Raw genomic sequence first — 57,671 nt, forward strand, 5'->3', positions numbered from 1 at the left:
GTAAGGCGGTTGTCTGATCTTGAAAAACAAAACCTGCTGCGCGACATCGCCACACGGTTGTTGAAAAACGAATCGATTATTCTGACAGAGAACGAAAAGGATTTGGTCAGAATGGCCGACGATGACCCTAAAAAAGACCGCCTTCGGCTCACTCCGGAGCGTATCCGCGGACTCGCAGCCAGCCTTCAGGAAGTGGCCGCACTGCCCGATCCTTCGGGTAAACTGATTTCCGAAAAAGTACTGGAAAATGGCCTTCTGGTTCAGAAAATGGCCGTTCCGGTCGGAGTGGTAGGCATTATCTACGAATCCCGCCCCAACGTAACGGTCGATGTTGCCGCCTTGTGTATTCGTTCGGGAAATGCGATTGTGCTGAGGGGTGGATCTGACGCAACGTTTTCCAATAAAGTATTGGTTGGGCTTATTCACGAATCTATGCAAGGAGCAGGTGTGGATACACACGCATTATGCCTGCTTCCCACTGACCGGAAATTTGTGGAAGAACTGCTGACTGCCGACCGGTATGTAGATATTATCATTCCGCGAGGCTCTCAGGCATTGATTGATTTTGTGAGGGAGAATGCGACGGTTCCTACGATTGAGACGGGCGCAGGGGTTTGTCATACGTATGTAGCAGCTTCGGCAAATTTGGCGAAGGCGGCGGAAGTCGTAGTGAATGCAAAAGTTTCCCGCCCATCGGTATGCAATGCGCTGGATACAATTGTGGTTGACCGTACCATAGCCAAAACCTTTCTTCCGATGCTGAAACAGAGGCTGAGTGAGTGGTCTGTGGAAATATTCGCAGATGACGAATCTTTTGATATTCTCAATTCCGCAGATTATCCATTCCTTCTTCATGCGGAGGAATCAGACTTTGGACGAGAGTTTCTGGATTATAAATGTTCGGTGAAAGTGGTAGAAAATATGGACGAAGCGCTGGCACATATTCGCACCTATTCTTCCCGCCATTCGGAGGCGATTTTGTCGGAAGATGAGGCACAGTGTGAGCGGTTTTTGCAGGAAGTGGACGCCGCCGCGGTTTATGCCAATGCATCGACACGGTTCACCGACGGAGGCGTTTTTGGGCTCGGCGCAGAGATCGGTATCAGCACACAAAAGTTACATGCCCGTGGTCCATTCGCCCTGGAAAAACTCGTCACGGAAAAATGGATTGTGCGGGGAAATGGGCAGGTGCGGTAGGAATAAATTACTGATTGGTCAGATTCTGAAGAGTACTGATATTTTCATTCTCATCAAAAATGGATTCCACAGGAATGTTAAATCCTTTGATGGCGTAACTCTCAATAATTTCGCCATAGATATGGCGTTTGGCGGGGAAGTACTCGCGGTCACCTGCAGGAAGAATGTACTGGTCAATACACATTTTCACAGGGTCAATGATCCAGTATTCGCTTACGCCATGTGCTGCATAGTCCAGCCTTTTTGCACCCCGGTCAATCGCCGCAGTTTTGGGCGATAATATTTCAACAGCAAAATCAGGTGCCGGAAAAAGCGTCTGATCATCGGTAAACTGATCGGCAATCTCTTTTCTGAAAAATACGAGATCAGGTTCATAATCATTTCGGGTAAGAGAAATCATCACTTTTTCTGTTCCGACTACACCGAGTTGGTTTTTACGCACATATATGCTTAACAAACTCGAAAGTAAATCCGTGATTTTCCAGTGCGCTCTTCTGACCGGAGAATGGACGATAATCTCTCCGTTGATAAATTCAGCCTTTATATCGGGCGTTACCCATTCATAAAACTCCCGCCGCCGCCGCTGTTCTTCTTCCAGCGCAGCTTTGAGATACTTTAGTTGGAATAAAGCATCGGGGCGTTTGAGTATTTCGTCGGCTAGTGAGGTATGAGCCATGCTTTGAGATTCTTATTCCAAATATACGGAAAATATATTCGTGAATTCGTGGTTACTTTTTTCTTAATTGGTTCACAAACCATTTTATTCTAACTAACTATGAAAAAATTATCCTTTCTTCTGATTTGCGCTGTCCTGCCTCTTCTGATGGCGGCACAGGGCAGTAAAGTTTTTGATAATCTCACTCTCCCCAGCAAAATCCTCAACGGCGAACGAAAATACGCCATTTACCTTCCGCCTGACTACGAATCCTCCCAGCGAAGTTATCCCGTGCTGTATCTGCTTCATGGTGGCGGCGATGACCAGACCGGATGGGTGCAGTTTGGTGAAGTGCAGTATATTACAGATAAAACACTCAGTGAAGGAAAGGCTACGCCCATGATTATCGTCATGCCCGACGCCAATACCGGCCGCAGGGGCTATTTCAACGATGTGCGCGGCGACTGGCGGTATGAGGATTTTTTCTTCGAAGAATTTATCCCCTACATCGAAAAAACCTATCGCATCAAAAGCGAAAAACGCTACCGGGCAGTTGCCGGACTTTCGATGGGTGGCGGTGGGTCGTTTATGTATGCCCTGCATCATCCTGAAATGTTTTCTTCAGCATGCCCTCTTTCTGCTTCCACAGGTCCGCTTTCGCTGGAAGATACCGAGCGCTCTCTTGTCCGTTCGGGAATTGAGAAGCCGACGATGGCTCAAAAGCAAGCCTATTATGATCAGTACAGCGCCCTTGCCCTGATTGACAAGATGAAGGATGAAAATAAAACGGCTGTTCGCTGGTATATCGATTGCGGAGATGATGACTTTTTGTTTGAGGGAAATTCGCTGGTTCATATCGCCATGCGGAAAAAGGAAATTCCTCACGAATTTCGTGTGCGCGATGGAAGACACTCTTGGGTTTACTGGCGTGAGGCGCTGCCAACTGTTTTATCGTTTGTGTCAGACGCTTTTCACCAGAACTGAATTCTACCGGTGATTCAGTTTCATACTTCTCATTCGCGTTTTGCGGTACGGGCGATTTCAAGGTCGCGGCGAACTTCCGGGAGGTATTTTTCCCAGGAAAAGTCTCTCGCATTAAACCATGAGTCTTTGGGATTCCAGGCTGTTTTCCCGCCCAAATACGGCACTTCCCGATAATGACTGTGGGTAATCGTTGAAACTTTTTCCCAGTAACTCAGGCAGTTGGTCAGAAGCACAATTGCCTGAGTTTTGTTCTGTTCGTCACCTCCTTTTCTGTAAGCATGGAGTGAAATGGCAGCACGCAATTTGTCTGCAAAATACAGGCTTAACCATGCCCAGGTTTCGATATCTTCCAGCTCACAGGCAAACGCACCTTTAGGAGCAACCCCGCTTTGCCGGATTTGGTTTAGCAGTTCCAGTATTTCATTTGCATCGGAAGAAAGCAGGTTGGCGAGCTTGTCAGGTGTCGTGATTTCTTCGGCGATTTTTTGTTTCCGGCTAATGGCTTCCACAAATGAGGGAATGTTCATATAGTGAGGATCAAGCACCTGATGATCGATAAGTTCGTCAATGGAGATAAACGCTGAATGGCCATCGCTTAACCCTTTTGCTGCAAATGGCGCCAAAAACCCTTCGCTGTAAAGGGTATAGTCCCAGGTTGCCGCATGAAAAGAGGCGAGCTTCAGCGGCATTCTGCTTCCCAATTGAAAGGCTTTAAACATTTTTGCCCCGACTTTTTCGCCATACCTTCGGGCAAATGATGCTTCAAAAACAGCATCCGGAGTTTCCGGATTGTACAGCAGTCTGCCCCAGACCTGATAAAACAACCATTGTTTTTCGAAAGCATACTGCCAGGTTTGGTGTGAGCCGGAAAGGTGGGAATAATCCACAGCAGGAATATAACCTTCAGAACCCACAAAATAGCCTGTAACGTACTCTTTGCCGTTTTCCGCAATATGCGAACGCACAAAATCCGGTTCGCCCCAGCGAAGGATAAACATATCCTCATTCCGGATCATCCACTGTATGCGGTAGTTTTGGGGTAGGGGATTCCAGAACCGGTCGTCAATAGCACCGGAGTGGAAATCATGAGTCATGGCAAGCACAGGCGTTGAGTGTCCGTGCGACCAGTTAAATTTTATCTCTACATGCACGGGATCGGAAAAGCCTGCTTGATCAATCACCTTTTGCATTTCGACCGGAGAACCTGCGAGCACGGAGCGATGAATAAACCTGGCAGGCCGGTTGGCTGCCTGAAGGCCTTTCACAAAGGTTTCTTCGATCCATTTTTCTCTGTCCGCTGCCTGCATGGTTTGATCCGGGCCGAAGTTGTTCATCCAGTCGGCAAGCGTTACACCCAGACCAGTCAGGTCTTCGTATTCGTTGATCACCTGCGTTACGGTTTCACGCGTATAGCGGCGGACAAGTTCGGTAGTGTCGTTGAGTTCTTTTACCCCATAAGCTTGGGCCATTTGCGGTGAGACCACAATATTCCAGTTGACGATATAGGTTTCAATGCCTCTTTGTTTTGCCATCCGGAAAAGCCCTTTCCAGAAGGTTTGCCATTCAGCCAGTTCTGCGTCGGAGAGGGGGCAGGCTTCGGGAAAGTTTTTTGCCCGGATCATAAAAGGAAAAGGATGGCGGCTCCAGAGAGAAAGGACATTCAACCGGTTTTGCGCCATCATGTCCAGATATTCTTCCCAGAAAGCCAGGTCGCGACAAACATCACTATGAAGATCCATCTGCTCTCCTTCGCGATAGGGCGACCAGGGCAGGTTAAACTTAATGGCGCGGAAGGAGAATCGCGGTATTTCTCGTATCGGCTCCAGGTTGAGTTTGCCCTGGTGGAAGCGGTGGTTTTCGGCAATATCAAGGAGGGCGTACATGGCACCGGTTGCATCTCCGGCCAGAATTTCCCATTTGCCGGCAGTTTTTCCCCGGCGGATTTCAAATCCTCCAGCCGGCAGGCCGGGGGCAGGAACGGCAATGGATAGCTGCGATTTATCCTTTTGGTCAGTTCGAATGATTTTGATTCCAGATTCTGCTCCGGAACGAACAACTTGCTGAATCCCATGCAAAACAGGGAATTCTTCGCTATTTGCGAATAGAGTAATAGTCTGACTATGAATGGGCTGGAAACCGGCCAGGAGAAAACCCGCCAGGATCAGGGAGGAAAGGAGATTTCTGTACATAATAGCTGATATAATAGATTTTTCCCTCACCTTATTGTTTTCTCCGGATACTTCGGTGTCATACTTCGAAAATAATCCACCACTTTTTGAATATCGGCTTCCATATCAGGGCCTGCGAAAAAGGGTTCTGCAATGGTTACGATTTTCCGCTTATAATCAAATCCCGCCATCCGAATCGGGATTTGCGCTTTGCGAGCGATGTGGTAAAACCCGGTTTTTAGCTCCGGTACATAACTTCTTGTACCTTCAGGGGCAACTGCAATGGAAAACTCCTCGTGTTTGTTAAACAGATCAACCACGGCATCCACAAGGTTCTGATGTGCGCTCCGATCTACTGGATAACCACCGACGTACCGGAAAAACGCACCAAATGGCCAGCGAAACAATTGAGATTTTCCGAGGTATTTGGTGGGTAAACGAAGAATCGTTTTGGTAGCAAGCCCGAAGATAAAATCCCAGTTGCTGGTGTGTGGACCTGCAACAATAATATATTTTTTCTCCGGAGGGGCCTGGCCTTCAATTTTCCACCCCGAAAAAAACATAACTAATCTGGAGAGTAAGAGTAGCATAGCCTGTATCCTTTTTACACAGGCTTAATATAAAACTCTTTTTGTTAATATAACTACACCAGATAGGGACTCATCGCTTTCAACAGCTTTTTCTGCTGAATGGGTTTGGTGAGGAAATCGTTGAATCCGGCAGAAAGGCCTTTTTCCATTTCTCCGGCCATGGCAAAAGCGGTTTGAGCAATGACCGGCAGATTCGATTTTTTTTGCCTGATTTCTTTCAGTGCCTGATACCCATCTTTCTCCGGCATCTGGATATCCATCAAAACCAGATCAATATCATCAAAAAAGTCACAGATATCGATCACCTCCTGCCCGCTCTGGCCGCGAATGATTTTTGCCCCTGTTTTTCGGAGTATGCGGGAAAGAAGTTGAAAACTAACTTCGTCATCTTCAGCAATCAAAATAGTTTTTTTCTGCCAATCGAGGTGTAGGGTTTTCTGTTGTTTGGGTTCTTCTTCCGTCAGATCATCGGCCAGCGTAAATGGAAGCGTAAAAGAGAATTGTGAACCTTCTCCGGGCGTAGAATCCAGCCATATTCTTCCCCCCATCATTTCTGTCAGACTTTTGCAGATGGCCAGTCCCAGCCCCGTTCCCTCATTGAGCTTGGTGGATTGTTCTATTTTCCTGAATCGCTCAAATACATGATTTTGCCCTTCGTAAGGAATCCCGGTTCCCGTATCGCGAACAAAGAATTCTAGGGTTCGGTAGTCTCTGAAAGTATAACCAATCGTGATCCTTCCCTTTTCAGTGAATTTGATCGCATTGGAAATGAGGTTGACGAGAACTTGCTGAAGGCGGAATGTGTCAGTAATAATGGTCAGGTTGTCGTCGAGAATGGCCGGCGATAAAATGATCTCTACTTCCGGAGATTTGCGTGGGCTGAAAGAAAATGCCGCATGTAATTCGCGAAGCATATCGTTGAGGCGGCAATTTGCAGGACGAATATTCAGCTCGCCCGCTTCAATTTTAGAGATATCGATAATATCATCAATGAGGTGGAGGAGATGATCACCGCTGTTTTGTATGTGGCGAATAAATTCCTGTTGTTCGGTTTCTTCCACATTTCCTTCCTGCAACAAATGAGAGAATCCCAGAATGGCGTTCATCGGTGTGCGGATATCGTGCGACATATTGGACAGGAAGGCGGATTTGAGTCTGTCTGCTTTTTCTGCTTTTTCTTTGGCTTTGAGGAGTTTTTCCTGCCCGGCTTTCAGTGCTTCCATGGCAGATTTTTCCTTTTGCAGACTGGCTTCGAGTCCTTCCACCAAAATCGCCAGTGGAACGGCAACGATAAAGTTGAGCATCATAAAATTGATACCTACAACGGCCCACCCATCATGCGTATAGCTGTTAAGGTGAATATCAAAAGGAATTCCGGCAAACAGACAAACCCATATTAGCAGGATCGTAAAAAAATTAATAATCAGGCTGTAAATCGCACTTCGCATGCCAAGGAGCACACCTGATAAAACGGGAAAAGTAAAAAGATATACAAGCCCGGCACCCATCGGCCCAATCAGAATCAGCAAAAGGGTTCCTAAAAGGTAAAAAAGAGAAATCAGTATCCATACTCTTACCTGAAAAGAAATATTGGGCTTAAAAAATATAACGACAATACTTGCATAAACCAGTATATCAAGTAATGCCACCGCCGCAAGGTCATACTGCAGAGAAAGGATAATACTAGGTACCAGTGTCAAAAATCCCAGTACAATAGCTACCAGCGTAAGCGAAAAAAATATCCTTACCCGGTATGATGAGACCTCATGGTGTTCCCATAAGATTGGAGAAAGACGCTTCTTCGAAGCTCTATCCAGCAAGCGACCGAAAAAAAATGTGATTTTATCGATCCAGGCAGAAGACGTAAGGAGTTTGTTTTCCATGACCCGGTAATATTACCTGATCTGTGCTGGGAAAAGGAATCAAAACTTGGGCTTTTATTGCACAGGACTACCTGCCTATATGATTCTTTATTTTATATATACCAATCATTGGAAGGTTTTTGATGTGGAAAAACAACTGTTTTTATTAATTTCTTACTTCTCATTCACTCTGGCATTGTAAAAAAGGAGTCCTTCCGCAATTAGTCAAAATACAAACCCCACAGAAAAGTCAGCAAAATCGGCTTCTCCGCTATGAGCATGCACATAAAGGCCGATATAGGGCTGGAAATAGGGTTTTACCTGCTGGTCAGACAAATACCACTGTGTGCCAAAACGGGTATAAAGCAGGTAATTCATCTGATATGGTTTTTTGATATAGGGTCCAAGGTGTGCTACAATCGCCCAATGGCCAAATAAAAATTCTCCACCTGCATAGATGATTCCTCCGGTAGCGGCCTGTGCGGGTTTTTCAAAAGGAATATCCTGGTTTTGGATAAACGCCTGCAGGCTTTCTGCATAAAACCACTTGGTGCCGGCGCTCAGCCTGATTTTGTTATTCCAGATAGTGTTTAACGAAAAACTTCCCGCGTACACCGGGTAAAGTGGCCCGCCGGGAGACTTTTGAGAATTGACCCCATACCCAAGACTTATGCCCGGTTGCAACCTGCCCAATTTTTTGGCATCGGGTAAACTTTCGACTGATACCGGAAGCGACTTTTCCTTTAAGGTATACCCCGCCTTTACGGAAATCGCAGGAATATTTATCCCCAGATTGGGGACTTTTGTGCGGGCATTCGAGAAATGCGAATAACCCATCCCAATCCCTGTTTGCCAGCGTTCAGACAGCTGCCAGCGCGATTCCAGTTGGAGGAGGATAAAATTATTTATGGGCGATCCCATTACATTATTTCCCGGATTTGTCTGCCGATGGTAGGGTTTGGTGACGATTCCCAGCGAATAGCAATACGTAAATCTAAGCTGAAAGGAGCCGGACTCTTTCAACAGAAAAGAAAGGGTAGGAGTGAGGGAAAACCCATGTCCGAAAACTTCAGTATTCCCCGGAAAAAAAAACATAAACCGCAGTCCTGTTTCCGGAAAATGGTAGCGGTGGTGCCATTCCTTTTTTCCAGAAACACGTTGAGAAAATCCCCATTCTACTATGCTGGCATTATGTGTAATTTCTGGCCATAATGTATTGATTTTGAGCATTCGCCCATAGTGAGCCCCCGTGTAAATGACGGTTTGAGATTGTGCAGAGAGCACAAATTTCAGGAAAAAAAGCAGTAGAAAAAGGATCCTTGTCATACAGGTTTATTCAACCCAGACTTCCTCCAGGCCTTTGAGTATTTCCAGTGATTCCGAAATATGGTTGTCAATCTGAAACTGAGAGGAAAAGTGGTGCCGGATTATGCCCTTTTTATCGATAACAAAAGTTTCTCTTCCGGGAATCATTCCAAATAACGAACCCGAGACGCCGTACAATTTCCGGACGTGGTTGTCCGGATCGCTGAGTAGGAGGAACGGCAGGCGACGATTGAGTGCAAAAAGTTTATGCGAATCAACAGAATCGGCGCTTACGCCAATGACTTCAGCACCGGCGGTGATAAAATCTTCATAGGAATCACGGAATCCACAAGCTTCCTTTGTACAGCCAGCAGTTTCGTCTTTAGGATAAAAATAGAGGACAATATTTTTTTTTGTGAGGAAATCAGAAAGGCGTACCATATGGCCATTTTGGTTCCTCAACTCAAATTCCGGGGCAGGTGTGCCAACCTTTACCTTTGACATAAACAATATTCCTTTCGATGAATCGTAAAAGTATGAGGCAAAATTACAAGATATTTTCGGCTTTTCACTAAATTCGATCCTCAAACTGCAGGACGCAAACCTTAACCTAAACCTTCATCATGAAAGTATTACGACTCATTCTTTTGACAGCAGGAATAACCCTGGCCTTCCAAGTGGCTGTCTTTGGTCAGGCAAACTGTACTCCAGATACCAGTATCAAAACAATTGGGCTTTACCCCGATACTTTGATGACCGGATATGTAGGTGTTGGCTATTCCGATACGCTTCAGGCTGTTCTTCCGACAGATACGGCCGTTGGTGCGTTGGTTTTTTCTTTTTGCAGGTACAAAATTGTAGGTACGACCCCTGTTTTGGACTCTCTGGGGCTTTCTTTTGATTGCGACCAGCCTGATTGTGACTACAAAGTGGACCATGCGTCCGGCAATAAGCTCAACTGGGGTTGTGTGATTATTTCGGGTACCCCCACCAAACCTAATGATAGCCTGTTTGTAATGGTTCAGGCTGATCTGGGAACCTATGTTTCCGCTCAGGATACCTGTATCACTTCGTCATCTCTTACTCTGCCGTTTTCATTTGAGTTTCGGATCATGGACACCACAAGCACTTCTATTTTCCGTGATCTGAATCAGCGCGATCTTCAGATGAAGTTGTATCCCAACCCTACAACGGGAGTAAGCCATCTTGAATTTGACATGCCGCTGGGTGGCGATGTGGAGATTGATCTGGTGAATGCTCTCGGGCAAAATGTGCAGGGAGTATTTAACGGATTTGCCCACAACGGACACCATGTATTTGAAATTCCTACCGAAACACTTCCATCAGGGTTGTATTTTGTCCGCATTAATTTAAACAACGGAGAGAATATCCTTGCAAGAAGATTGGCAATCAGCCGCTAGCTTTCTGTAACTTCAAATAACGCCCCAGATTTTATGACCAGTTTCCCCCGATTAATTCTTCCATATATTTCCCTTACTGCGGTCTATTGTCTGATCACGGTACTGGGATATGCGCAAAACACGCGGGTAACCCTCTCTGGAAAAGTGACTGACTTCACCTCCGGAGATCCGCTTGTAGGAGCTACCATCTCTGTACCAGACCTGGGGGTCGGTACTTATGCCGATGAAGAAGGAAAATATACGATTGCAATTCCTGTGGGAAACCGGTCATCTGTGGAGGTTTCTTATTCTTTTACCGGTTACTCTGCCCAAACCCTAATCGTTGAGGCAGGTACCGCTGATGTAATTAAAAATATCTCTCTTCGTGAAGAAGATTATTCTACCGAAGAAGTCGTCATCACCGCTACAAAAGGTTTTGCCCAGTCCCAATCTGATGTGACGGTTTCGATCGAAGTCGTAAAGCCCTTGGCGATCAACCTTCAGGCTACGCCTTCGATAGATAAAACGCTTTCACAAATTCCCGGAGTGGACAATCAGGACGGCCAGATCAATATTCGCGGTAGTTCGGGATATGCGTATGGCGTCGGCAGCCGGGTCATGGTCACACTCGATGGCCTTCCGCTTTTGACCGGAGATGCCGGTACTGCCAATCTGGACCTTATCCCGGTTGATAATATTTCGCAGGTGGAGGTGATGAAAGGCGCAAGTTCGGTGCTGTATGGCTCTTCTGCTTTGGGGGGTGTCATCAACATCGTTACTGCTGATCCTGAAGAAAAACCCAAAACATCCATTCGCCTTCGCTATGGCATGTACGGACCTCCCGCCAACAAAGCCATAGATTGGGACGGCGACAAAAATGCATGGTCTGCTTCCACCCATATTTTCCACAGCAGGAAGATCGGGATTATGGATTTCACGCTTCAGAGCAATTTTATTAAAGAAACGGGTTACAGACAGGGGACGGATGCAGAAGAATACCGCAACCTCATCATGCTAAAGTTCAAACCTAAAAAAACACCCGGCCTTACTTTTGGAATTAATGCCAGTGTAAGTGTGGACTCAAGCGGCAGTATTCTTTACTGGCGTGGTTATTACCCCGATACGACAGTCAATGGTACGGAGCAGGTGGTTTCCGGTGGCGCACTTACCCCTACCAATGCCAATGGCGGGTATCGCAAACAATTGTCAACCATTATGGCCGTAGACCCGGTGATCAAATATCTTACCCCCAACGGAAAAAGTCTTTTCTGGTACAGAGGGAGATATTTGAACAACCGTAACCGCAACAATACCAACCAGTCCACCAGCAATTATATCGTATATAATGACTTTCTCTATCAGACTTCTATCCTGAAGAATGTCAGCTGGGTTACGGGCGCTACTTATACCTCTTCCTCCATTTCCGGAGACAGTCTGTATGGTGGTACCTATATATTTAATGGCGACACAATCGTGAGTACCGGCTCGCACAGCGGAAACTCCCTTGGCGTATATACCCAACTCGATGGAAAATTTGGCAGGCTGACCACAAGCCTCGGCCTTCGGTATGAAACTGTTCAGATTGATGGCGCCTCACGCGAATCCCGGCCGGTAGCGCGTGCCGGGCTAAACCTGAAGCTTTGGCCGGGGATGAATATCCGGACTTCTTTTGGTCAGGCCTTCCGGGTACCATCTGTCGCTGAAAGATTTGCCAATACCACCGGCGGTGGTATCGTAGTAGAACCCAATCCCAACATCAAATCCGAATATGGCTATAGTGCGGAATTTGGACTCCGGCAAGGGTTTCTGGCAGATCGCCCTTCTTTTGTTTTAAAAGGATATCTTGACCTCGCCGGATTTGTAATGAATTATCAGGACATGGTTGAGTTTGGTATCACCAAAAGGCAGATATTTCCGGTGCAGGATATCAGGTTCTCCTCTGTAAATGTAGCTAATGCCCGCATATCTGGTATAGAGCTGACCGCAATGACTTCGGCCAACTGGAAAAATTGGTTTGTTAATTTTAGTGGCGGCGTTGTATATCTGAATCCTCAGGATCTGAATGCTGTTCCGGCAGAAAAACAACTGGACCTGGTTAATGTTCCCTCCGACATTATTAATCCTGAAAAAGTGGATCAGCCACCATTTTTGAAATATCGCAGCCGGTGGACTGTCAGGGGAAGTATTTCGGGAGGGTATAAAATCTTTAGCCTGACAACCAATATTCGTTACAAAAGCTTTGTGGAGAATATCGACCAATATTTGTTTCTGGTCATCGACGACCTCAACGATTTTCGGGTCAACCATGCAAATGGAGATCTTGTGGCCGATGTGATTTTGTCAGCAGATGTTACAAAAAACAGCAAACTCTCACTTACAGTTGATAATATCGCAAACAGAGAATATCTGATTATCCCGGGACTTCTTGCGCCGCAGCGTAAATTTACCCTTCAATATATGATTCGATTCTAATAGTTTTTATGCCATCTTCCACGATTATTCCGCTCGATAGGTACAACTGGGAACTGTGTCTGGGCATTCAAATGGAGCCAGACCAGGAACAGTTTATCCCTTCTGTAATGTATTCCATTGCTCAGGCCAAATTTGAGGACCTTCAACCATTTGGTATTTTGTATAAAGATCAGATGGTGGGATTTCTGATGTATGGCTCTTTTGGCGGAATATGCTGGATCAACCGGATCATTGTAGATAAAGAATATCAGGGGCTGGGCATCGGCAAAAGTGCGGTAAGGGAGTTGTTGAATTTTCTCAAAGGGAAAATAGACTGTAGAGAAATCAGAACCAGCTATTCTGTCGATAACTATATAGCCGAACATTTTTTCCGGTCACTGGGGTTTGTGCCGATAAATGAAGAGATGACGCACGAGATTGTGGCGCGTTATGAAGGTCGCCGTTAAATGAAAACCGGCATATTGTCGATCAGTCGCGTTTTGCCCAGATAAGCAGCCATAAACATCCGTGGGTGTTCATCAGGCAACAGTGATGATACCTCTTTCAGGTTGGTATCGTTGAGAATCTCAAAATAATCGAGTTTTACGATCGGGAACTTCGTTAGCGCTTCATTTACAAAAGCGCGAACAGCCCCGACAGTACTGAAGTCGGCTATGTTTTCTCTGATTGTCTGCATCGTTTGAGAGAGAAACAGCGCCTGGTTTCTTTCCTCCGGAGACAAATACATATTTCGGGAACTCATAGCCAGCCCGTCGTGCTCTCTGATAATTGCACAAGGCACTACGGAAAGCGGAAAATGCAACTCCTTCACCAGTTGTTGAATGATCAGACACTGCTGGTAATCTTTTAATCCGAAATAGGCACGGGTCGGTAAGGTGAGGTGGAAAAGAATAGATACAACCTGAACGACACCATTCATATGTCCCGGACGGCTAGCCCCGCAAAGCTTCTTATCAAGATCTCGAATATTAAAGTATATCTGGGTTTCGTCGGGATAAACCTGGCTACGCTGCGGTGCCAACACAATGTCTGCCCCCATTTGTTTCAACAATTCGCAGTCTTTTTCGAGTGTACGAGGGTATTTTTCGAAATCCTCATTGGGCCCAAACTGCGTAGGGTTGACAAAGATGGTAACAATCGTCAGGTCATTTTCCGCAACCGATTGCCTGACCAGACTGGCATGACCTTCATGAAGCGCGCCCATGGTGGGTACCAGCCCGATTTGCGTGCCCGGGCTTAGCGTTTTCCGAAACTGAAGGAAGGAGGAGATTTCCTGATAAACCTGCATAAATAGGATAAGTACAGGATAAGGCGGGTCAATATAAGCATTCGCTAATTGTTAATACAAATAATTTTGTGTATTTTTGTACCAGATTTCCGCAACCTAGCTTTTTGGCTGCTCATGTTCAACGCACTAACATGGATAAGAAAATGAGAATTCTTTATGTTACTTCCGAAATTGATCCTTTTCTCAAACTTACTTCAGCAGCAGACTTTATCCGACTCCTTCCTCAAAGCCTACAGGAAAAAGGGCATGAGATCCGGATTTTTATGCCAAAGTTTGGTGTGATCAATGAAAGAAGAAACAGACTTCACGAGGTAGTAAGGTTATCCGGTATTAATATTCGCGTGGCCGGAGAAGAAAAACCACTTACTATCAAGGTTGCCTCGATTCCCAACGCGAAACTTCAGGTCTATTTTCTCGACAATGAAGATTACTTCAAACGCAAATCAGTATTGACTGATCCGCACAGTGATAAATTCCATCTGGACAATGACGAGCGGTCGATATTTTTCTGTAAGGGTGTAATTGAAACGGTAAAGAAACTAGGATGGCCGCCCAACATTATTCACTGTCATGACTGGATGACTTCTTTTATTCCCTTATATTTGAGGACTAATTATAAAGACGATCCGATGTTTAAAAACACCAAAATTGTCTTTACAGTGTACAACAATGGGTTTGACTGCGAGCTTGCCAATAACTACCTTGAAAAGGTCAGAGTTGACGGTATCTCAGATGAGAAGATAGACAACTATACCGGTCCAAGTTACGTTGGGCTATGCAAAGGAGGGATTGCAATGTCGGATGTAGTTACCAAAGGGCATCCCCAGGTTCATGAAAAAATAGAAGAATACATTGATCAGGTTCAGGAAGAGCAAATATACTTCGACATTAGCGACAGAGACTCCTACGTTGAAGGGTATGACAAGCTCTATGCTGATATTTCCAATTAAGTTCGATTTGAAAAATACGATTCAGTTGTGGCTGTCTGCTATAGTAGTGGCAGCCATTTTTTTTGTTACGGGCTGCGACCGGCCTATTGACAACACCGGCATAAATGTCCTGCCCGAAGGCGATTTGATCAGCCTCAAATATTCAGATACTACGACCATCGTTATGGAGACCCAACGGTCTGATGTGTCTAATACCTATCGGTCTGCCCGGCAGTTATTTGGTAACTATATCGATCCGTTTTTTGGTAAGGTCTCGGCTGCCACCTACACGGAGTTTCTGGCCCGTTCCGGCCTCAACTTTGGTGATTCCGCAAATCTTATTTTTGACTCGCTGGTGCTGTATCTCAACATTGATGGTTATTACGGAAGAATTCAGTCCAACCAGACGCTTCATATCTATGAGCTGACTGAGTCTTTTCCCGACGCTACGGAAATATACTCTTCAGATACCCTGGCATATGATGCTTCACGTGATCTCGCCAAAGGCTATAAACTTTCCTATGACAGCGATGCTGACCTTGGAGTGATCAGTATCCGGCTGGATGATATACTGGGTAAGAAATTGTTGTTTGCTTCCAGCGATACACTCTCAGACCGTGATCTTTTCAATCTGTTATTTAAAGGAATTTATATCGGCACTGATCCTGTGAATTACTTTTCCAGAGAACCAGGTGCGATATTTTCTTTATTTGCTATCAGTAATACTTCCCAGATGAAGTTGTATTATCAGGAAAAAGATCCCGATTCTACGTTTTATACAGCCAAAGAGGAGCCTTTCCTTATAACAGGTTCTACTCCCAGATTCCACAGTATAAAGCGGACCGATGAGTCTGAAAGTATATTGCCCGATTACCTTTCCCAGCCAGATACTTCTGCTTTCTATGAATTTATTCAGGGTGGACTTGAAATGAAAATTTTCCTCAAGTTTCCTTACATAGACAAGATTGAAGAGTCTGCAATCAGTAAGGCCGAACTGGTACTTAATGTAGATCAAAAATACCTGGGTAGCCAACGCCGATATCTGCCGCCTTTTCAAATAGAAACGATTTTCGCTGATGAAAATGGCCAGGAAGAGACCATCGACGGGCAGCCGGTTTATATATCTTCTCCGGCTTTGTACAACGAAGCAACCGGCACGTATACCATCACCCTCACCAATTATGTTCAACAAGTGGTTGGGGGAAGCCGTAAGAATTATGGAATGTTTCTGGTGTCAAACAACCGCACATTTCAAATTAACCGGGCTGCTATCGGGGGGACAGATAACCCTTCTCTTAAGCCGGTACTCAGGCTGATTTATACAAATCTGCCCAAATAATCGTTTATTTTTTATTGTTACACGGGGCTACATCGTAAAAAATTACGCGTAGCCCCGTGTTGTTTTTTTATGAATTTCGCACTTGAAGATTCCCCAAGGTCATTGTTATTTGTAAAAAACTCATTCAAACCAAACCCGAATTATTATGTGTGGAATTGTAGGCTATATCGGCCATCAACAAGCCTATCCAATCCTTATCAAAGGATTAAAAAGACTAGAGTACCGGGGATATGATTCTTCCGGCGTTGCTCTAATGAATGGCGACCTTCATGTATTTAAGAAAAAAGGTAAAGTTGCCGAATTGGAAAACCATGTAGGTGCTGATGCTCCTTCCTGTGTAATGGGTATTGGACATACTCGCTGGGCAACTCACGGTGAGCCCAATGATATCAACTCTCACCCGCATGTTTCTTCCTCTGGAAATTTTGCACTAATCCACAACGGGATTATTGAAAACTACAGCACCCTGAAAAACCGGCTTATTGCCAACGGTATTACTTTTGTCTCCGAGACGGATACGGAAGTACTGGTACAACTCATTGAATTTATTTATGACAACGAACCGGTTTCTGTTGAAGAAGCTGTAAGACTTGCACTCAATGAAGTCGTGGGAGCTTATGGTATCATTGTCATGTGTAAGGATACCCCCGATCAACTTATCGTGGCACGCAGAAGTAGCCCCATTGTCATCGGTATCGGGGTAGGTGAGTATATTATCGCTTCTGATGCTACGCCAATCGTGGGGTATACTGAAGATGTGATTTATCTCAACGACAATGAGATGGCCATCCTGACCAAAGATTCGCATACCATCAAAACTACGGAAAATGAAATTCGCACGCCGCTGCTCCAGAAAATAGAAATGGAACTGGCTGCACTGGAGAAAGGTGGGTATGCACATTTTATGCTGAAGGAAATATTTGAGCAGCCCAACTCAATCGCTGAAAGTATTCGTGGCCGTATCAACCCCGTCGATAATACCGTCTGGCTGGGTGGATTGGTTGATGTTCATGAGCCTTTGCGAAATGCGAAGCGATTTGTTTTTGTCGCCTGTGGTACCAGCTGGCATGCAGGTCTGGTCGGCGAATATCTTTTTGAAGAATTTGCCCGCGTACCTGTGGAGGTTGAATATGCTTCCGAATTTCGCTACAGAAATCCGATCATCAACAAAGATGATGTCGTCATTGCGATCAGCCAGAGCGGAGAAACCGCAGATACACTGGCCGCTGTGGAAATTGCAAAGGCAAATGGGGCAATGGTACTGGGGGTAGTCAATGTTGTTGGATCCAGCATCGCTCGCGCTACGGATGCAGGTGTCTATATTCATGCAGGCCCGGAAATCGGTGTGGCTTCTACTAAAGCATTTACCTCTCAGGTTACCGTGCTCACGCTGATGGCGGGTTTTATCGCCCAACTAAGGGGGACCAGCACGCCAAAAACGCAGGCTGCAATCAACGAACTGGTAACCATTCCCGCAAAAGTTGCCCATATTCTGGAAACTAATCCGGAAGTCATGCAAATCGCGGAGATATTTAAAGATGCCACAAACTTCCTGTACCTTGGAAGAGGTTACAATTTCCCCGTAGCATTGGAAGGTGCCTTAAAACTGAAAGAAATTTCTTATATCCACTCAGAAGGATATCCGGCAGCAGAAATGAAACACGGCCCCATTGCGTTGATTGATGAGAATATGCCGGTATTATTTATTGCAACGCAGGATGAATCTTACGACAAAATCGTTTCCAATATAGATCAGGTAGTCTCGCGCAAAGGACGAGTCATCGCCATTGTTACAGAAGGGGATGAGCATATTCGCGATCTCGCAGAGTTTGTTCTGGAAATTCCTTATGCAAATCCTGCATTACTGCCGTTGTTATCTGTGATTCCGCTTCAGTTGTTGTCGTATCATATTGCCCTCATGCGGGGATGTAATGTCGATCAGCCACGGAATCTGGCCAAGTCTGTTACTGTAGAATAGCGGTCCAGCTTACGCAAATAAACACCAAAAATCCGGAAATCAGGTCTCAATCAACCCTGGTTTCCGGTTTTGTATTCCAGATAGACCATGATTTCTCCGCCTGGAGAATGAGCATATCCATACCATTGCAGGTATGTGCGCCAAAGCTGGCTGCTTTTTTCATAAACAATGTCTCTTCCGGGTTATACACAAGATCGCAGGCAAAATGGTTGGCGCTCATCCCTTCGTATGGAATTTCCGGCGCAAATCCTGTTTCCGGGTACATCCCCAGTGGGGTTGTATTGACGATCAGTCGGTGGGAACCAATTAACTCTGGTGTAAGTTCTTGATAAGAGATTTCTCCCGTATTTTGGGGCTGGCGGGAAACAAATGTTACATTTTCAGAAGAAAGCATGGCTTCCAACACATATTTTACCGCTTTGGCTGCACCGCCAGTACCGAGTACCAGTGCTTTTTCGGGTTTATTGCCAGCCAAAAATTTTTCCAGAGACTGCCGAAATCCGCTGATATCCGAATTGTGGCCACTGAGCCCATTTTCTTCCACCCTTATTGTATTGACTGCCCCAATCGCAGCAGCTTCGGGAGATAGCCAATTGAGGTAAGGAATCACCGCTGTTTTATAGGGAATGGTAACATTCAGCCCAGTCAACCCAAGGCTTCGGTATTGTTCGGTCAGAGCAGGAAAAAGATCAATGACCGGCAGCTCAAACAACTCGTACCGGTCATCTGTTCCCAGCTGTTCGAATTTTGCGGAGAAATATTTTTTTGAAAAACTATGGCCCAGTTTTTTGCCGATCAGGCCAAAAATCCGGGATGTGGGGGAGTGATTTTCTGAATTCAAGTTTCTTTACTTTGAGCAGTAAATATAAAAAAAAAGAGGGCCATAAGGTCCTCTTTTGCTTTTAGGTTAGTGATGTCAGAATGGTTCAATTATTCGGTCCCGGCCGAATCAAAATTATAAGTCAGCGTAAAACGCAATGTATTCTGGAGTGGATGATTTTGCTGAAGCGGTGCCAGATAGGCGAAGTTCAGGCCAAAAACATTGTACTTGATACCAGCTCCAAGGGTGATAAATTTGCGGTTGCCTTTCTGTGGATCTTCATAGAAGAAACCCATCCGGGCTGCAAAAATCTCGCGGTACCAGTATTCAAATCCGACGGAAGTATTAAACTCGGAAATTTCTTCCCCAAAACCTCCGGGAGCGTCGCTAAAGCTACCAAACATGCCCTGAAGTAATGGCAGGTCGGAGCGGCCTCCTTCGGAAGGTACAAGCAGCTTGTTGAAGTCGTTGGTGAACGTTACGCTGTTGTAATCATCCACAAAAAACTTAAATGCGTAGCCGATCCGCATGTTTACAGGAATAAAATCCCTGTCAGAAGTATTGGCGGTGTAAGATACCTTCGGTCCGATATTGGAGATATTCAACCCGGAAGAAAACTGAACCGGGATATCTGTATTTCCACGGATTTTAAAATCCTTTTTATACAGAAAGGAAACATCACCAGCGGCAGTATTTACGGGCCGGGCATCGCCACCAAGATTTCCATTGGAAGCGAGACGGCTATAGATATAGCGCATCGAAATACCCGCAGACAATACAGGCGTAACTTTCAATGAATATCCTACGTCGAGGGCAAACTCATTGGGTTTGTCGCTTCCGATCGGCTGACCAAGACCATCGGTGAAGTCAATTTCACCCAGGGAAAAATAGCGGAGAGATGCTCCGATAACCCCCGAGTTCCCGGTGTTGTAGTAACCGGAAAGATACATAAGGTTGATATCCGGAATTCCCAGCGCACGTAACCAGGGAGAGTAAGACATACTGAAACCCATACGATGGTCAAGAAAGGCCAAAGCAGAAGGATTCCAGTGCATAGCATTGGCGTCGTCTGTTATAGCAACTCCGGCTTCACCGATACCCGCACTTCGGGAGTCAGGTGCAACCATCAGAAATGGTACAGCAGTAGTAATGGTTTTGGTACCTCGTTGTCCTGTACTGCCACCCTGGGCAAACAGCTTCTGAGTGCCTATAAAGACAAGACTTAAACAAGCAGCGGTTAAAATTGCTTTCCTCATATTTTGCTACCTTTGTTCTAAAATGATTTGATGTACAAATTAACGTAGCATTCTCTTCATAGGCTGGATAAATTTTCTAAATGGAATTTATGTAAATATAAAGAAAGCGAATGTATTTCGAGTCTCTATTATTAGCTAAAACTTACTTTTAGCGTCAGGCAAATATAATTCTTTTCGGGAAATATCCGATTTATACCCGGGAAATTTGCCCAAACATAAATCCAGATATTTCACTATCAACGTACGAACCGCAGAAAAAGAAGCCATTCGAAAAGGAGATTCTTACCCTTTTCTTCAAAAATGGCTGTCATTTTATCTCAATACTACCAGTCTCCGGGATTCACTGACGGTTTTTCCGGTATCGGTATCCGTAAGTATAACCCGATAAATGTAGATCCCACTGCTCAGCTTTGCTCCGTTTGCAGCGGTTCCATCCCAATTTAAATCGCGGTAAACATTTCCGTTCGCCGTAAAATCTCCCGTTAACGTGGTTACTTTCTGTCCCGCCATACTCACGATGTCTACTTCGACATGCAGGTTTTTCCCCGCCTGATTGTGCCCGATAACAAATTCGGTACTTTCATTAAATGGATTCGGGTAGTTAAATATCTGTTCCAGCGCCATGACTGCATCGTCTGTGACAATAAACCACGTGTAAGCTTCTGAAGAATTATTGGCCACATCCCATACTCTTATCGTGAGATCATGTCTCCCCAATTCCAGATCGCGGAGCTGAAACTTCACAGTTCCTTCCTGATAGCTGTTGGGTTTGGCAGTATAATAATCATTAAGTATAAATACATTGGCACTATTGCTGTCGAGCTCAGCGGTGATTTCATGGCCAATGCCGATACCGACTGTATTAATTCCTGACTCGTCTTTGACTTTGGCAAACAGATAGGGATTCTGGTCGGTAATACCTCCGGGTATCCAGTTTTCGTCGTTGATAAATAATTCTATTTCAGGCCCTTCATCATCGGCAACTGCATCAGGGTCAGTACCTCCGATATACATATTGTCGTAACAACCGGTTCCGTCTATAGAATCATTAAAAAAGTATACACTGATTTTGCCCTGCCCTTCTTCATAGGAAATGTCGATGGGCACAACAAATTCAAATTCAAATTCGCCTCCGGCTACAGTTGCCCGTCCGTTGAAAATCCGGTTTTTCTGCCAGTAAAATGAGTATTGAGATAAGCGGGTAGTGAAAAGGCTGGGTTTGTCGAAAATGGTTACATCCATATCGCCCTTAAAATCGCTCTGGAAATTTCCATATTCGTCCGTAACCATTCCTTTTACTTTTACTTTGGACAGAGACTGTAAAGAATCTCTCACTCCGGGCTGTACCGGCAAATCATTGATAGAAGTAATTTTCGCCTTCAGTGACGGGTAGTTGAGTATCAGCCCGGGATCACCGAGGAGGGTAAAATTTCGTGAGTTGATATTGGCGAGATTTCCCCTTGTGAATGTACTGTTTTTGGTATGCATCATCACCTCACCCAGCGTAGGCATTCTTCCTTTCAGGCTATCGAAGGCGAATACGTTCCTGTAAAAATTCTGATTGAGGGTAGCGTTGGGAGAAGAATATACAAGGCGAACGGTAGTAAAGAGGGCAATCGCTCCCGTTTCCGGATTCATCGTCATAACTTCTGCACCGGAGCGTAGTTCTGAATCGTCAAATCTTCCAAATTCACAGGTCGCAGTTACAATTACCGGAAGCCTGTCCCGGTTTTGCATGGATTCGATATCGGGTATTTCGAGAATACGCGAATTGGACCAGGCATATTCACCGCCATGACCTGTATAATTGAGGATAAGACTTCCCTGATCAAGTGCTGCAAGTAAGGCTGCTCTTCCGTCTGGGAAGCGGGTTACTCCCGCAGTTTTGACCAACTGATAATTGTCCATAAACAGTTTGTCAATATTGATGCAGGGATTGGCGGCATTGATCAGGCCTGTATATGCATTTGCCTGGCTTACATGGGTGCTGCCTTCGCCTTCTTTGTGATCGGCTACAAGTACAACTTTACTGCGCCATTGTCCAAGCCCTGTTCCGTCTGGATTGGTTGCGTATCGGATGATCTTATCTACAATTGCTTTGGCCTGTTCTTTATTTTCTACCGGAAGCCTTCCTACTGCTACATCCAGCAGGTTGACCTGATAATTGATATCTCCATCAACGCCCGATGCTTCTCCCCAAAAGCCATCGGTATCATCCAGCAATCCGAAAAAATCATCGCTGGTGTAAGAGTTGGTAGGTTCCCATGAATCGCGGCTCTGATAGGTTGGAATAAAGTTGACCACACTCTCTTCCCGTCGGTTGATGTTTTTGTAGTTGTAGGTTCCGTCTCCAAATAGCAGCACAAATCCGGGTGAAAGTTCTCCCGATTTCACATAAAACATACGGATAAAGTCCCTGATTGCAGATACGTCCAGTTTACCGCTGGAAAACTCGTTGTAAATTTCCTGGGGTGTGACAACCGCAACACTGCGTTTGTAATGATTGCGATGAAAATCTGCCAACCGTTCCGCCTCTGCTTTAAATTCCGGGTAGGAAATAATCAGATAGTCAACAAGCGGGAGTCCGTGGAGATTCTGGTTGGGAATGGTTTTGATTGAGACCGGGCTTAATCCGGCATCCGTGAAGGCAATAAATCGCTTGGCGGAATCTGCATTTACTGAAAAGGCAAGTGTATTGCCGTTTATGGAGTATGCATGGCCGATAGCGGCTGCGGGTTCGGTTATATCCCAGATTTTATAGTTGCTGTTACCATTGGCAATCGAAATTGCAGCAACCTGGCCTGGGCCCGTCTGGTCTGCCACGCTGAATGCCCACTGACTTCTTCCGCCAGCATCTGGTGCCTGGTCGTAGTCCACTTCAATCCAGTCGAGCCATCCTTCCGAGCGGTTTGATCCCGATTTATTGAATACCAGGCGTATATCGAGCGAATCATCCGTTCCGACTAAATTGGGGTTTACGGAGAATGTCTGGGCTTTGGAGTGGTAGTATCTTACTTCTGAGTTGGTGACATTGGTTGAAGACAAGCCGACCGTACCCAGTAAAGTGTTTCCTGCGAAGACCTGAAAGCTGGTACCCACATCAGAGCGGGCGGCGAGATCTACCGTAACCCGGATGGTACCCGTTGGGGCTGCGTCTGGAATATAAAACCCGAAAGTGCGATCCAGCAGAAGGTCAAACTTCTCTCCCAGCCAAAAGCGACCGGAGCGGAGCGGGTTTTCACTGTCTTTTTCGTGGAAATGAACATTCCGGGTAGTCGGCACCTGAAAAGTAGCGTTGGCAGCAGAAGGAATATTCTCTATCCTTTTTCCATTGGCATCTCCGATATGGAGGAAATAGAAATTGGTGTCTGCATATAGGTGAAAGTTGTGCACAAAACGCTGCACATCTTCTTTATAATTCCAGGTATGGGCAGATTCACCGTAAAACTGGATATAATCGGTACTTTGAAATACTCCATCATCTTCGCCTGCGACGAAGATGGGGTTCTCTACGAGATCGTCGTAGCGAAAAGCGCTGTTGGCCTGCGGCAAAATGCTGCCGCCATTGCCGAAAATCTGGATTTTGCGCGGATCTATTCCCGAAGGATTGATGCCGTGCTGAGAAAGATAGTTGAAATCCAGTTTGTAAATACCATCTTCAGTGACCCCGATTTTATACCATGTACCCTTGCTGAGTACAGACTCGGTTGCATAATTTTGGGAAAATGAAAAAAAAGGAAGGCCCAATATGAGTGGCAGAATTACGGACAGTAATCGCTTATTCATGAGGTTTATTTTCAGTTGTACCTACAAATAAACGAAAAAAACACCTGAAAGGGTGGGTAAAAAAAACGTTACTTATTTCTTAGAAAAGGAATTGTAGTCGGGAGTGAACGCATTTTCCGGCTGAAATAATCACAATCATGCTTACCCTTTTATAGAAAAACGCCATATTTATAGTCCTAATACCAAACTATGAATCTGGCAATGTCCTTTGACCGCTCTCCTCGCGGCAACCGTGAAAGCAGTGTTGATCCCGGATACTGGGACACAGTGCTTAATTTGTATGAAAAAGGCCAATACAAAGATGCGATAGTGGGAATCATTCACTATGTAAATCCTAACCTGGCGGCAAAAACCGGCAATGCTGATAAAACCCGGTTTGTTATTCCTCACGGTTCCGCAATGGTGTATCTGGAGCTTGATGACAATTTGTTAAAGGTTCGTGCGCCATTTCTCAGTACTGCCGGGGCCAATAAGATTCCACTCCTTCGCCAGGTAGCACAAATCAATTTTTCTCCTTTAAATCTGGCCAGGATAGTTCTTCAGGATGATCAGTTGGTATTTTCTTATCAGTGCCCGCTCGAACTGGCTGAACCTTATAAAATGTATGAGGTTTTTCGGGAAATCTGCACTTATGCAGATTCTTATGATGATGAATTTATCCGGAAGTTTGGTGCAAAATGGATTCAGGAGCCAGTTATTGAGAGGTATTCGCAAGATGAAATCAATACGTCGTGGAATAAAATTCAGGAGTATATTAAAGAGGCGCAGACTTTTATCGAGTATTTTGAAAATAAGCGAAACTTCGGCTTTTGCTGGGATGTGCTCAACATTACCCTGGCCAAGATTGAGTATTATGCGCAGCCGCAAGGACTGTATCGCAATGAAATAGAAAAAACAATGGCTTTTCTGCAAAGCAATGCTTCGGTCACTGACCGGGTCAATCGCGGAAAAGAATTTTTGCGCAAACTTCAAGCGTATAATAAGGCCGATTTTGATTCGGATATGTACAAAGTACAGAGCTTTATCCCCTCCAAATACCGCAGTACATTAGAGAATATCCGCACCAATTTTGAAGAGTCATACGCAGCCGCCAAAAAAGAGCGTGAGAGCGGAGACCATATCGGCGCAACCTTTTCCATGCAATATATTTTCCTGAAATTATTTTTCTACAACAACGTCAGCGCCGAATATGCAGAGCCTCTGATACTGGCAATGGAAAAATCCTCAGGAAAACCCTGGCATGAAGCTTCCGGACATCTCTGGAAAGCGATGGAAATAATTATGACCGGAAACTTCAACTCAGGTAAAAAGAAAGGCTTTTTCCGCTCTCTTTTCGGAAGATAAGGTCATCCCATTTCCATTTACCCGTCTTATATAACTGCAGGCCAAACAGGAATGCAGAATTGTTGCTTTTTGTTCATGTAATATAAATTACGATATTGGGTAGATTATTCCAGATGGATAATTTATGTTTATAATGTTTTGCTCATGACAGATACAACAAAGGTTATTTAGTATGAAAGTCTTGTCTTGTCTCTTGTTTTTTTCCGTCTTCGTATCTATTCCCCGATTTTTTGCACAACCTGATGCCGGAAATGGTAAATCATTCGCAGTAACTGATGTAGAAGATTCACCGGGAGATTTTCTCACCGCAGAGCTGGATGAGATGGTTCTTTGGAGATTATTGGAAATAAATAGGCCTGACCTTCGCCGGACCAAAGATGATATTCTGTTGGAAAATCAGAGTCTTACAACTTTGCGGGAGGAGACATTGGCCAGCCTTAGTCAGTATCAACACCTGGCTGCAAAACTGGACAGTAGTAATGCCGCACTGGAAGAAGACAATGACCATTTGCGGGAGATCAGAGCGGAGATGGTGTTCCGGCTGGTGGATTTGACCAACGAAAAAGATTTGCTTTTTACCGGAGATGCGGATGAGGATTATGATCTGGAAATGGAAGAATCAGATGCAATCAGAGAGGAGATTGTGTTGCTCGATATGCAACTCGATGCCTATGACCGCAAGATGGAGCAAAATGCGATGGCTATCTATATTCAGGAGCAAATGATCAGTGAGGCCGAAGATGTTCTTTTCGAAGCAGAAGAAACCGCAGAAATTTGTTTGTGGCTTACAGAAATAAATATCAATCTCCTGCGTCAATGAGTCAATAATGACCGCAAAAAGCGGATTCAATATTAAAGAAAGCCAATCTTGGCTGGTGTTTAGTAGTTAGATTTTAGGGGTTACGCCTCACATGTTTATGTGGGGCGTTTTTTTGTTTTATATTTGCACAAAATTTTTACCGCGCATGTTGTCAGACGAGATTAAGGAACGCATAGAAAACTTCAAATCGCAGATTTCAGCGGCGATTGAAGAAAAACAACTCCGGGATATTCATGTCTCAGTTCTCGGACGAAATGGTTGGATCAAAGACCTGATGGGCAAAATCAAAGATATTCCCCCACAGGCCAGAAAAGATTATGGCCAGCTGGTCAATACCATTAAGGATGATTTCACCGAACTCCTCCGTACCCGCGAGGCTCTGCTCATCAATGAGACCCTTCGCAAAGAGGCTGAAAGTTTCCCGCAAATGGATCTTATGATCCCGATGCAGACCCTGGAAAAGGGAACCGTACATCCACTGACGGTCGTCGAACAGGAAATCATTGAAATATTTAAAGGTCTGGGATTCAGTGTTGCCAGTGGTCCTGAAATGGAAATGGATTACTACAACTTTGAGGCTCTCAACATACCTGCTGAACACCCTGCGCGGGATATGCAGGATACTTTCTGGCTTGAAAACGGTTGGCTCCTCCGCACCCATACTTCTTCCTGTCAGGTAAGAGCCATGGAAAATTACGGTGTGCCTATCCGCGTTATTGCTCCTGGCCGTACTTTCCGCAACGAAGCCCTTGATGCTTCTCACGAAAACACCTTCCACCAGGTGGAAGGGCTGATGGTGGACAAAGGCATCAGCGTCTCCAACCTGATCTATGTTCTCAAAACCTTCCTCGGAGAAGTTTTTAAAAAGGATATTACCGTTCGCCTCCGTCCGGGATTTTTCCCTTTTGTGGAGCCGGGATTTGAACTCGATATACGCTGTATTATCTGCGGTGGTGGTGGCTGCCAGACTTGTGGTTATTCTGGCTGGATAGAGCTTGTACCTTGTGGGATGGTTCACCGCCGTGTATTGGAAATGAGCAAAGTGGATCCCGATCAGTACACCGGCTTCGCCTTTGGTCTGGGTATATCGCGACTCGTGATGATGAAGTACAATATCCCTGATATCCGGGTCATCAATCGCGCCGACCTCCGCGAACTTCGTCAGTTTGACGCTTTTATTTAATCGTTCCTCTCCTGTTTATTTTGTAAATTATGAATCTCTCCATCAACTGGCTGTCCCAATTTGTTGATATAAAAGATATCGATCCGGAAGATATTTCCCGGAAACTCACCCTGCACACTGCCGAAATCGAAGGGCTGGAAGTGAAAGGTGCTGACCTGGCAAATATTTTCGCAGGAAAAATTTCCCGACTCACACATCTGGATGATAAATACGACCTGCTGGAAGTGGATATGGGGAAACCCTGTCAGATTGTCTGCACAGACAAAACGCTTACCGAAGGTAAAATGATCTGCCTGGCAACGCCTGGTATCACTCTCAACGGCAGGGTAGTCGAAGCCCGCAAAATCGCCGGACATACCAGCGAAGGTTTCCTGATGAGCGAAAAGGATATGGGGATTTCCGACTATGAGGAAACCGTATTTCTGGTCGAACATCCGGATGCCAAACCCGGACAAAGCATCCTGGAATTATATCCATTCTTCCATGACGTCATCCTTGAACTCGACAATAAGTCGGTTACTCATCGCCCCGACTTGTGGGGGATTTATGGATTTGCCAGGGAGCTTGCCGCTATCTACAAACGCCCCCTCAAACCGCTTCCGGTCAAATCCGCAGAACAGATCAACCAAAGCAAAATCAGTGGCCCTTCGATAAAAATCATGGCCAAAGACCACTGCCCGCGGTATGCCTCTGTGACGATTTCAGGTGTTGAAAAAACAAAAACACCATTGGAAATGCGCACCTTGCTTTATTACAGCGGCCACAAACCGATCAGCCTGATGGTGGATATTTCCAACTATATCATGGCTGAAGTAGGGCAGCCTACTCATGCTTTTGACAGGCGGGAAGTAAGCTCCGGAATCATTGTTGACTATGTAAAAGAACCGATGCCCTTTCCGATTCTTGACGGATCTGAGCCGGTAATGCCTGTGGGCGCGATGATGATCTACAACGGAGACAAAGTACCGGTAGCTGTGGCAGGAATTATGGGGGGAGATAAATCCAAAATTCTGGACGACACCTCCGAGATTTTGCTTGAGTCAGCCAACTTTGATGCGAAGTCAGTACGCACCACTTCTTCCGCAATCAAAACCCGTACGGATGCTTCCAACCGGTATGAAAAAACCCTCGTACCCCGCCAGACAATCGTGGCAATAGAGCGGTTTGTCTATCTTCTGGAAGAGATTCAGCCTGGAATTTCCTATTCGCAAATCACGGATATTGATCATTCTGATTCTTCTGTAAGAACCATTTCTCTCTCCGAATCATTTGTTTCCAGTTTTACGGGGGCCAATTTCAGCCGTGATCTGATTTCTGATATCCTCAACCGGCTCGGCTTTACCCATACTTTTGCCAACGGCAATTTTGAGGTTACCGTGCCCTGGTACCGGTCGAAAAAAGATATCAACAACCAGCCCGACCTGGTGGAGGAAATCGCCCGTATCTATGGCTATGACAATATCACACCGGAACCGCCGCGCATCGGTATTGCTCCGCTCCATGAAAATAAAATCGTCAAAGCCGACCTGGAGTTGAAACGTGTACTCAGTTATGAATTTGGGTTTAATGAAGTGCGCACTTACGGATGGGATGACAACCGCTGGCTCGAAACTTTGGAAATCGAACCCCACAATGCGGTTACGCTCGCCAATCCCCGGGCACCTTATTTCAACAAACTCAAAACCAGTCTGATTCCCGCGCTGCTGCAACACGTGAAAATCAATATGGCCAACTTCTCACGGGTGGGGATTTACGAGATAGAAAGTACATTCTTTGACAACGCCGGCAAACCTTCAGAAAAAAAATCACTGGCAGGAACCGTTTTCGATAAGAACCAAAGTGAGGAAACTATTTTCTTCCAGGTTAAAGATGCGTTGACGTATGCGTTTACCAGCCTGAAGAATCGCTATTTGCGATTTGAGTATGGCGCATCTGAGCCGGGGAAAAACTGGATTACAGCCAACAAATCTCTTTCGTTTTATTACGAAAATGTATATCTGGGCTATATTTCTGTGCTTCAGCCCAAATACGCCAAACCTCAGTTTGGCAACTATCCGGTCGTAACTTTCGAATTTGATATAGAGGCTTTTACCAAAATCGAGCCGGTGGTTCACACTTTCGTTCGCCCCAATCCATTTCCGTTTGTGTCGCTTGATTTTAATATCATCGCAGACAAACAGGTACGGTACAACGAAGTAGTGGCTGCGATTACGGCTTTTGGCAATGGCTATATGAAAGACTTTTCTTTTAAGGAGTTGTTTCAGGATGAAAAAATCCTTCCTGGCAAAAACAGCTTCCTCTTTACGATTACCATCGGTTCGGAGGAGAAAACACTCAATGCCGAGGAAATCAACGAATTTAAAAGTCAAATGATCGCTCACCTGGAGAGTAAAGGGCTGGCGATCCGGTAACAGGACACTAGCAGGCTGTGCAGATAAGGTTTGAACAGGCGTAATTCGCAAACCTTTAAGTAAATTAGCGTTATGGTACGCCTGTGTCTGTTTGCTGTACTTTTTCCTTTTTCGTTTGGCCTGACCTCCGGACAGGAGGTGTATTCGCTCGTATCGTTGTCTCCAACTTCACAGGAAGAATGGCAAAACTGGCTGGATGCCGGACTTGCGGTAGACCACTTTCATTCACGCAATGAAACGCTGGAAGTTGTGCTCGAATCAGATGAAATAGCTCTGCTTGACGAACTGGGCGCTACTTATTCGATTCTTCAGCCTGACCTGTCTGCAAAATATGCACGGGAACTCCCTGCTCAGGCACAAAACCTCAGCCAACGGTCGGCCTGTGGCCTGAATCATCTGACGACCGGGTCGATGTCCGGTTATCATACCTGGGCGGAGGCCATTGCCCAACTCGACAGTATGCGGGCAAATTTCCCCGATATCATTTCTCCCAAAATCCAGATCGGCACTTCTGTCGAAGGAAGACCCATCTGGGCTGTGAAAATCTCAGATCACCCCGTACTCAATGAATCAGCTACGGAACCAGGGGTTTATTTTGATGCACTTACCCATGCGCGGGAACCGCTTTCGCTGGAAGCGATTTTGTATTATATGTGGTGGTTGCTGGAAAATTATAATCAGAATCCGGAGGCCACCCGGCTCGTAAATAGCAGAGAAATATTTTTTGTCCCGGTGGTCAATCCCGACGGCTATGTCTATAACCAAACGACCAATCCCAATGGCGGCGGACTTTGGCGCAAAAACCGGCGAATATCCAATACGATCTGCTCAGGCATTGACCTTAATCGTAATTTTGGATTTGGCTGGGGATTAAATACTGGTTCTACTGACGAGCCTTGTTCCAATACTTTTCGCGGTCTGACCGCATTTTCCGAACCAGAAACACAGGCGATTCAAAACTTTCTGCTTCAGACCGAACCGGAAACCGGATTTAGTCTGCATACTTTCGGACAAAAAATTCTCAGCCCGCTGGGGTATATAGATTCGACAGTAAATACCGGGCTATACAGCGAAATGGCTTCGGAGTTTATTCCCCGCCGATACAACGGATATGGAACCGTCAAGCAGCTTGTAAACTACACGTCTTCCGGAACGACGCTGGACTATTTTCACAGCCAGGGTATGACAGGCTGGATGCCCGAAATCGGGCAAGACTTTTGGGGCGATCCCGGTACGATTTGTTTTCGCGTCAGGGAGTTTCTTCCTGCTATGAAATACATTACATGGGCCGCAGGTGCGTATGTGAGATATCAGGATTACCAGTGCGGCGCGCTTATTCCCGGCCAGAATACAACACTCTCATTACGAGTGAGAAACAAAGGATTATCGCAAATCGCAAATAACGTATCTGTGGTTTTGCAGCCTTTATCTCCCGGTGTACAGGTAATTGCAGCGGCAAATCCTGCGGTTTCCATTCATCCGGGCCGGGAATCGACGATAAATTTTTCCATTCATATTCCCGAAACCTTCCAATTTCCCGACACGATCAGGCTGGCGGTAGTTGCGGGGTTTGACGGAGTGATTACAGACCTCGATACCATTCAGTTACTGGTAGGACAACAGCGGGTGATTTTTGCCGATGATTTTGAGCAGGGTAGGGGAAAATGGCAGCAAATGGGAACCGGTATCATGTGGGACACCACCTCACAGGACATGATTGGCGGGGAAAAATTTATGACAGATTCTCCCGGCGGGAGTTATCGCTACGACAGTGAGTCGGGTATTGTAATGACCTCATTTGCTGACCTTACCAATGCACAAAATCCAGTGCTGGAGTTTTCGATGCGATTTGCGCTGGAACCCTTGCAGGACTATGTAAAGATCGAAGCCGGCGGGCTGACAAATACAGACTGGAAAAGTATAGGCGGGAGTTATGCCACGGAACTTGCTGGACAGTATTATTATCAGGGAAACCGGCATTGGGTAAAAGAAAAAATTGATCTGCGTGAATTTGCCGGGAGAAAAATCAAACTGCGGTTTTCGCTTCATTCGGGGACATTTGTGCAGAGTGACGGCTTTTACCTCGGCGATTTGCGAATTGTGGATTATTCGGCCCCCGTCACTTCAATTGGCTCTGATATCACAGAACCGATATTTTCCGTTTTCCCCAATCCGGCATCACAAACGCTTTTTATCAAAATCAATGATTTGTTACCCGAAAGAATAAACCTCGAAATCGCCGATATTTTGGGTAAAATTGTCTGGGCGGAAAAAACACAAACCATCAGCCAGGGCGAAAGCCGGTGGGCGATACCCGTGGGTAATTTTTCGCCGGGAATGTATCTGGTAAAATGGATAACCGCTGAAGAAGTACGCACAAAACATGTGATGATCCGACCATGACAGACAGGCTGTTTCATATATTCAACCACCTGATTTTTTTCCCGCTGATGTTTGCCGGTTTTATAGCCTATGCCCAGCCGGACAATGAGACCGTGCTGCGAAATATCCTGTCACAGTATCTGGAAACACCGGGGTTGAAATTTCGCGAATATCAGGGATTTACCAATGCAGACTATTTGCCAGATCTGGTTGCAGATACCCTTTCATCCCGCACCCTTGCCATCGGCAATCCGCGGGTCAGCTATAAGCAGGTGGAGAAAAAAAGTTATCTTCGCAGGCTGGAAGTGCGGTTGAAAATCATCGGAGAAATGCCGGTGGACACAACCATTTTTTATTCTGACACACTTTCAGGGAAGGTACTGCGTCAGATCAACCGGAAAAGTCCGGAGTTTTTGCACACAGAAGACCCGACGCTGATGGGGAAATGGGTAAAGCCGCTGGCGATCATAGCGGTGAGTGTCGGAGGCGTGATTTCATTGTTTTATATACGAAGCAGTTTATGAAAAACAGATTGATATACAGGATTCGGCAAATGGCTGGCAGGGTGTTTCTCTTTGGGATATTGTCAGCAATTGTATTTAGCTGCGCGCAGCCTGCCTCACCCACGGGAGGCCCGAAAGATGAAGTTCCGCCCGAAGTGGTAAAAACTTCTCCGGCAAACCAGACACTGAATTTTTCCGGCGATGAGGTGAAAATCTATTTCAGCGAACCCATTCGCCCACCTGCATTTGACAAGGAGATTTTCATTTCCCCTTTTATGAAACGCCCCAAAATCATACGGAGCGATAATGCCAAAAGAATCACGATAAAATTTGCTGAAGACCTTCGTCCGCAGACAACCTATGTGATTACCCTGACGGAAATCAAAGACAATACGGAAGGCAACTCTATCAAAGAATCGTATACGCTGGCCTTCAGTACGGGGGATGTGCTTGACAGTATGGAGTTGAGAGGAAAAGTCATCGGGCCCGACCCGTCCAAACCCGTCAAGGATATGATCCTGATGATATTTGATGCCGACAGTATCAAAAACAACGATTTTAAGAAAAAACGCCCGGCCTATATTACCAAAGCCACGGAGGCCGGGGATTTTGAATTTAAATACCTTCGCGATGCGCGATTTAAGATTTACGGTGTGGTGGACAAAGACCAGTCCAATTCCTACAGTCAGGATACGGAAGTGATTGCCGTTTCGGAAGATTCGCTGGTCATTTTCCCGAAAGACACCCTGGACAAAACCCTGACAAAACTGTACGCATTTCTGCCCGATACCTTTCCTCCCCGTTTGCAGAATTTTGCCTGGTGGAATCCGAATACTATTTCCTGCCGGTTTAATGAGAACCTGAGACTAGACGATGTACATATTCTCATGACAGATACCCTCAATCTGGATACGACCATTCTGGAAGATTATTCATGGCTGGGAGGAACGGATAAAGAACTTATTTTACATACTACCCGCCCATACAGCGAGTGGAGTCATATTCATTTTACCGGGCTGTCAGATAGTCTGGGAAATAAGATGGATACCGTTTTGCGGGTAAGTGAAGCCCGGAAAAAGACACTCGAAAATCCCCTGTTGGGAAAACCCGAAACCGACCTTGAGCAGGAAGCCTGGCGAATGTTTTCCCACAGACTTTTCACCGAAGCGGACTCAGCGCTGATTTTCCTTTCCGACACCAGCCGCAATGACAGCGTGCGAAAAACATTCCCACTGAAAATCGAACAAAAAAGCCTGTTTTTGTATCTCCGTCCCGCCGAAAAAATCGATCCGAAAGCCCCCTATGTTTTGAATATCAAAGGAGAATACTTCCAGCGATTTGACACAACAGATTTAGATACCGTATATCGATATCAGGTAAAATGGTATGATCCCCTGGAATACGGCACGATCGAAGGCGTGGTGAAATACGATTCTACCTACAACGGTCCCATTGTATTACAATTTATCAACAAGGCAGGAAAAGTTATCCGCTCATCGGCGGATACCACATTTGTTTTCAAACTTCTGCCACCGGAGGCATATACCATCCGCGTCATCCTCGATGAGGATGGAAACGGCGTACTTTCTCCCGGCAATTTGTGGCCATTCCGGCTACCGGAGAAGATCTATGAAGACAATACCCCCCTCACGATCCGCGCAAACTGGGACTTTGAGGATCATATCGTACAGATCGGCGAGAAAAAAGCCGCACCGCAAGCCAGTGGTGACAAAACGCCCGGCGCGCCCCCTACACCCTCGGGCAATCGTCCGACGGGCACCACCCCGCCCGGCGGGCGGGGGAGGCCGTAGGAATTATAAATGACAAAGGCGTTGTGCCATGCGGCGCATTTCCGGTGGGTTCGAGAGCCTCACCCACCGGATGGTCAGGCCGAAGGCCCCCTTGCCGGTGGCTGAGGTCACTCGAAGCCCCGGCTAACATAGGGCGCCCTACGGCGCATTTCCGGTGGGGTTCGAGCCGAAGGTCCCAAGGGGAGCCTCACCCACCGGACGGTCAGGCCGAAGGCCCCCTGCCGGTGGCTGAGGCGTACTCGAAGCCCCGGCTATAAGGAGGAGAAAAAACATCACCACCCCACCCTTATTTAACCAGCGTTTGCACGTCTGCCATAAAATCCGCAATTTATGGCGGGAAAATTCCCGGTTTCTTTTTATGACTCCTGACAACGATACAAAACGCTCCCTTCAATGGGAGGGAAAAGATGGCAATCCCAAAAACGTCTCACGCACCAATCACCTCCTGGTCATTGGGATAGATGAGTATAAACATCACCCCCGGCTCAACAATGCCCGAAGAGATGCAGAAACTTTCCGCGATATATTGCTGGATCGGTATCAGTTTGAAAAGGAAAATGTTACGGAAGTATTTGATGAACAAGCTACCCTCCGCAATATCCTGATAGCGCTGGGAAATCTGGAACAGAAACTCACGCCCACCGACAATCTGGTGATATATTTTTCGGGGCATGGGAGCATGAACCGCCGCAAAACCCAGGGGTTCTGGGTGCCGGCGGAAGCCGAAAAACACGAAGCCGATTACATCGCCAACGACCGGGTGCGCGCCATTCTGGGAGATATGGAGGCCCACCATATTTACCTGATTGTGGATGCGTGTTTTTCGGGTAGCATGATATTGCGAAGTGCAGATACAGCTACCCAATTGCTGGAACAATACCCCTCGCGCCGGGTGCTTACCTCGGGAAGGCAGCAGGAAGCTGTTTCTGACGGAAGGCCCGGAGACCACAGCCCGTTTTTTTCATGTATCCGCCAGCAGTTGCTTCAGCCATCGGGTGGTGTAATCTCAGCGCTGGAACTGGAAAACCATGTCATTAACAACACCCCGCGAAGTGCGTTTCAACTGCCCGAAGCGGCGATGATATTTGGCATAGGAGATCAGAGTGGAAAATTTGTATTCTACCCCAAAAAAGATGAAACCCGCGACTGGGAGGAGGTAAAAAAGGAAAATAGTGTCCATGCCTATAAACAGTATATCCAGACTTACCCAAACGGCAGATTCGTTGAAGACGCTCTGTGGGCAATCGCGCAGTTGAAAGACGACAAACCCGGATACAGAAAGTATATTGACCAGTACCCTGCCGGAAAATATGCAAGGGAGGCCCTGGCCCGGATGGACTATATCGACCAGCGGGACCGGTTTGAACTGGCAAAACGGCGCGGCGAAGCAGCCCTGCGGCAATTTCTCCTCGATTTTTCCGACGGGCCTTTTGCGGAGAAAACCCGGGAAGAAATCGCGCGGATTGTGGAGGCGGAGAAAGTGGTTAAGGATGAAACTCCTGAAAAGTATTTTGAAAATTCACCTATCCATTCAATAGATTCCCTATCTCTTCCCAAAATGGTACAGATTCCTGCCGGTACATTCTACATGGGGAGCAATGAGGGGGAAAGTGATGAAAAACCCGTGCACAGTGTTACGGTCAAATCTTTTTTTATGGGTGTGTATGAGGTAACGGTCGAAGAATTTGAGGCATTTGTACTGGCCTCTGGTTATCAGACCGATGCGGAAAAGGATGGCGGTAGTTATTTCTGGGTGAATGGGAAATGGGAAAAAAAAGCCAGTATATATTGGAAACACGACGCCAAAGGCGACTTGCGTCCGCGAAGTGAATACAACCACCCGGTGATCCACGTTTCGTGGAACGATGCGCAGGCTTATTGCAAATGGCTGAGCGGCAGAACCGGACTCACTTACCGCCTGCCTACCGAAGCAGAGTGGGAATACGCCGCAGGTAACGGCAGTGATCATACGCGCTACTCCTGGGGAAATGGCGATCCCTCCGGCAAAAATGGGGGCAATGTGGCGGATGAGAGTAAAAGTCCTTCCGGCCAGACTTGGGCCACTAAATTCACTGGCTACAATGATGGCTACTGGTTTACCGCCCCGGTAGGCCAGTACAATCCCAACACTTTCGGTCTCTACGATATGACGGGCAATGTCAATGAATGGTGCCAGGACTGGTACCACGATTCCTATACAGGAGCACCCTCCAATGGCTCTGCATGGGAAAGTCCCGCAGGCTCTTACCGCGTATTTCGTGGGGGTAGCTGGAGCTACAACCCCGCCTTCTGCCGTGTAGCCCTTCGCGGCTACGTCAGCCCTGCGGATCGGTACGACAATGTAGGTTTCCGCCTGGCCAGGACGCCCTAGGTGATTAGATTTTAGCTTATTTCATTATTACCTTTTTACAAAATCCCTTGCAATCTCTGTTGCAAGAGAAAGATGATATATGTGTAACGAAGTTACGCAAGGGCAAGCGGATATATCCGGAAGGAAAAGGATATATCGGATGGGAAATGGGAAGGGGATAAGAGATGGGGATTGCGCCCTGCGGCGCATTTCCGGCGGGGTTCGAGAGCCTCACCCACCGGACGGTCAGGCCGCAGGCCCCCTGCCGGTGGCTGAGGAGGCTCGAAGCCCCGGCTAACACAATGCGCGCTGTGGCGCGCAATCATATAGGGAAAAATAATATAGATCGCCGGAGGCTACAAACGTTTGACTCCTCCGGAGTCCAGGCTATGCCTGAAGAAAAGAGACACTAATTGGAAATGGCTATGATCATTTGCCGTCAGGCAAGACCCTCGGAAGTGGCCTTCGGCTCGGAGAGGTCACATGTACCTGAGGCATCTTCGATTTGTAGCCGTAGGTCAGCCCCTCAAATGTTTCCAGCAAAATGCGCGCATCGGCGCATTTCCGGTGGGTTCGAGAGCCTCACCCACCGGATGGTCAGGCCGCAGGCCCCCTGCCGGTGGCTGAGGAGGCTCGAAGCCCTGGCTAACATAGGGCGCCCTACGGCGTATTTCCGGTGGGGTTCGACTCCGCTCACCCACCGGGGTTCGAGAGCCTCACCCACCAGAGTTCGAGTCTCCTCAAAGGGGTTCGTTCTAAATTTGTAATTCCTTGCTTGTCATTTGTAATTCTTTGTAATTTCCGCCCATGCACCAGATCATCCATAGCTATAAACTCCGCCTCACCAATCTCAGCCAAAGCAACCGCTCGCTGAAACTCGCGCGGCTGAGCAAAAGCAGGGATATGGATCTCAAAGACCTGGGCTTTCTCGAAGAGGATTCGCCGGAGGATATTCTCCTCAAAATTATCTCCGGAAAGGATGTGCGCCTGATCAATAAACTGGATCCGCGCCACGAACCGGTAAACCTCGCCGACCGGCGCCTCAATCAGATCTACCGCTCCGTGCGTACGCTGTTTGAAGAGACGGGAACGTATGATCTTTTTGTGGGTTACCCCTTCGTCGAAGGGAAGTTTATCGATGGCTCCGTCGCCCGCTGCCCTGTACTGCTTTTTCCTGTACGCCTCATCCGCAACCTCCAGAGCCGCCCGCGATGGAAACTTGAAGTGGTTGAGGGCGAGCCGGTTGTGTTTAACAAGACATTTTTCCTGGCTTACGAACAATTCCAGCAGGTGCGCCTGCAGCCGGAGTTTTGGGAGGAGGAAATCGAACCTGTCAAAGACTGGAAATCGTGGGTCAATGATCTCTACCAAAAGATTAAGTCCTACGAAATTGAGGTAAATTTCAACAGCGACCTGTTTGACCTCAGGCTGGAATCTTTTCAGGATTATCTGGCTGAGTCGATGAACCGGTTTGGTATGGGAAAGCTGATTTTCAGGCCGCAGGCAGTCCTGGGAATTTTCCCGCAGTCTGATTCCTCCCTGCTTCAGGATTATCAGGAAATCGAAAAACAACCGGAAATTTTTGATCTTTCTGGTCTTTTTTCCGCAGGAGATGAGGTTTCCGAAAAACGCAAATCTGCGCCATGGGTATCCACTTCTGTTCCTTCCCGTCCGCCCGATTCTTATATCCGCGAGGAAGACCGCTATTTTGTGACTCCGGTGGATCAATCGCAGGAATCTGCTCTGCTCAATATCAAAAAAGGACATTCCCTGGTCATTCACGGGCCTCCGGGAACGGGCAAATCGCAGGTGATCGTCAATATCATCGCTGATGCCATGGCCCACGGAAAAAAAGTGCTGCTGGTATCGCAAAAACGCGCCGCGCTGGATGTGGTGTTCAAACGGCTGGATGGTCTGGGGTTAGGGCGATTTTCTGTACTGGTTCACGACTACCGTCAGGATCGCGCGGCCATTTACCGGAAAATAAAACAGCAGATAGAGGATATCCCTTCATTTGAAGCGGAAATGCGCGACCTCAACCGCACCAAATGGGAACACGACTACAAAGTGCTCTCGCGCGAGGCCGATCATCTTTCGCGTGAATTTGACCAGCTGAATGAAGCGCTCACCGCGCGGATGGATTGCGGAATGTCCATGCACGAGCTATACCTCCGGCAGGATTTTTCCGATTCACCGCTTCCGCTCCGGGAAGTTGCCGGTGATTTTGACGAGGTGAAATTGCGCCGGTTTCTGGAACGACTGGCAGGATTGCTCGATTATGCAGATTTCTTTCGGGAAAATTATCCCTGGCGCGAACGGATTTCTTTCCTTCATTACTCCTACGACGACCGGGACCGTATCCACACGGCTTTAAGGGAAATTCCTGCGGCCATTACCGCGCTACATCAGTCCTGGTCAGAGGTCGATAAAGATTTTGGCAAAAACGTCTTCCAATCCGACGTCAACCGCCAGCATATCGAACAATTTACCCAGATCAACCAACTGCTGTTTACCCCGCAGATTCGGGAAGATGTGGAGGCCATACACAAGGACGAACTCGAAGACAGTTTTATCCAAAAGAAGTTTGAGCAACTGGGAAATATTCTGCTGAAAATGGACGGAATGAAGTATTTGCAGGGTTTTCCCTGGCGATTGTATTCCGATCTGAAAAAGCATGTGGAGAGCTATAAAAGCCTGAAAAACAAGACTTTTCGGTTTCTGAGCCTTGATTTTCTTCGCGCCCGGTGGTTTCTCCGTAAATGGCTGGAAGATAAAAAATTTGTTCTGGATGAATCTACATTCGCCGCGGTCAAAGATGAGTTTAAATTGTACTCCCGCCTTCACTGGCACTACGTGCGCCTGCATGAAAAAGCGTATTACGGAGATTTTCCCCTGCTTGACAGCCTGAAGGAAAAACACCGCTGGCTCGAACGCAAAAAGAAACACTACGAAGCATGGGGTGTCGTTGCCAAACAAAAAGATTTTCCACGGATGAAACCCCGCTTTTCTTTTGGCAAACTGGATGAAAGCCACTGGCAGGCGACCATGCAGAAAGTGGCAAAACTGGAGCGATTTACCCGACTGCTCAATGAAAAAGAAGACATCTGGAAAGGATTTTTGCATAAAAATCAATCCGGAAAGCTTAAGCTGGGCATTACTCATCCTGATTCAGTAAAGGAATATTGCGAAAACCTCGCAGCGAGCTTCACCCGCGACTTTTCCGAAATCAAAAGTCTCGATGGTTTGCTTTCACAGCTTTCTCCGTCAGAACAAAAAACCTTTGAACTGCTCCGTCCTCTTCTGGTTGAAGCAGAGGACGAAAAAGCGTTTATCCGAAAAGTCGAAAACAGCTTTTTTTATTTTTGGATAGAAGCAGGAGAAAGGCGCTTGCCCGTATTGGCAGAAGTAAGCAACCGGAGCTGGCCGCGAAAAGCCGACGATTATGTCAAAAAGTTAGGAGAGCGCCGCACCAAAGTAGCCGAACTGATCCGCCGCCGGGTGCTGGAAAATATTCTGGGAAATATCGAATACAACCGCCTGAAAAACCGGGTCACCTACCGCACAATTTCCCATCAGGTAAGCAAAAAACGGTTGTTATGGTCGGTGCGCAAACTCGTTGCTACCAAGTGGAAAGAAGGGCTGAGCGAACTTATGCCCTGCTGGATGGCGTCGCCCGAATCCGTTTCCGCGATTTTTCCCATGGAAAAGGACTTTTTTGATGTGGTTATTTTTGATGAGGCTTCCCAGTGTTTTGTCGAACGCGCGATTCCCGTCATGTTGCGGGGAAAACAAAATGTAATTGCCGGTGATGACAAGCAGCTTCAGCCGCTCGATCTGTATAAAGTAAGGTATGACGATTCGGAGGAAATTCTGGCCGGGGAGGAAGAAATCGCCCTCGAAGTAGAGAGTGTGCTCGATCTGGCGAAAACCACTTTTGATGAAGCCCGACTCACCTGGCATTACCGTTCGCACGACGAAGCGCTGATCAATTTTTCCAATCATGCCTTTTATGAAGGAAAACTTCAGGTAGTGCCGCCCGCCCGCCCGGGGGATTTTTCAGGTCCTCCGCTGGAGTGGATTTCGGTGCTGGGTGAATGGCGCAACAACCGAAACCGGCCCGAAGCACTCCGCGTAGTGGAGTTGGTCATTTCCCTGATACAGAGCCCTTTTCAACCATCAATAGGGATTGTTACCTTCAACTATTTTCAGCAGGAACTGATCAGAGACCTGCTGGACGAAAAACTCGAATCACTGGCAACCACCGACGAAAAATTGTACGCCCGCCTGTACGCCGCCATGCATAAGACGGAGAATGAGGAGTTTATGGGAATTTTTGTAAAAAATATCGAAAATGTACAGGGTGATGAGCGCGACATTATCATTTTTTCCATTGGATATGCCCGCAATGAAAATGGGAAACTGGTTACACATTTTGGGCTGCTAAATCAGAAAGGCGGAGAAAACCGCCTGAATGTGGCAATTACCCGCGCCCGGCTGAAAAGTTATCTCGTATGTTCTTTTCTTCCGGGCGAACTTCAGGTCGAAGGTGCGATCAATGAAGGACCCCGTTTTTTGAAAAATTACCTTCAATATGCCCGATCCATCAGCGAAGGACGGGATCGAGAATTGTCCGGCAACCCTCACGAGCCCGCTTACAGTCAGGCTTCCGCCGAAAATCCTATAGCAGATTACCTGACCGACCGGCTGCGTGAATCGGGATATACGGTTATCCGAAACTTTGGCGACACATCGTGGAAACTGGATATTGCAGTAAAAGGGCAGGGGCGTCATTTCCTGTTGGGCATAGAGTGTGAGGGAAGTTATTACTTCAGCGGAACGAGCAGCAAAGAGCGCGAAGTATATCGCCGCAATCTCCTCGAAAGCAAAGGCTGGAAAGTTCATCGCGTATGGGCGAGAAATTACTGGACCGACAGAGAGAAGGAAGTTGAGAAAATATTGGGATTGTTGTCAACCCCACAAAAAGACAGTCGATAAGAGGAGCAAAGCCGGGTGATTTACTACCATTCGGAGCTGGCGAAGGGCTTTTGTGATCTGGTTTTCGACGGTTTTGGTGGAAATGCCCATTTTTTCGGCGATTTCTCCATGAGACAAATGCTCAAAACGGCTGAGATAAAATACCTCCCGGCATCTTTCCGGGAGCAGGTTCATTCCGTTTGAAATGGACTGATTCACTTCGTTGAAATTGACCGTCTCTTCGGTAGGATTTGAAGTGATGATCTGGTTGATCTGCGACAGATGTTTTTGAGTGATATTCCCCTTTCTCAGATATTTAAACACCTGAAACCGCACAGACTGATAGAGATAGGCGTTGATATGGGAAATTTCGGTTTGGTTTCTTTTATTCCAGAAGTCAATGAAAACGTCCTGCAGAATGTCCTTACAGGCTTCGGTATCTTCAAGAATCAGGAACGCTGAGGCATAAAGTCTGGACCAATAGCGGTCATAAATCACCCCAAAAGCTTCCGCCTGATTTTTTCTGGACAGTTGGAGAAGTTCTTCGTCTGTCAAATGATGGAATGACTGATTTGACATACCTGTAGCAGTTTCCCGGGGTTCAATTCTATAACGATAAAATTTCCCTTATCGTTTTCATGATCACAGAATGACGACTAAACTTAAGCAAAATCATTCATTAAACTTTCATAAATACAAAGAAACATGACCAAACTTTCTTATTTTTCGGGCAATGAAATTTAGTGAAGTCATAGGGCAGGAAGCGGCGAAGACCAAAGTCCTGGAAGCCATTGCCAACAACCGGCTGGCGCATGCGTTGATGCTCACCGGACCTTCTGGTGTAGGGAAACTCGCCATGGCGACGGCTATTGCCCAATATGTAAATTGTCTTCAGCCTTCAGATGGCGACAGCTGCGGGCAGTGTACCAATTGTGTTAAGATCAAAAAGGGTATTCACCCCGATGTACGGTATATTCTTCCGATTATATCAAAGACAGAGGGTGGGCGAACCTGGCTGACCGAAGACTATTTTGCGCCTTTCCGTGAGACATTTTTTGAAGATCCTTATATGAGTTTTTCCCAATGGCAGCGGATGCTCGACGGGGAAAATAAGCAGTTGTTTATCAGCGTTCACGAAATCCGCGAACTCAAACGCAAGATATATCTCAAGGCATTTGAAGCTCCATACAAAGTCGTAATTGTCTGGAATACCGAAGTCCTCCATCAGTCTGCTGCCAACGCATTTTTGAAGTTGCTGGAAGAACCGCCGGACAAAACGCTGCTGATCCTGACAAGCAGTGATCCGGGCCGGTTGCTGATCACGATCAATTCCCGCTGCCAGCGTATTGCGTTGAGCCGTATCGCGCGGGAAGACATACAGCAATACCTGACAGGTAAAAAGGGCATGGAGCCAACGGCTGCTGCCGAACTTGCAGGCATTGCGGAGGGAAGTATAGGAAATGCGCTGGAGTTTATGTCTGATTCCAGTCAGACTTTGAGCGATACGTATGTGGAATGGCTGCGCGCTGCATATTCGGGCAACTACGAAAAAATATCCGGCCAACTGGAAAAAATTTATAAGGAGAGTAAAGAATTTCAGAAATTATTTCTGGAGGTATCAGTCAGGAAAATGCGCGATTCACTGCTATTTCACCTGGGAAAAGAGGAAATCGCACCGGTAACGGAAAGTGAAAAGGAGTTTCACCAAAAGTTTGGACAGGTTGTATCTCCTGAAAAAGTGGAAAAAATTACGGAAGAGATCGAAAAGAGCCGCAGGCAGATCAGTGGGAATGCAAATCCTCAGCTGGTGTTTACCGCACTATCGCTGCGGATGCATCAGATATTGAGAAGTTAGATTCCCGGGCTTTTTGTGCTGGGCAAGTTCGAAGTATCCCATAAATTGGAAATTCTTACAAACACCCCAAATTACCATGAAACAACCGATTGTACCCTGGATTATTGTCGGGATCATGTGCATGTATGTATATGGTCTTGCCTATCATGCCGAACACCGGACGCCCCCTGATCCATCGTATGACTTTTATGATACCACTACGGTACGGGTAGTGATTGATGGGTCGAATATCGTTCATGATATTTATGGGCGGTTCAACAATATTCTCGAAGGGGAAAGACTCCTTGTAAAAGCCCGCGATGCCGGTCCCAACCAATATAAACTCACTTTTAAGGTCAATAGCCCCAGGCCGGCAGTGCTGTTTATCGACGACGAAGACCTTGAAATTTTTCTGGTGCCGGGCGATACCAGTCTTGTGGTACATGCTACCGTTGATCCAAGTGCCTATCTTATCGATTCTCTCAATTTTGATGGCACAACTTCCGGCATTTGCTCCTATTATAAAAACAAAACCAACCGGTTTCAGAAAGTTCATCTTCGGTCTACGCGGAGTATTGTGGATTCGGAAGACTTTACGCAGTTCAGCCTGAAACTCGATTCGATGGCAGCCAGAGAGCTGAGTTTTTTGGCGGAGCAGCAGATTTACGACTCGTTGCCCGACTGGTTTGTAGATTTTGAACGAACCGAAATCCTTTACCAAAAAGCCTATCTGAAACTTAGCCGGGCCTATAACCGGGATATACCTGCAAATATGCTCGATAAGGTAAAAATAGATAATGAAGCCGCAGTGTTTTCTTATTACTATTATCTGTATCTCAACAGCTATTTTTCGGCGCTGGATCCTTCACTGTCAGCCAGTAATGTCGATTCATTATCTCCGCAAGAGTTATTGGTGACCGAATCCCGCATTCGCATGGCAGATTCCCTGCTTACCAACGGACCACACGATGTCTTTATCACCCGATCGCTGTTCACCCATCTCAAAAACAACGAAATAGATTTTGTCAGATCGCTGTTTCAAAAGTATAAGGATAAATTCTTCAGCAAAAAGTATTACCGCTTTATCGATATGCAATTGAAGGAGCGGCGCGACCCCATTTGAGTCCTCAAAGGGAATTAATTGCACGATTAGTAAAAAAATCCTTACATTTAAGCATTGTTCCTCCGCTTGTGAAGCGGAGGTTTTGAATAAATGTAATAACCAGTAAAGATATGGGTTGTGGAACATGTGGTAGTGGCGGTTGTTCTACATCTGGTTGCGGACAAAAAGGAGGCTGTGCGACAGGTGGTTGTAATAAACTCAACACCTACGACTGGCTGAACAATATGCTTTCTCCCGAGAAATCGGAGGCAGATAATATATACGAGGTTCGCTTCAAAAACACCCGAAAGGGGTTTTACCGGAATGTAAACGCGCTGCGTTTGTATATTGGAGATACCGTAGTGGTAGAAAGTGAAAGGGGATACGATGTGGGGGTTTTGTCTTTAGGTGGAATCATGGCCGAATTGCAAATGCGCCGAAAAGGTGGTTCCAAAGTGTTTAAAGAAATTCCCCGTATTTACCGAAAAGCCAATGAAGGCGATGTCGAGCAGCTGAAGATGGTCCGCGAACGCGAGCAGCCCACGCTGGTACGCACGAGGGAAATTATTCTGGAGCAAAAACTCGACATGAAACTCAGCGATGTCGAATATCAGGGGGACAACGCCAAGGCGATTTTTTATTATATCGCCGATCACCGCGTGGATTTCCGCGAGCTGATCAAGGTCCTCGCCAGGGAATTTCGTATTCGGGTGGAAATGAAACAAATCGGCCTGCGACACGAAGCTGGCCTTGTCGGCGGAATCGGATCATGTGGCCGGGAACTTTGCTGCTCCACCTGGCTCACAGATTTTAAAACTGTAAGCACTTCTGCTGCCCGTTATCAGAATCTTTCGCTCAACCCCATGAAAATATCCGGCCTCTGTGGGCGCCTGAAATGCTGCCTCAATTTTGAGCTGGATGCATACATGGATGCTCTCGAAGGGTTTCCAAATGTGGAAATGATCGATACGCAAAAGGGACGTGCCTTCCTTCAGAAAACCGATATATTCAAAGGAAAAATGTGGTTTAGTTATCCAAACGAAACCACGTGGTATCCGATGACGGTAACTGAAGTAAAGGAAATCGTTGCGATGAATGCCAAAGGTAAAAAACCAGAGGCGCTGGCTACTATTTCGCAGGCGATTGAAACCGGTCCCGAGTTTGACTTTGTGGATGTTGTAGGTACGGAATTGCCACCTAAAGAACAGCAGGGAAGAAAACAAAACTCCCGCAACAAAAGGCGAAACAACAACAACAATAGCAACAATAGCAATAATACCGGCAATACCAACAATACCAACAATACCAGTAACACTAACGCCAACCCCAATAACAACAGCCGCAAAAATAACCGCAATAACCAGAATCGGAACTTCAGGAGAAAACCTAAAAACCCGGATGCCAATTCGAACTCACAAAAACCACCCGCAGAATAACCATGCGACAATAGCGGGTTTCTGCCTGTTGTTCCTGTCGGTTATTGTTTCCTGCAATCAGACGCCTTTTCTGGCGAAAAAATCATTTGACCAAAATTGCTGGGCGATCGGGGATACGATTCATTTTGAAATGGAACATGCCGGAGCAGAAACTACTGCTGAACTGGGGGTAGAAGTGAAATTTATCCCCGAATATTCCTACCGGAATCTCTATCTCCGGCTTCTGTGCGAAACGCCCGATGGTCAGTCCCTGACTTTTATGTTAAATGACACGCTGATGGATGCCGAAGGAAACTGGCTGGGTGAATTTAATCGATGGACATTTAGCCAGGATTTTAAAGTTCCGCTTTCTGCGCCAGGATCCTACCGGTTTTCGCTGATACAGTTTATGCGGGAAGAAAGCCTCTGCGATATAAAACAGGCGGGTATTTTCCTCCGGGAATAATTTTTTTTTACCTCACATAGGGGATATGCAGGGGTAGAGGTACTTACCTGTAAACCCCAAGCGCATGAATCAGGAATCGTTGGAAGATCTGCTGGATCGCTATATAAAAGGTGTCTGTACAGAAGAAGAAAAAAAACTGGTTGAGGCGTTTTACGAATCCTTCGAAAAAAAGGAAAGTAAAAATATAATCTTTCCCTCCGGGGAAATGGAAATGCTCAAATACGAGATGTTGAGCAAAATCAGGGAAGAACTTTCTCAGTACGATTTGGCGGAGAGACAGGCACTTAAAAAAAGCCCAAAGCGTCCTTTGTATCTGTTTGCAAAAATTGCCGCAGCGGCAGCATTCCTGCTGGGGAGCTATGGACTATTCCGAAATGCCCCACTTCCTTTTACCCCAAAAGCTGACAATATGATTGTGTCGGAGTCGCAGGACTTCTCGACCATACGCGGAGAGCGCAGCAAAGTCAGTCTTTCCGACGGGTCAGTCATCTGGTTAAACGCGGAAACGACTGTCAATATTTGTATCAATCCTTCGAATGAAATTCGCGAAGTAGAACTTTCAGGCGAAGCATTTTTTGAAGTCGCCAAAGACTCTTCCCGCCCGTTTGTGGTCTATACAGGAAATGTCAAAACCGAAGTATTGGGTACTTCCTTTAATATTACGGCCTATGACAGCGCAAAACCAACCGTAACCGTTTCCTCCGGAAAGGTAAGAGTAGCCGGAAAAACTTCCAGCCAGTTTGTAACCCTCATTCCCAATGAGCAAGTTCTCATTGATACAGAATGGAAAAAGCGGGAAGTCGTATCTGAACAGTTTTCCGCCTGGAAAAATGGTTTGCTGACTTTTGAAGATATGAGCCTGGCTGAGATAAAACCTATTCTTGAAAAATGGTATGATATCGAAATTGAGTTTCATGTTGCGGAACTCCAAAATTGTCGTATCACCGGCAAATACCAGAACGAGCCGCTAAAAAATGTGCTGGAAAGTTTTCGCTTTATCAAGGGCCTTGACTATCAGTTTGTCGATGAGCGAAAAATACGCCTCAACGGAGATATCTGTATGTAATTCCAATCTTAATTAACGTATGCTACTACCTGACAAAATTTTACCTGCGTCCGTATTTCGGATTTTTCTGGTTGTATTCCTCCAGTTTTCTTTTTTGGGGATTTTACCTGCCAGGTCGGTGTATGCCCAGAAAAACTGGGACATGGTGTATATCAATATTCACCTGAAAAATGCCCGGCTGGTGGATGTTTTTGATGAGCTGGAACGAAAAACAGGTTATTCATTTGCTTACGATGAAAAGGTGAAAACCCATTCCGAAACCTATACCCTCGACTACGCAAATGAGGATGTAAAAACGGTATTGGAAGGTCTCGCCAATCAGGCAAATCTTAAAATCCGGTTGATCAACAATACGATTTCTGTCGTATTAAAACCGCGAAAACAGCCTGTGCAAAAAATCATTGTTCTGCCTGCCAGTGAAGTGTTTCGCCAACTTACGGGAAAAGTAACCGATGCGGAATCTGGAAATCCGCTGCCCGGAGTTACGGTACTGGTAAAAGACATGAAAGTCGGTGCACTGACCAATGACAATGGCATTTTTTCACTAAATGTACCCGATGATGCAACTGCACTTGTTTTTTCCTATGTCGGCTACAAATCTGTGGAGGTCCCGATCGGCGACCGTACTGAAATCAATCTGGCGATGGAAATCGATGTGCGTACGCTGGAAGAAGTGGTGGTGATTGGTTATGGTACAATCAGAAAACGGGACCTGACGGGCTCGGTCTATTCAGTCAAAGCGGAAGAAATTAATAAAATTCCGGTGTCCAATGTGTTGCAGGGACTTCAGGGAAAAGTGCCGGGCGTGCAGATCAGCAGTGTGTCCGGAGACCCAGGAGAAAATCCGGTAGTGAGGATTCGCGGTATTGCGACTTTCCTCGGCGGAGCGTCCCCTGTATTTGTCGTGGATGGGGTGATTCTGGATGATATCTCATTCCTTAACGGCGGTGATATCGAATCGGTGGAGGTCCTCAAAGATGCTTCGGCAACAGCAATCTATGGCACACGGGGAGCCAATGGCGTTATTATCATTACCACGAAAAGAGGGAAAGTCGGGAAGCCGGTATTTCAAATGGGTGCCAACTACAGCGTGGAAAGTGTTTCCAACCGGCTGGATTTGCTGAATGGAAAAGAATTTGGTGCAGCAGTGAATGAGATTCAGCCTGGTACTTACAACAATCTGGATATTCTGCCCAATACAGACTGGCAGGACCTTATTTTTACCGATTTTACCCCTATTCAGAAATACGAACTTTCGGTTTCGGGTGCAAGTGACCGATCTACCTATTATGTCGGAGGTAGTTATTATAGCCAGAAAGGGGTAATCCAAAAGTCGGACTACGAAAGAATAGCTGTTAAGATGAATAATACCTATTCAGTCAGTAAGTTTCTTACCTTTGGCAACAACCTTACCATTTCCCGGGAAAATAAAAATCGCGCCCCCAATGTCGTAGCCAGTGCCTATCGCGCATGGCCTATTTCTGTTCCATATGACGATCAGGGAAATTTTGCAGAAGTGCAAGGCTCGGGCAATCCACTGGCCAGCCTCGAATATTCCAACAACAACGATAAAAAAGTGCGTGCCGTAGGGAATCTGTATGCCGAACTCAAGTTTCTCAAAGACTTTACCTTCCGCACCAGTTATCAGCTCGATCTGACCGGCATTCAGGCTGTAAGTTTTACCCCTGTGTATTATGTATCTCCAACCCAGGAAAATGCCATCAACGACCTGACCAAAGCTGCCAGAGTTGAGAGAGCCTGGATTTGGGAAAATACCCTCAATTATCATAAAGACTTTGACAAACACAGGATTGACATTCTGGCTGGTTACAGCGCGCAGGATACAAAACGGGAAGGGCTGACCGCTTCGGTTGAAGATCTTCTCCGGGAAACATCCGGCCTGTGGTATATCGATGCAGGCGATGCCACGTCAATTGATGCATTCAACAGTGCAGAAAATTACTCCTATATCTCTTATATCTTCAGAGCCAATTACACCCTGTTGGACCGCTACCTGGTAACTGCTACCTTCCGGAGAGATGGTTCTTCCAAATTTGGCGACAACGCCAGATACGGTGATTTTCCTTCGCTTGCAGTAGGATGGCGATTAAAGGAAGAAGCTTTTTTGAAAGATGTAAAATGGCTAAACAACCTGAAACTTCGGGCAAGCTGGGGGATCAATGGCAACGACAGAATCCCTTATCAGGCGCGTTTTGCGAGAGTCAGTACCGGCGGTCTTGAAGCTGTATTTGGTACTGACGAGCGACTTGTGCCCGGCGCCACACTTTCAGATGCAGGTAATCCTGACCTAAAATGGGAACAGACAGAAACATTTGACGCAGGGCTCGAATTTGGCCTGTTTGACAATCGCCTCACCGGAGAAATCGATTATTACAACAAACAGACCAGTCAGGTGCTTGTTCCGCTTTTGTTGCCTGCGCATTTTGGCAATGGCGCATTTCGGCGGGTAGTGTTTAATGCTGCGGATGTACAAAACAAAGGATTCGAGTTTTATATTAACTGGAAACACGCGATCGGCGATTTTCATTATTCACTCGGTTTTCTCGGATCGACCGTACAGAACAAAGTATTGGAGATCGGCGCAGCGGATGAGTTTCTTCAGGATGGAAGTCTGGGAAATGGTCAACTGGTAACCCGTACAGAAAAGGGCCTTCCTGTAGGTGCATTCTGGGGATATAATGTGATCGGGGTTATACAGAATCAGGAACAATTGCAGACACTTCCGACGATTTCAGGTCAGCGTGTGGGAGATCTTTTGTACGAAGACGTAGATCAGGATGGAAAAATCACGCCTGATGACCGTATCATGCTCGGCTCGTATATTCCTGATCTGTTGTTAGGATTTAATTTTGAAGCAGGATATAAAAATATCCGGCTTTCGGCAGACATACAAGGGCAGTTTGGCAATGAGATTTACAACGGAAAAAAAGCCGTAAGACCAGAGTTGTACAACTTCGAAGCCAGCGTACTGGATCGTTGGACCGGTGAAGGAACCAGCGACACCGAACCCCGGCTTACTGCCGGCGGGTTAAATTATTCCCCTTCCTCCTGGTTTGTGGAAGATGGCTCTTTTGTAAGGCTTCGCAGTCTGTCGCTCGTTTATGATCTTCCCTCAGATCTTTTATCCCGATACCAGATCGGGCAGGCAAGTGTATTTGTACGAGGAACAAACCTTCTGACTCTTTCCCGGTTTTCCGGCTACAGTCCCGAGATCGCCAGCTTTAATGTGCTTTCTTCCGGGATCGATCTGGGCATTTATCCTGTTACAACTGTGTATTCTGTCGGCATAAACCTAACCTTCTGAAAAATGAAAAATTTACTATATATCATCCTGACTTTTGGTGCTGTTCTGCTCTCTGCCTGTTCCGGTAGTTTTCTGGATAAAGGTCTGCTGGGCGAACTGGAAGAAACCAATTTTATGAAAAGCGAATCGGATGCGGTTCTGGCTACCAATGCGATCTACAATACCCTCCGGGACTGGCGGTACCATGAAGGATTTCCGATTTTGGATATCATGTCTGACGATGCGACCAAAGGAAGTAATGCTGCCGATGGAATCCAGATTCAGGCCTTTGAAGAGTTTACCTACAATCCCAATGACGAATCAGTCAGTGGTTGGTATCAGACCTTGTACCTCGCCATCAAACGGGCCAATCTTGTCATTGAGCGGGCACCGGATATTGAGATGGATGAAAGTTTAAAACAACGACTGATTGGCGAAGCAAAATTTCTCCGGGCGCTGACCTATTTCTCTTTTGTAAGAGGATATGGCGGGATTCCGATTGTCACAACCATCACACCTGAAAGAAAACTGGTGCGGAATACGGCAGAAGAAGTTTATGATCTTGTTATTGAAGATTTGCTCTACAGCATCGAAAACCTTCCGGAAAGAAGCGAATACGAAGGAATAGACATGGGCCGGGCGACCAGAGGCGCAGCCAAAGGTTTGCTGGCAAAAGTCTATTTGTTTAAAGGAGATTTTACCAACGCCGAAAAATATGCGCTGGAAGTAATCAACTCCGGTCAATACAGCCTCGACCCAGACTTTGGGCATGTTTTTTCCAAAGGCGGAGAATTTGGCCCCGGCTCGATATTTGAGATCGGCGCTTTGCCCGAAGGATTTGGGCAGGGCGGACAGCAGTTTGGCAATACACAGGGGGTAAGAGGCGGCCCCAACCGGGGTTGGGGGTTTAACCGACCTTCATGGGATCTGATCAATTCTTTTGAACCCAACGACCCGCGCCTGGATGCTACCGTGATTTTTATTGGGGAAGAGCTGGACGGCATACTCATCACCGGTGATGCTTCCACACCCGATACCACCTATACCGATCCCTCTAAAACCAAAATACTGGAGATCGAATGTTACAATCAGAAAGTATGGGTTCCCGGCACAACCCCGCTGGAATCATGGGACTTTAATGTAAGAGTTTTGCGTCTGGCGGATGTGTTGCTTATGGCTGCCGAGGCACTCAACGAAAACGGGAAAGCCGGTGAAGCACTGACTTACCTCAACGAGGTCAGGGCAAGGGCGCGTGGTGGCAACCCCAGTATCCTTCCCGACGTCACCGAAACCGATCAGGGAAAATTACGGAAACTGATATGGAAGGAACGCCGTGCCGAACTTGCTTTGGAACAACACCGTTTTTTTGATCTGGTACGCACGGGCGAAGCGCCGGCTGTACTCGGACCCCTGGGGTTTGTTGCAGGTAAACACGAGATCCTGCCTATTCCCCAAAGTGAGATAGACCTTTCGGAAGGGACACTCACTCAAAATCCAAACTGGTAAATTTTAAACTTTACACTTATTATAATTAAATCACTATGAAAAGACTGAGTTATGTGTTTTTTATGGTTCTTATCAGTGGTCTTGTTCTGATCTCTGGATGTAAGGATAAAGATCTGGAACTTTTGACGATCACAGGTATAAAGGCTGATGGTACTGACCTTCAGTCCGGATCCGATGTTTCTATTGACCTGAATGGCGCAGCAGCAGCAGTGGATGTACCGCTGGATGCAAAAATCATCGTTACGTTCTCCCGTGATGTTGATGCAGCTACGGTTGTAAGTGCCAATTTTCAGCTGGCTAAAGGCACAGATATGGTTACTTCTTCTGTATCTTTAGCAGGTGCGGTGGTTACCATTAGTCCTGATGCTGCCTTTGATCGCGGACAGGTATATACCCTTACCCTGGGCTCAGGCATTATGGCAGCAGACGGTGGCATGTTTAACCAGGCTACCCGTACTTTCAACTCTGCGGGCCGTGCAGAAGTGGTGCCTCCGCAATCTGCAAGCCAGAAAGCTTTCTGGAAATTTGATGGAAGTTCCCTTGATGGGGTAGGTTCTTACAACGGAACTGACGTCGCCGTTGATTATGGCGAAGACCGCTTTGGCAACCAGGGCAGTGCTGCTTATTTTGACGGTGATGCAAGTATCATCGAAATTCCCAATGGAGATCAACTGCTGACCAACAACTGGACGGTAAGTTTCTGGATAAGACTGGATTCTGTAGGCCATGTTGGCGGTCACTTTGTCATGGGGGTAGGTGACCTTTATGGATTTTTTGTTGAAATTCAGAAACCAATGAGTGCGCTGAAGCATACCGGGCGTTACCAAAAATCTGATGCTACCACTACTGTCAATGACTTTTTTATCAACGCTGATGGAAAAAGCGGTGACAATGGTGGCTGGGTAGGTGTTGAGTACGAAAAAGATTTGTCCACTACCGGTGGAATGGGCGCGCTGCTTGACCGCAAATGGGCGCACATGGTTTTTGTATATGATGGCTCGACCAACAAACGCCACTTCTATATCAATGGTGAACTCATCGAAACCGACAACCTGGCGAATGTGCCCGGACTTGATTTGATCACGGGACTTACCTTTGATGACAGCGGTGCCGGAACTGATGTTATTGGAAAAGGGCTTGCTTTCGGGTTTAACCATGACCGCACCACTACCCACTGGAGCAATGAGCCATGGGGGAATTATAACAATGTAGATGCAAACCACTTCAAAGGTGCGCTGGATGATACCCGTATTTTCAGTGCGGCACTCAGTGGTACAGATGTATTGGAACTTTACAATGCTGAGAAGTAATTCCCGTTTGATTTTATCATTATAACTTAACGAACAGGGGATGCCCCCGAAACGCTACCGGTGGTTTCCCCTGTTCTATTTTCTCCTTCACATGAAAAATTTCCGCCTCCCCGTATTTCTGGTTTCTCTACTTATCTTTGTCTGGAGCTGCAAAAAAGATCCGGTTGTACCGCCGGCTGACAAACTTCAGCTTTCTTCACTGAAAGTCGGAACAAAAGACATTTCCTTTACTAATACAGTAAACGATGTGCCACTGGATCAGCCGGTTGTCGCAAGATTTGCGGTTGCACTGGACGTCTCATCCGTAACGGGTAATGTACTTTTATATAAAAATGACTCCGAACTTATTCCGCTTACGTACAATTTTCTCGACAACAATAAAACCATCTCAGCAAAGCCAGCGGCTGATCTTCTGCCCAATACTCCTTACAAAATTGTACTGACAGATCAGATCAAAGGGGAAAATGGCGAAACCTTCGACGGACTTACCGGAAACTTTAACACATTGACGCTTCCGTTAATTCTGCGATCTGCCAGTGTTGATGGACAGTCGCTCCAGCAAAGCGGGAGAATCACAGGCGTGGAGTTTATTTACAATATAGAGGTGGTGTTTTCCGAACCGGTGGACCTTACAGCTTTCAGGGAGAAACTTCGGGTAACCGAAAAGGGTGTGCTGAAAGATTTTTCCCTGACTTATATGCCGGACAGTAATAATGCCTTTATTTTAACACCGGCAAGCCCTGTAGCTTCTTTTTCCGTGAATGAACTGAAAATCAACCCGGGACTTTTATCCCTGTCCGGGAGTTCGTTTACCACTGGACTAACCAAAAAATTTTACGCAAAAGCAGATACCACGCCCAAATTTCCTGTTATCACTGACGAAGCTTTGCTTACGCTTGTGCAGGAACAAACCTTCAAATATTTCTGGGACTTTGCCCATCCGGTTAGCGGCCTTTCCCGGGAGCGAAATACGTCCGGAGATATTGTGACTTCCGGTGGATCGGGCTTTGGCTTGATGTCGATTTTGGTTGGAATCGAAAGAGGTTTTATTACCCGGCAGGAAGGCGTTGACCGGCTGGAGAAGATTGTCAATTTCCTTGCTACCGCAGACCGTTTTCACGGTGCATGGTCTCACTGGCTCAATGGTAACACAGGAAAAGTCGTACCATTTAGCCCGGATGATAATGGCGGCGATCTGGTAGAAACCTCTTATATGGCAATGGGGCTGCTGACTGTAAGACAATATCTAAACGATCAGAATCTGCAGGAAAATGATCTGATCAGTAAAATCAATTTGTTGTGGGAATCCATCGAATGGGACTGGTACACACAAGGTGGGCAAAATGTGCTTTACTGGCACTGGTCTCCCAACTTTGGCTGGGTGAAAAACCACAAAATTACTGGCTACAACGAAGCATTAATTACTTATGTGATGGCCGCGGCTTCTCCCACACATTCGATTTCGCCCGCTGTGTATCAAAATGGCTGGGCGCAAAATGGCGCCATGGCCAATGGGAATACCTATTACAGCAATTATCTGCTTCCGCTGGGACCAGACTATGGCGGCCCATTATTTTTTGAACAATATACCTTTCTGGGTATAAATCCGACCAACCTGACCGATGCCTACGCCAATTATTGGCAGCAGGTAGTCAATCATACCCTGATCAACCGGGAGTACTGTATCCGAAATCCGCAGAAATTTGTGGGTTACAGTGATCAATGCTGGGGGCTTACGGCGAGTGACAACCACCAGGGTTATTCTGCGCATTCTCCCACCAACGATCTCGGGGTGATTACGCCAACTGCGGCTATCAGTTCTATTCCTTTTACACCTACGGAATCTATGGACGCCATCCGCTATTTTTATTATGTGCTGGGGGACAAATTGTGGGGACAATACGGGTTTTATGATGCCTTTAACCTGACAGAATCGTGGACTGCCACTTCCTATCTGGCAATCGATCAGGGACCGGAGATTGTGATGATCGAAAATTACCGGTCCGGCCTCTTGTGGAATCTTTTTATGTCGTGTCCGGAGACTCAAAGCGGCCTTACCAAACTGGGATTTACCTATTAAAATCAGTTAACAATGAATATTCGTCCTAATTATTTCCTTGTACTACTTTCTTTATTCCTCGTGGCCGCCTGCCAGCCCGATACCGCTGAAAACGTGACAAAGCTGACGGATGAAGAACTTCTGGACCTCACGGAAAAACAAACTTTTCAGTATTTCTGGGATGGCGCAGAACCCGTTTCCGGTCTGGCGCGTGAGCGATTTCATGTGGACGGCGTTTACCCCGAAAACGACAAAAATGTAGTTACCTCAGGGGGTGGGGGTTTTGGGGTAATGGCGATCATTGCGGCCATGGATCGCGGATATATTACAAGAGAGGAGGGGGTAGCCCGGTTGGAAAAGATTACGACATTTCTGGAAAAAGCGGACAGGTTTCACGGCGCATGGTCGCACTGGATATTTGGAGAGACGGGGAAGGTAAAACCCTTTAGTCCGAAAGACGACGGCGGCGATATTGTGGAAACATCCTATATGGCGCAGGGATTGCTTTGTGCCCGGCAATATCTGATGAAAGGCAATGCCGAAGAGCAGGCACTTGCGTGGAGGATGGACACTTTATGGAAGGAAATCGACTGGGACTGGTATAGAAACGGGAAGAATATCCTTTACTGGCATTGGTCGCCCAACTTTGCCTGGGAAATGAATTTTGGAATCGAAGGATACAACGAGTGTCTGATCACCTATGTGCTGGCAGCTTCATCGCCTACCCATGGTGTACCTGCGGAAGTGTATCACGAAGGCTGGGCGAGGAATGGAAATTTTGTAGGAGGACCAACAAAATATGGCTATACGCTTGCGCTAAAACACAACGGCTCCCCGGAATATGGCGGTCCGTTATTCTGGTCGCATTATTCGTTTTTGGGACTGGATCCCCGCCACCTCAAAGATCAATATGCAGATTACTGGGAGCATAACCGCAACCATGTGCTGATCGACAGACAGTATTGTATCAATAATCCCAGCGGATATGTCGGTTATGGCGAAAATTGTTGGGGGCTGACTTCCAGCTATTCACCTAATGGATACAGCGGCCATAAACCGGAAGAAGATTTGGGTGTGATTTCTCCGACGGCAGCGCTGTCATCTTTCCCCTACACACCCGAATACAGCATGGACGCCCTGCGTCATTTTTACAATGACCTGGGAGACAAAATATGGGGACCGTACGGCTTTTACGATGCTTTTTCCGAGACACAAAACTGGTACCCGCAAAAATATCTTGCGATAGATCAGGGGCCCATTGTAGTAATGATAGAAAACCATCGGAGCGGTTTGTTGTGGGATCTCTTTATGTCATGTCCTGAAGTGAAAACAGGACTGGATAAACTGGGGTTTACTTACCGCTAAGGTTCGGAATACCTATTGGTTGTATTCCTGGAAGAGTTTTTCTTTGTATTTCGCCTTATCTACTTCGTTTCTGCGGGTAATAGAAGGCTTTTCAAAATGCCGGCGTTCGCGTACTTCCTGCAGAATGCCTGTATTTTTGATTTTCTTTTTATAGCGTTTCAGCGCTCTTTCAATGTTTTCATTGTCTTTAATCTTGATAATTATCATATAATTAAGTTAATGGTTGAAAAATAAGACCAGACCTGAAAAATCCAGGATTTCAGCGCAGGTCATTTTGATATAAGATTATCACACAGGAAATATCGCGCAGTGTGCGCGTAGAGTGGAGGGAATATAACTATGCAGTAATCAATCAGTATCAAAGGTCGCCATTTAAATCGTGAATCCCTAACCTATTTACTCACTTATGTCTTACGGTCGCATTTCGCCTGCTTTTA

At 46.4% G+C, this 57,671-nt stretch carries 40 protein-coding genes (2 of these 40 cut by a window edge); 28 read left to right on the plus strand and 12 right to left on the minus strand.

Features of this window, described 5'->3' with window-relative positions; all coding sequences use genetic code 11:
• Positions 1-1,197 carry the 3' portion of a glutamate-5-semialdehyde dehydrogenase gene (locus R3D00_01215; protein ID MEZ4771768.1) on the plus strand. It extends 51 nt beyond the left edge of the window, so only the last 1,197 of its 1,248 coding nucleotides appear in the window; its start codon lies beyond the left edge, outside the window; its stop codon occupies positions 1,195-1,197.
• Positions 1,198-1,204: 7 nt separating this feature from the next.
• On the opposite strand, the gene R3D00_01220 is transcribed toward R3D00_01215, so the two are convergent.
• A complete protein-coding gene (locus R3D00_01220; GenBank protein MEZ4771769.1) occupies positions 1,205-1,873 on the minus strand; it encodes a Uma2 family endonuclease in 669 nt (222 codons plus the stop codon).
• A gap of 99 nt (positions 1,874-1,972) precedes the next feature.
• Between R3D00_01220 and R3D00_01225 the strand changes: the two genes are divergently transcribed.
• The gene (locus R3D00_01225) at positions 1,973-2,836 is read left to right on the plus strand and encodes an alpha/beta hydrolase-fold protein (protein ID MEZ4771770.1); all 864 of its coding nucleotides are present in this window, start codon (positions 1,973-1,975) and stop codon (positions 2,834-2,836) included.
• A 29-nt stretch (positions 2,837-2,865) separates the two neighbouring features.
• Here the strand turns inward: R3D00_01225 and R3D00_01230 are convergent, their stop codons facing one another.
• The 5 genes from R3D00_01230 to R3D00_01250 form a co-directional block, all read right to left on the minus strand.
• Positions 2,866-5,025 carry a hypothetical protein gene (locus tag R3D00_01230; protein MEZ4771771.1) on the minus strand — a complete coding sequence of 720 codons (2,160 nt, stop codon included), beginning with the start codon at positions 5,023-5,025 and terminating at the stop codon, positions 2,866-2,868.
• A gap of 26 nt (positions 5,026-5,051) precedes the next feature.
• Positions 5,052-5,594: a lysophospholipid acyltransferase family protein gene (locus R3D00_01235; GenBank protein MEZ4771772.1), complete on the minus strand. Its 543-nt coding sequence runs from the start codon at positions 5,592-5,594 to the stop codon at positions 5,052-5,054.
• A 53-nt stretch (positions 5,595-5,647) separates the two neighbouring features.
• On the minus strand, positions 5,648-7,477 hold the full coding sequence (locus R3D00_01240; protein ID MEZ4771773.1) for an ATP-binding protein: 1,830 nt from the start codon (positions 7,475-7,477) through the stop codon (positions 5,648-5,650).
• 204 nt (positions 7,478-7,681) lie between these two features.
• Positions 7,682-8,782: an acyloxyacyl hydrolase gene (locus R3D00_01245; GenBank protein MEZ4771774.1), complete on the minus strand. Its 1,101-nt coding sequence runs from the start codon at positions 8,780-8,782 to the stop codon at positions 7,682-7,684.
• A 6-nt stretch (positions 8,783-8,788) separates the two neighbouring features.
• Complete coding sequence (locus tag R3D00_01250; GenBank protein MEZ4771775.1) at positions 8,789-9,265, minus strand: peroxiredoxin; 477 nt, start codon at positions 9,263-9,265, stop codon at positions 8,789-8,791.
• A 119-nt stretch (positions 9,266-9,384) separates the two neighbouring features.
• Between R3D00_01250 and R3D00_01255 the strand changes: the two genes are divergently transcribed.
• The 3 genes from R3D00_01255 to R3D00_01265 are packed head-to-tail and all read left to right on the plus strand — an operon-like array spanning position 9,385 to position 13,079.
• A complete protein-coding gene (locus R3D00_01255) occupies positions 9,385-10,182 on the plus strand; it encodes a T9SS type A sorting domain-containing protein (GenBank protein ID MEZ4771776.1) in 798 nt (265 codons plus the stop codon).
• A gap of 33 nt (positions 10,183-10,215) precedes the next feature.
• Positions 10,216-12,633 (plus strand): TonB-dependent receptor, encoded by a 2,418-nt coding sequence (locus R3D00_01260; GenBank protein ID MEZ4771777.1) that lies wholly within the window; start codon positions 10,216-10,218, stop codon positions 12,631-12,633.
• Between the two features lie 8 nt (positions 12,634-12,641).
• Positions 12,642-13,079, plus strand: coding sequence for a GNAT family N-acetyltransferase (locus tag R3D00_01265; protein ID MEZ4771778.1), 438 nt, complete (start codon positions 12,642-12,644; stop codon positions 13,077-13,079).
• On the opposite strand, the gene panC is transcribed toward R3D00_01265, so the two are convergent.
• Positions 13,076-13,921 (minus strand): pantoate--beta-alanine ligase, encoded by an 846-nt coding sequence (gene panC / locus R3D00_01270; protein MEZ4771779.1) that lies wholly within the window; start codon positions 13,919-13,921, stop codon positions 13,076-13,078. The two genes, R3D00_01265 and panC, sit on opposite strands and share 4 nt — an antisense overlap.
• Positions 13,922-14,064: 143 nt before the next feature.
• On the opposite strand from panC, the gene R3D00_01275 reads away from it, so the two are divergent.
• The 3 genes from R3D00_01275 (at position 14,065) to glmS (ending at position 18,167) form a co-directional block, all read left to right on the plus strand.
• A complete protein-coding gene (locus R3D00_01275) occupies positions 14,065-14,871 on the plus strand; it encodes a glycogen/starch synthase (protein MEZ4771780.1) in 807 nt (268 codons plus the stop codon).
• Between the two features lie 7 nt (positions 14,872-14,878).
• A complete protein-coding gene (locus R3D00_01280; GenBank protein MEZ4771781.1) occupies positions 14,879-16,189 on the plus strand; it encodes a DUF4270 family protein in 1,311 nt (436 codons plus the stop codon).
• A 145-nt stretch (positions 16,190-16,334) separates the two neighbouring features.
• Positions 16,335-18,167, plus strand: a complete 1,833-nt coding sequence (gene glmS, locus R3D00_01285; GenBank protein ID MEZ4771782.1) for a glutamine--fructose-6-phosphate transaminase (isomerizing) — start codon at positions 16,335-16,337, stop codon at positions 18,165-18,167.
• Between the two features lie 46 nt (positions 18,168-18,213).
• On the opposite strand, the gene R3D00_01290 is transcribed toward glmS, so the two are convergent.
• The 3 genes from R3D00_01290 to porU form a co-directional block, all read right to left on the minus strand.
• The gene (locus tag R3D00_01290; GenBank protein ID MEZ4771783.1) at positions 18,214-19,008 is read right to left on the minus strand and encodes a shikimate dehydrogenase; all 795 of its coding nucleotides are present in this window, start codon (positions 19,006-19,008) and stop codon (positions 18,214-18,216) included.
• 89 nt (positions 19,009-19,097) lie between these two features.
• On the minus strand, positions 19,098-20,243 hold the full coding sequence (gene porV, locus R3D00_01295) for a type IX secretion system outer membrane channel protein PorV (GenBank protein MEZ4771784.1): 1,146 nt from the start codon (positions 20,241-20,243) through the stop codon (positions 19,098-19,100).
• A gap of 312 nt (positions 20,244-20,555) precedes the next feature.
• Positions 20,556-24,029: a type IX secretion system sortase PorU gene (gene porU / locus R3D00_01300; GenBank protein MEZ4771785.1), complete on the minus strand. Its 3,474-nt coding sequence runs from the start codon at positions 24,027-24,029 to the stop codon at positions 20,556-20,558.
• Between the two features lie 189 nt (positions 24,030-24,218).
• Between porU and R3D00_01305 the strand changes: the two genes are divergently transcribed.
• The 9 genes from R3D00_01305 (at position 24,219) to R3D00_01345 (ending at position 41,828) form a co-directional block, all read left to right on the plus strand.
• Positions 24,219-25,373: a hypothetical protein gene (locus R3D00_01305; protein ID MEZ4771786.1), complete on the plus strand. Its 1,155-nt coding sequence runs from the start codon at positions 24,219-24,221 to the stop codon at positions 25,371-25,373.
• A 172-nt stretch (positions 25,374-25,545) separates the two neighbouring features.
• Positions 25,546-26,193: a hypothetical protein gene (locus tag R3D00_01310; GenBank protein ID MEZ4771787.1), complete on the plus strand. Its 648-nt coding sequence runs from the start codon at positions 25,546-25,548 to the stop codon at positions 26,191-26,193.
• Positions 26,194-26,338: 145 nt separating this feature from the next.
• On the plus strand, positions 26,339-27,376 hold the full coding sequence (pheS, locus tag R3D00_01315) for a phenylalanine--tRNA ligase subunit alpha (protein MEZ4771788.1): 1,038 nt from the start codon (positions 26,339-26,341) through the stop codon (positions 27,374-27,376).
• A gap of 29 nt (positions 27,377-27,405) precedes the next feature.
• On the plus strand, positions 27,406-29,787 hold the full coding sequence (pheT, locus tag R3D00_01320) for a phenylalanine--tRNA ligase subunit beta (protein ID MEZ4771789.1): 2,382 nt from the start codon (positions 27,406-27,408) through the stop codon (positions 29,785-29,787).
• Between the two features lie 72 nt (positions 29,788-29,859).
• The gene (locus tag R3D00_01325; protein ID MEZ4771790.1) at positions 29,860-32,190 is read left to right on the plus strand and encodes a M14 family zinc carboxypeptidase; all 2,331 of its coding nucleotides are present in this window, start codon (positions 29,860-29,862) and stop codon (positions 32,188-32,190) included.
• Positions 32,187-32,693, plus strand: a complete 507-nt coding sequence (locus R3D00_01330) for a hypothetical protein (protein MEZ4771791.1) — start codon at positions 32,187-32,189, stop codon at positions 32,691-32,693. Before R3D00_01325 ends, R3D00_01330 begins: the two co-directional genes overlap by 4 nt.
• Positions 32,690-34,483, plus strand: a complete 1,794-nt coding sequence (locus R3D00_01335) for an Ig-like domain-containing protein (protein ID MEZ4771792.1) — start codon at positions 32,690-32,692, stop codon at positions 34,481-34,483. The genes R3D00_01330 and R3D00_01335 overlap by 4 nt, the downstream gene beginning before the upstream one ends.
• Before the next feature lie 358 nt (positions 34,484-34,841).
• Entirely contained in the window at positions 34,842-36,854 is a 2,013-nt protein-coding gene (locus R3D00_01340) for an SUMF1/EgtB/PvdO family nonheme iron enzyme (protein MEZ4771793.1), read from the plus strand.
• Positions 36,855-37,640: 786 nt separating this feature from the next.
• Positions 37,641-41,828: an AAA domain-containing protein gene (locus tag R3D00_01345; protein MEZ4771794.1), complete on the plus strand. Its 4,188-nt coding sequence runs from the start codon at positions 37,641-37,643 to the stop codon at positions 41,826-41,828.
• On the opposite strand, the gene R3D00_01350 is transcribed toward R3D00_01345, so the two are convergent.
• A complete protein-coding gene (locus R3D00_01350) occupies positions 41,802-42,386 on the minus strand; it encodes an RNA polymerase sigma-70 factor (protein MEZ4771795.1) in 585 nt (194 codons plus the stop codon). The two genes, R3D00_01345 and R3D00_01350, sit on opposite strands and share 27 nt — an antisense overlap.
• Before the next feature lie 154 nt (positions 42,387-42,540).
• On the opposite strand from R3D00_01350, the gene holB reads away from it, so the two are divergent.
• The 10 genes from holB to R3D00_01400 all read left to right on the plus strand — a co-directional run bounded on the left by holB (position 42,541) and on the right by R3D00_01400 (position 57,234).
• A complete protein-coding gene (gene holB, locus R3D00_01355; protein MEZ4771796.1) occupies positions 42,541-43,662 on the plus strand; it encodes a DNA polymerase III subunit delta' in 1,122 nt (373 codons plus the stop codon).
• A 76-nt stretch (positions 43,663-43,738) separates the two neighbouring features.
• On the plus strand, positions 43,739-44,764 hold the full coding sequence (locus R3D00_01360; protein MEZ4771797.1) for a hypothetical protein: 1,026 nt from the start codon (positions 43,739-43,741) through the stop codon (positions 44,762-44,764).
• 110 nt (positions 44,765-44,874) lie between these two features.
• Positions 44,875-46,179: a regulatory iron-sulfur-containing complex subunit RicT gene (gene ricT, locus R3D00_01365; protein ID MEZ4771798.1), complete on the plus strand. Its 1,305-nt coding sequence runs from the start codon at positions 44,875-44,877 to the stop codon at positions 46,177-46,179.
• Complete coding sequence (locus tag R3D00_01370) at positions 46,142-46,624, plus strand: gliding motility lipoprotein GldH (protein ID MEZ4771799.1); 483 nt, start codon at positions 46,142-46,144, stop codon at positions 46,622-46,624. Before ricT ends, R3D00_01370 begins: the two co-directional genes overlap by 38 nt.
• Before the next feature lie 64 nt (positions 46,625-46,688).
• The gene (locus R3D00_01375; GenBank protein ID MEZ4771800.1) at positions 46,689-47,690 is read left to right on the plus strand and encodes a FecR domain-containing protein; all 1,002 of its coding nucleotides are present in this window, start codon (positions 46,689-46,691) and stop codon (positions 47,688-47,690) included.
• Between the two features lie 19 nt (positions 47,691-47,709).
• Positions 47,710-51,015, plus strand: coding sequence for a TonB-dependent receptor (locus R3D00_01380; GenBank protein ID MEZ4771801.1), 3,306 nt, complete (start codon positions 47,710-47,712; stop codon positions 51,013-51,015).
• A gap of 3 nt (positions 51,016-51,018) precedes the next feature.
• The gene (locus tag R3D00_01385) at positions 51,019-52,500 is read left to right on the plus strand and encodes a RagB/SusD family nutrient uptake outer membrane protein (GenBank protein ID MEZ4771802.1); all 1,482 of its coding nucleotides are present in this window, start codon (positions 51,019-51,021) and stop codon (positions 52,498-52,500) included.
• Between the two features lie 35 nt (positions 52,501-52,535).
• Complete coding sequence (locus tag R3D00_01390) at positions 52,536-53,810, plus strand: LamG-like jellyroll fold domain-containing protein (protein ID MEZ4771803.1); 1,275 nt, start codon at positions 52,536-52,538, stop codon at positions 53,808-53,810.
• Between the two features lie 91 nt (positions 53,811-53,901).
• Positions 53,902-55,890: a glucoamylase family protein gene (locus R3D00_01395; GenBank protein ID MEZ4771804.1), complete on the plus strand. Its 1,989-nt coding sequence runs from the start codon at positions 53,902-53,904 to the stop codon at positions 55,888-55,890.
• A 12-nt stretch (positions 55,891-55,902) separates the two neighbouring features.
• Entirely contained in the window at positions 55,903-57,234 is a 1,332-nt protein-coding gene (locus tag R3D00_01400; GenBank protein ID MEZ4771805.1) for a glucoamylase family protein, read from the plus strand.
• A gap of 12 nt (positions 57,235-57,246) precedes the next feature.
• Here the strand turns inward: R3D00_01400 and rpsU are convergent, their stop codons facing one another.
• A complete protein-coding gene (gene rpsU / locus R3D00_01405) occupies positions 57,247-57,441 on the minus strand; it encodes a 30S ribosomal protein S21 (protein ID MEZ4771806.1) in 195 nt (64 codons plus the stop codon).
• Positions 57,442-57,640: 199 nt separating this feature from the next.
• On the opposite strand from rpsU, the gene R3D00_01410 reads away from it, so the two are divergent.
• A protein-coding gene (locus tag R3D00_01410) for an aldo/keto reductase (GenBank protein ID MEZ4771807.1) crosses the window boundary here: on the plus strand, positions 57,641-57,671 show its start. It continues 929 nt past the right edge of the window; 31 of the gene's 960 nt are visible here — the first part of the coding sequence; it begins with the start codon at positions 57,641-57,643; its stop codon lies off the right edge, out of view.

Source organism: Bacteroidia bacterium (genome assembly GCA_041391665.1).
Classification (GTDB): domain Bacteria; phylum Bacteroidota; class Bacteroidia; order J057; family J057; genus JAGQVA01.

What these genes read in the sequence shown, in the direction of transcription:
- R3D00_01220 (MEZ4771769.1), bottom strand. Translation starts at nt 1,873, where the DNA reads ATGGCTCATACCTCACTAGCCGACGAAATACTCAAACGCCCCGATGCT.
- R3D00_01225 (MEZ4771770.1), top strand. Translation starts at nt 1,973, where the DNA reads ATGAAAAAATTATCCTTTCTTCTGATTTGCGCTGTCCTGCCTCTTCTG.
- R3D00_01230 (MEZ4771771.1), bottom strand. Translation starts at nt 5,025, where the DNA reads ATGTACAGAAATCTCCTTTCCTCCCTGATCCTGGCGGGTTTTCTCCTG.
- R3D00_01235 (MEZ4771772.1), bottom strand. Translation starts at nt 5,594, where the DNA reads ATGCTACTCTTACTCTCCAGATTAGTTATGTTTTTTTCGGGGTGGAAA.
- R3D00_01240 (MEZ4771773.1), bottom strand. Translation starts at nt 7,477, where the DNA reads ATGGAAAACAAACTCCTTACGTCTTCTGCCTGGATCGATAAAATCACA.
- R3D00_01245 (MEZ4771774.1), bottom strand. Translation starts at nt 8,782, where the DNA reads ATGACAAGGATCCTTTTTCTACTGCTTTTTTTCCTGAAATTTGTGCTC.
- R3D00_01250 (MEZ4771775.1), bottom strand. Translation starts at nt 9,265, where the DNA reads ATGTCAAAGGTAAAGGTTGGCACACCTGCCCCGGAATTTGAGTTGAGG.
- R3D00_01255 (MEZ4771776.1), top strand. Translation starts at nt 9,385, where the DNA reads ATGAAAGTATTACGACTCATTCTTTTGACAGCAGGAATAACCCTGGCC.
- R3D00_01260 (MEZ4771777.1), top strand. Translation starts at nt 10,216, where the DNA reads ATGACCAGTTTCCCCCGATTAATTCTTCCATATATTTCCCTTACTGCG.
- R3D00_01265 (MEZ4771778.1), top strand. Translation starts at nt 12,642, where the DNA reads ATGCCATCTTCCACGATTATTCCGCTCGATAGGTACAACTGGGAACTG.
- panC (MEZ4771779.1), bottom strand. Translation starts at nt 13,921, where the DNA reads ATGCAGGTTTATCAGGAAATCTCCTCCTTCCTTCAGTTTCGGAAAACG.
- R3D00_01275 (MEZ4771780.1), top strand. Translation starts at nt 14,065, where the DNA reads ATGAGAATTCTTTATGTTACTTCCGAAATTGATCCTTTTCTCAAACTT.
- glmS (MEZ4771782.1), top strand. Translation starts at nt 16,335, where the DNA reads ATGTGTGGAATTGTAGGCTATATCGGCCATCAACAAGCCTATCCAATC.
- porV (MEZ4771784.1), bottom strand. Translation starts at nt 20,243, where the DNA reads ATGAGGAAAGCAATTTTAACCGCTGCTTGTTTAAGTCTTGTCTTTATA.
- porU (MEZ4771785.1), bottom strand. Translation starts at nt 24,029, where the DNA reads ATGAATAAGCGATTACTGTCCGTAATTCTGCCACTCATATTGGGCCTT.
- R3D00_01305 (MEZ4771786.1), top strand. Translation starts at nt 24,219, where the DNA reads ATGAATCTGGCAATGTCCTTTGACCGCTCTCCTCGCGGCAACCGTGAA.
- R3D00_01310 (MEZ4771787.1), top strand. Translation starts at nt 25,546, where the DNA reads ATGAAAGTCTTGTCTTGTCTCTTGTTTTTTTCCGTCTTCGTATCTATT.
- pheS (MEZ4771788.1), top strand. Translation starts at nt 26,339, where the DNA reads ATGTTGTCAGACGAGATTAAGGAACGCATAGAAAACTTCAAATCGCAG.
- pheT (MEZ4771789.1), top strand. Translation starts at nt 27,406, where the DNA reads ATGAATCTCTCCATCAACTGGCTGTCCCAATTTGTTGATATAAAAGAT.
- R3D00_01325 (MEZ4771790.1), top strand. Translation starts at nt 29,860, where the DNA reads ATGGTACGCCTGTGTCTGTTTGCTGTACTTTTTCCTTTTTCGTTTGGC.
- R3D00_01330 (MEZ4771791.1), top strand. Translation starts at nt 32,187, where the DNA reads ATGACAGACAGGCTGTTTCATATATTCAACCACCTGATTTTTTTCCCG.
- R3D00_01335 (MEZ4771792.1), top strand. Translation starts at nt 32,690, where the DNA reads ATGAAAAACAGATTGATATACAGGATTCGGCAAATGGCTGGCAGGGTG.
- R3D00_01340 (MEZ4771793.1), top strand. Translation starts at nt 34,842, where the DNA reads ATGACTCCTGACAACGATACAAAACGCTCCCTTCAATGGGAGGGAAAA.
- R3D00_01345 (MEZ4771794.1), top strand. Translation starts at nt 37,641, where the DNA reads ATGCACCAGATCATCCATAGCTATAAACTCCGCCTCACCAATCTCAGC.
- R3D00_01350 (MEZ4771795.1), bottom strand. Translation starts at nt 42,386, where the DNA reads ATGTCAAATCAGTCATTCCATCATTTGACAGACGAAGAACTTCTCCAA.
- holB (MEZ4771796.1), top strand. Translation starts at nt 42,541, where the DNA reads ATGAAATTTAGTGAAGTCATAGGGCAGGAAGCGGCGAAGACCAAAGTC.
- R3D00_01360 (MEZ4771797.1), top strand. Translation starts at nt 43,739, where the DNA reads ATGAAACAACCGATTGTACCCTGGATTATTGTCGGGATCATGTGCATG.
- ricT (MEZ4771798.1), top strand. Translation starts at nt 44,875, where the DNA reads ATGGGTTGTGGAACATGTGGTAGTGGCGGTTGTTCTACATCTGGTTGC.
- R3D00_01370 (MEZ4771799.1), top strand. Translation starts at nt 46,142, where the DNA reads ATGCCAATTCGAACTCACAAAAACCACCCGCAGAATAACCATGCGACA.
- R3D00_01375 (MEZ4771800.1), top strand. Translation starts at nt 46,689, where the DNA reads ATGAATCAGGAATCGTTGGAAGATCTGCTGGATCGCTATATAAAAGGT.
- R3D00_01380 (MEZ4771801.1), top strand. Translation starts at nt 47,710, where the DNA reads ATGCTACTACCTGACAAAATTTTACCTGCGTCCGTATTTCGGATTTTT.
- R3D00_01385 (MEZ4771802.1), top strand. Translation starts at nt 51,019, where the DNA reads ATGAAAAATTTACTATATATCATCCTGACTTTTGGTGCTGTTCTGCTC.
- R3D00_01390 (MEZ4771803.1), top strand. Translation starts at nt 52,536, where the DNA reads ATGAAAAGACTGAGTTATGTGTTTTTTATGGTTCTTATCAGTGGTCTT.
- R3D00_01395 (MEZ4771804.1), top strand. Translation starts at nt 53,902, where the DNA reads ATGAAAAATTTCCGCCTCCCCGTATTTCTGGTTTCTCTACTTATCTTT.
- R3D00_01400 (MEZ4771805.1), top strand. Translation starts at nt 55,903, where the DNA reads ATGAATATTCGTCCTAATTATTTCCTTGTACTACTTTCTTTATTCCTC.
- rpsU (MEZ4771806.1), bottom strand. Translation starts at nt 57,441, where the DNA reads ATGATAATTATCAAGATTAAAGACAATGAAAACATTGAAAGAGCGCTG.